Origin of the sequence: Paraburkholderia solisilvae (assembly GCF_902859875.1) — a bacterium.
GTDB lineage: Bacteria > Pseudomonadota > Gammaproteobacteria > Burkholderiales > Burkholderiaceae > Paraburkholderia > Paraburkholderia solisilvae.
This window is the reverse complement of record NZ_CADIKF010000003.1, coordinates 1-57,043: the sequence shown is the minus strand read 5'-3', so window position 1 is coordinate 57,043 and position 57,043 is coordinate 1. Positions and strand designations below refer to the sequence as shown.

The window sequence follows — 57,043 nt, the reverse complement described above, 5'->3', positions numbered from 1 at the left end:
GTGCAAACTTCGCTCACACGGCGGGCGGTCCGGCCTTAACGCGCATCCTGCCGCACGCTGCTCGCGTGCGGCGTGCGCTGCCGATCGGGCAGCCAGCACACCGCGAACGCGATGATCGTCGCGCCGCCACCGAGCGCGCACACGCCCAGCCACGCCCAATGTGCCCATACGACAGTGGATAGCGGCGAGAACACCGCTGCGCCGGCGAACGCGCCGAGCATGTAGAGCGTCGTCACGCGGCTGCCGATTTCTCTGCCGAGCCGATAGATGCGCGCCTGGTTCGACACGTGCGACGCGGTGCCGCCGAGGTCGAGCAGGATCACGCCGATCACGAGACCCCACAGCGCGTGACTGAGCAGCACGAACACCAGCCACGCGGCGAGCATGATGCCGGTGCCCAGACGCACCGCGAAGATCGGTCCGCGCCGGTCGGCGAGCTTGCCGACGAGCGGCGCGGCGAGTGTGCCGCCCAGGCCGATCACGCCGAACAGTCCCGCGACGTAGCTCGGCAGCCGGAACAGCGGCGACTCCAGATAGAACGCGAGCGTCACCCACAGCACGTTGAACGCGCCGAACAGGAGCCCTTGCGACAGCATCGCGCGGCGCACATCGCGCTGCTGCATGAACACGGGCCACAGCGAGCCGAGCAGGCCGCGATACGTGAGCTGGGTATTGGGCCGCGTACCGCGCGTCATCCGGTAGAACAGCACGCTCATCCCGAGCATGCCGAGCGCCGCGAACCAGTAGATCGCATTCCACGAAACGTAGTAGCCGACATAGCCGCTCGCGGTGCGCGCGAGCAGTACGCCGCCGAACAGGCCGCGCGCGATGATGCCGGTCACGTGGCCGCGCTGGTCGGCCGGCGTCAGCTTCGCGGCGAACGGCGGCAGCAGGTACGGCGTGACCGTCGTGAGGCCTAGCAGCGCGCTCGATCCGCGCAACATGCCGACCGACTGCGACGCGCCGATCAGCACGAGCGCCAGCACTTGCGCGAGCGCCAGCGCGACGATCAGCTTGCGTTCATCGACGATATCGCCGAGCGGCACGAACAGCACAATGCCGAATGCGATGCCGATCTGCGTGAGCATCGGCAGAATGCCGATCGACGCGTCGGAAATATGGAACGCGCGGCCGATGGTCGGTAGCAGCGGTTGCACGTAGTACGCGCTTGCGACGGAAAGCCCGCACATCACGGCGAGCATCATCAGTGTCACGCGCGGCAGTGCCGCTTCGCTGTTCGAGACTGCGGAGTTCATCTAACCGTGTTCCGTAAAGAAGCCAATCGGCGTTTGCGCGTCCTGCAATCGAATCGCACGCCGATACATCGGCAAGTCGCGTTGCATATGACGCCGATTGTCCCACCCGTCTATTTTTCGCGCGGCGGGCACGGCACGCGCGCGACCGATGCCGACGATTCGATGACACGTTGTGCGTATGGTCGAGCTGGGGCTGGGTCGCGAGTTGCCCGGTGTGGTGGTGCACAGCGGCGTTGAGGAGGCCTATCGTCGGCGCGAGGGTCAGTGCGGATGGCTTCAATCCGGCTTACATCGAGTCGACGTTCGCCTGCGGGACATCTCGTGCGGCGTCAGGGTGCTTCGCTCCGCGATGTGGTACTTCGCATCGCATCGCGTCGTGCGAGCCGCCGTCTTGTGCGTCGTGCCGGATGCGCAAGCGTGGCCGGCGCGCTTCGCTTAGGATGGAAGCCAGTCAGCCGGCGCGCTTGCGCGATCTCACCTGTGCACCGGCTGTTTCATCGAAACCATTGCGGCGCGCGTGAGACGTCGAGGCGCCGCCTGAACGGAGCGGATCATGGCAGGAAACAGCAACGCAGGCGACGCGAAGCTCGCGTGGGTCGTGGGCGTCGGCGCATTGCAAGGCACCGGCGCGGCGGTCGCGCGGCGCTTTGCGAAGGAGGGCATGGTCGCAGTGGTCACCGGCCGCTCGCCCGAGCAGCTCGCGCATGTCGTGCGCGCGATCGAAGCGGATGGCGGCGCTGCGCTCGCGGCGCCGGGCGACGTGACGAAGGAGCGCGACATCATCGATATTCTGTCGCGCATCGAAACGCTCGGCACGCTCGAAGTCGGCGTGTACAACGCCGGCAATGCGCGCTGGGCGCCGGCGCTCGAACTCGACAGCGCGAGCTTCGAAGACACGTGGCGCGTCGGCTGCCTCGGCGGCTTCATGTTCGGCAGGGAAGTGGTGCGCGCGATGCTGCCGCGCGGCCGCGGCACCATTCTGTTTACCGGCGCGACCGCATCGTTGCGCGGGCGGCCGAGCTTTGCGGCGTTTTCGGCCGCGAAGGCGGGGCTGCGTATGGTCAGCCAGTCGCTTGCGCGCGAGTTTCAGCCGGCCGGCATTCATGTCGCGCATGTGGTGATCGACGGCTCGATTCGCGGCGAAAAGATTCTGACGAGACTGCCGGAACTCGCGGAGAAGAAAGGCCCGGACGGCTTGCTGGATATCGACGCGATTGCCGATGCGTACTGGTATCTGCATCAGCAGCATCGCTCCGCGTGGACGCACGAGCTCGACGTCCGGCCGTTTGCGGAGAGTTTTTGACGGGTGGATTGAATCGCGAGCTGCGGCGCATGCGCGGGCTCGCGCAAGTGCGGATGGCGGTCGTCACCGTGCCGCTTGTCGTTGCGGCATGGGCCTCGCGATGACGTCAGGCGGCGGTGTTCGCTTGTGCCGGGCGTTTTTGGTGCGCTGACAGTGCTTGCCGTCTTTGTCGGTCGTGTCGCCGGGCGATCACCCGACGTCGCGAGGCGTCACCGCACGTGCAATGCGTCGATGCGCTGCGCCCACGCCGTCGTGGCCGCCGCATGGAACGCGTCGAGCGAGGTCGGTGCGCCGTCGCGAGGCATCGCGAGTCCCAGATGGCGTGCCGCCGCATACAGCGCATCGAGCGGCCGGCTCGCATCGAGCGCCTGCGCGCCGGTCTGCTTGCTGAGCTTTTCGCCGGCCTGGTTGACGACGACCGGCACATGCAGATACGACGGCGTCGGCACACCGAGGCAGCGCTGCAGATAGATTTGCCGCGCGGTCGAATCGAGCAGGTCCGCGCCGCGCACGATATGCGTGATGTCCGCATCGGCATCGTCGACTACCGCCGCAAGTTGATACGCCCATTGGCCGTCCGCGCGATACAGCACGAAGTCGCCGACTTCGGTCGCGAGGTTCTGGCTTTGCGGGCCTTGCCAGCGGTCGTCGAAACGGATGATCGAGGCGTCGTCGGTCGCGACCGGGTCAGCCGTGGCAGCGGTCGCGGCGGCAACAGCGGCCGCGCTGCCGGCCGCCGCGTGGTTCGCCGTACCGCGTGCTGGCTGGATCGCGGCGCCGTTCGCCGCCGGCGTCGCGCTTTCTGCCGCGCTGTCCGGAACACGCAAGCGCCACGCGCGCGGCGTCTTGCCATGCAGACCGTTGCGGCAGGTGCCCGGATACGCGAGTGTCGTGTGCCGCACATGCGCGTGCACCAGCGAATCGGCGATTTCCTTGCGCGTGCAGCCGCATGGATAGACGAGACCCGTCGCCTGCAATTGCGCAAACGCCTGCTCGTAGCGCGCGGTGCGGCGGCTTTGCCAGACCGGCGGTTCGTCCGCGCGCATGCCGAAACGTTCGAGCGTCGCGAGGATATCGTCCGCCGCGCCCGGCACGGTGCGAGGCCCGTCGATGTCGTCGATGCGCACGAGCCAGCGGCCGTGATGCGCGCGCGCATCGAGCCAGCTCGCGAGCGCGCTGACAAGCGAGCCGATATGCAGCGGCCCGGTGGGCGATGGCGCGAAGCGTCCGCGGTAGGTCATGGCTGCCGGCGCCTCCTTAGTGACGCCTTCGCGACGTCCGGGTAACGGCTGAGTAACGACGTGTCAAGCGTGTCAAGCGTGGCGAGCGCATCAAGCGCATCAAGCGCCTCAAGCGGCGCGGGCGCGATCGCGCTGCGGATGGCACGCGGCGCAGGTCTTGCCCGGCACGTAAAACGGCGATTGCTGCCCTTGCGGCGTGACCACCGCGCGGCAGCCGAAGCATTGCACGGTGGCGGTGGGCGCGAGCGCCGGATCGAGCGCGGTGCGGTAGTCGAACACGAAGCATTCGCCGTGATAGTGCGCGCCGCCGACTTCCTCGAAGTACTTCAGAATGCCGCCTTCGAGCTGGTAGACGCTCTCGATGCCGACCTCCTTCATATGGATCGCGGCTTTCTCGCAGCGAATGCCGCCGGTGCAGAACGACACGACGGTCTTGCCTTCGAGGTCGGCGCGATGCTGTTCGATCACTTCCGGAAACTCGCTGAACTTGCTGATGCGGTAGTCGAGCGCATGGTCGAAGGTGCCGACATCCACTTCGAACGCGTTGCGCGTATCGAGCATCACGACGGGCCGTCCCGCATCGTCGTGACCGCGATCGAGCCAGCCCTTCAGCGTGCGCGCGTCGACCGACGGCGCGCGGCCGGTCTCCGGACGGATCGCCGGTTTCTTCATCGTGATGATTTCGCGCTTGAGCTTCACGAGCATGCGGCGAAACGGCTGCGCGGCCGACACGCTTTCCTTGAACTGCAGGCTCGCGAACTTGCCTTCGAAAAGCGCGTCGTGGCGGATGTAATCGATGAACGTGCGCACCTCGTCGTGCGCACCGGCGATAAACAGATTGATGCCTTCCGGCGCGAGCAGGATGGTGCCGCGCAGGCCGAGCGCGAGGCAGCGTTCCTTGACGACGGGGCGCCATTGTTCGATCGCATCGAGCGTCACGAACTGGTAAGCGGAAAGGTTGAGGATGCTCATGGTGAATCGGATCAAACGGTGGTGCGGCAGGCCGCAATACGGCAAACCCGTATTATCCCTCATCCCGCGCGCAAACCGGCAGCGGCGCCTCGCGCGCAGCACGTCGCCGCGTCGCCGCCCGGCTGACGACGGTGTGCCGGGCGGTCCGTTTGGCCTATAACTTACGGCCTATTGCGCAAGGTCGCGAGTTACAATACCGGCCATGTCAGATCCCCGCTTCGTCCATCTTCGCGTCCACTCGGAGTTCTCGATTGCCGACGGCATCGTGCGCCTCGACGACGTCGTCGCCGCCGCGGCCAAAGACGGCCAGGGCGCGCTCGCGCTTACCGACCTCGGCAACGCTTTCGGTCTCGTCCGGTTCTACCAGGAAGCACGCGGCAAAGGGGTCAAACCAATCGCCGGCTGCGATGTCTGGATCACGAATCCGGCGGACCGCGACAAGCCTGCGCGGCTCCTGCTGCTCGTCAAGGACCGGCGCGGCTATCTGAACCTGTGCGAACTGCTGACGAAGGCATGGCTCACGAACCAGTATCGCGGCCGCGCGGAAGTCGAAGCCGAGTGGCTCGAAGGCGGCCTCGCCGAGGGGCTGCTTGCGCTGTCCGGCGCGCAGCAGGGAGACATCGGCATGGCGTTCGCGGCCGGCAACGACGAAGCGGCGAAACGGCATGCCGAGCGTTGGGCGCGCATTTTCCCGCACGGCTTCTATATCGAACTGCAGCGCTGCGGGCAGCCGGGCGGCGAAGCGTACGTGCAGCAGGCGGTCGCGCTGGCGGCCGCGCTGCGGCTGCCGGTGGTCGCGACGCATCCGCTGCAGTACATGACGCCGGACGATTTCACCGCGCACGAAGCGCGCGTGTGCATCTCGGAAGGCGACATGCTCGCGAATCCGCGGCGCCAGAAGCGCTTCACGACCGACCAGTTCTTTCGCACGCAGGACGACATGGCCGCGCTGTTCGCGGACCTGCCGTCCGCGCTCGCGAACACCGTCGAAATCGCGAAGCGCTGCAATCTGACGCTCGAGCTCGGCAAGCCGAAGCTGCCGCTGTTTCCGACGCCGCACGGCCTGTCGCTCGACGACTACCTCGTGCAGTTGTCGAAGGAAGGACTGGAAAAGCGGCTCGAACAGCTGTATCCGGACGAGGCCGCACGCGCCGCGCAGCGCGACACGTATTACCAGCGGCTCGATTTCGAATGCGGCACGATCATCAAGATGGGCTTTCCGGGCTACTTCCTGATCGTCGCGGACTTCATCAACTGGGCCAAGAACAACGGCGTGCCGGTGGGCCCGGGCCGCGGCTCCGGCGCGGGCTCGCTCGTCGCGTACGCGCTCGGCATTACCGATCTCGATCCGCTGCGTTACAACCTGCTGTTCGAACGCTTCCTGAATCCGGAACGCGTGTCGATGCCCGACTTCGATATCGACTTCTGCCAGGAAGGACGCGACCGCGTCATTCAGTACGTGAAGGGCAAGTACGGCGCCGATGCGGTGTCGCAGATCGCCACCTTCGGCACGATGGCCGCGAAGGCCGCGGTGCGCGATATCGGCCGTGTGCTCGATCTCGGCTACACGTTCACCGACGGCGTCGCGAAGCTGATTCCATTCAAGCCCGGCAAGCACGTGACGATTGCCGACGCGATGAAGGAAGAGCCGCTGTTGCAGGAGCGCTTCGACAACGAAGACGAAGTGCATCAGCTGCTCGAGCTCGCACAGCGCGTCGAGGGCTTGACGCGTAACGTCGGCATGCACGCGGGCGGCGTGCTGATCGCGCCCGGCAAGCTCACCGACTTCTGCCCGCTGTACACGCAAGGCGACGAAAGCGGCGTGGTCAGCCAGTACGACAAGGACGACGTCGAAGCAGTCGGCCTCGTGAAGTTCGACTTTCTCGGGCTGACCACGCTGACCATTCTCGACTGGGCGGAGCGCTATATCCGCCGGCTCGATCCGTCGAAGGAAAACTGGTCGTTGGCTCAAGTGCCGCTCGACGACCCGGCGTCGTTCACCATCCTGAAGAAGGCGAACACCGTCGCCGTGTTCCAGCTGGAAAGCCGCGGCATGCAAGGCATGCTGAAGGACGCGCAGCCGGACCGCTTCGAGGACATCATCGCGCTCGTCGCGCTGTACCGCCCGGGTCCGATGGACCTGATTCCGAGCTTCTGCGCACGCAAGCACGGCCGCGAGATAGTGGAGTATCCGGACCCGCGCGTCGAACCTGTTCTGAAAGAGACCTACGGCATCATGGTCTACCAGGAGCAGGTGATGCAGATGGCGCAGATTATCGGCGGCTATTCGCTGGGCGGCGCCGACCTGCTGCGCCGCGCGATGGGCAAGAAAAAGCCCGAGGAAATGGCGAAGCATCGCGAGATCTTCGCCGAGGGCGCCGCGAAGAACGGTCTGACGCGCGAGAAGTCCGACGAAATTTTCGACTTGATGGAGAAGTTCGCGGGCTACGGCTTCAACAAGTCGCACGCGGCCGCGTATGCGCTGCTCGCGTACTTCACCGCGTGGCTGAAGGCGCACCATCCGGCCGAATTCATGGCGGCCAACATGTCGCTCGCGATGGACGACACGGACAAGGTGAAAATCCTGTTCGAAGACTGCGTGAACGCGACGAACAAAATGACGGTGCTGCCCCCGGATATCAATCTGTCCGCGTATCGCTTCGAGCCGGTCGCCGAGGCGGACGGCAAGCGCTCGCGCACGATCCGTTACGGTCTTGGCGCGATCAAGGGCAGCGGCCAGAACGCAATCGAAGAAATCCTGCGTGCGCGCGCAGAGGGGCCGTTTACCGATCTGTTCGATTTCTGCCAGCGTATCGATCGCCGCGTCGTGAATCGCCGCACGGTCGAAGCACTGATTCGCGCGGGCGCGTTCGACACGCTGCACGCGAATCGCGCGCAACTGCTCGCGTCGGTATCGCTCGCGATGGAAGCGGCTGACCAGGCGAGCGCGAACGCGATGCAGGCGGGTCTCTTCGATATGGGCGACGGCTCGCCGTCGCAAGGCCACGAACTGGTCGACGAACCCGCATGGTCCGACAAGCGGCGGCTGCAGGAAGAGAAGAGCGCGCTCGGCTTCTATCTGTCCGGACACCTGTTCGACGCATACAAGGACGAGGTGCGCCGCTTCGTGCGGCAGAAGATCGGCGAGCTGAAGGAAGGGCGCGACAAGGTGATCGCCGGCGTGATCTCGTCGCTGCGCACGCAGATGACCCAGCGCGGCAAGATGCTGATCGCGCTGCTCGACGACGGCACCGGTCAGTGCGAAGTGACGATCTTCAACGAGCAGTTCGAAGCGAACAAGACCTTCTTCAAGGAAGACGAACTGCTGGTCGTGCAGGGGCAGGCGCGCAACGATGCATTTACCGGCGGCATCCGCTTCACGGTCGATACGCCGATGGATCTCGGCCGCGCGCGCAGCCGCTATGCGCAGGCGGTGAAGGTGCAGGTGAACGGCAACGCGGATGCGCAGGCCTTGCGGCGCGTGCTCGAAGCGCACACCGCGGCGGCCGATGCGGCGTCAGGCGCGCCGGCGCAAGCGCCGGCTGCCGGCGGGTATGGGCGCGGCGGCAACGGCAGCAACGGCGGTGGCCGCGGTTTTGAAGGCAAGGGCGGCGGCAGGGGCGGCGGCGGTTTCGACGGCGGCCGCGGGCAGCGCGCGTCGGCGCCGGTGCCGAACGGGCTCGCCGTGCAGGTCGTTTATCGCAGTGAGCATGCGGAAGGCGAGGTGCGCCTCGGCGACGCATGGCGCGTGAAGCCGACCGATGAACTGCTTGCCGCGCTGCGCGGCGAATTCGCCGGCAGTTCGATCGAAATCGTGTATTGATGCGCGCGTCGCGCGCGACGGACGAGCGCGGCGAATGCGACTGCCGATGCGCTGGCGTGCGTCGCCGTCGGAACGCGCGCGAATCCGATGATCTGCAGTTGGCTGCGGCTACCTTTGCCAGCTACCCGGCGAGTCGCCGAGGGCTACCTGCGCGGCTTGCGCGCGTCCAGATGCGCGAGCTTCAGAAACCGGTAGTACACCGTGCCGGCATTGAACACCGCGATCATGAAGCCGGCACGGCCGTCGAGAAAACCGCGGCGCAGCACGTAGGTCCGCACGAACGCCCATGCGCCGCGCGCAAGCGCCTTGCCGAAGCTGCCGCGTTGTCCGGCCGCATGCCGCTGCCGCGCGCCGGCGGTCGAATACGCGTCGAGCTTGCGCAGCACCGTTTCGAAGTCTTCGTACGAGTGGTGCAGCAGCTTGCCGGCGAGGCGCTCGACCGGCGTGCTGAACACCAGCCGCTCATGCACGAGATCGTCGGAAAAGCGCGCGGCGCCGCGCCGGAACAGGCGGGGAATCCAGTCCGGATACCAGCCGCTGTGACGGACCCAGTGACCGCAGAATGCCGATAGCCGGTCGAGCGCGTACACCTGCGCGCGCGGCTCGGCCAGCGCGGCTGCAATCGATACCGCGAGCTCCGGCGTGACGATTTCATCCGCGTCGATCGACAGGATCCAGGTGGTGGCGAGCGCATCGAGCGCGCGGTTTTTTTGCGGCCCGAAACCCGGCCAGTCGGTCTCGGTCAGGACCCGCGCGCCGTACGTGCGCGCGATGTCGACGGTCGCATCGGTGCTGCCGCCGTCGATGACGACGATCTCGTCGGCGAACGCGACCGACTGCAGGCACTCGGCGAGGCGCGCGGCGGCGTTTTTCGTGATGATCGCGACACCGAGAGTGGGTTCGTTCATGCGTGGTCGTGTAGGGGGCGCAGTGGGCTCGGCGGCGCGGCGCGTTCGGACGGGTGCTGCGCATGCGGATGCCTCGGCGGCGCAGACAGCCGCCTGCGAAGCCCGGGCCCGCGCAGCGTCGCGCAAGTATACACAGCGCGGCGGCCAGCAGCCGGTCGATCGCGCCATACCATTCGGGCAACACGCCCGGCCGCGTCGAATTCCATCGGCCCGGCGTGAACCGGAACGGAGTCGCCGACGCCGGCCGGTTTACAATGTCACTTTTCTTTGCTGGCCGGCGTATTCGCCCGTCGTGCATCGGATGCACGTCGCGACGCGTGCGGTGAATCACCGATGCGCCGGTCCGCCCATTCTGAGGAAGTCTTGAGCGCAAAGCCTACGTTAAGCAAACCCATCGGCTCCGGTCAGGCGTCGTCCGCAGTGATCGTGTGGCGCAGGCTTTGGCCGTACCTGAAGCCGCTGTTCTGGGTGCTGGTCGGGGCGATCCTCGCGATGGCCGCGAGCGCGGCCACCGATGCGGCGATCCCCGCACTGCTCAAGCCGCTGCTCGATCACGGTTTCGGCGCGCACGGCAGCGAGCGCGCAAAGTGGTTCGTGCCGATCGCGATAATCGGCCTTGCGCTCGTGCGCAGCACGTCGCAATACGCGTCCGGCTATCTGCTCGCTTACGTGTCGAACCGCGTGCTGCTCGAGCTGCGCCTGAAGATGTTCAACCGCATGATCCACACGAGTGTCGCGTTCTTCCAGCGCGAGACGGCGAGCACGGTGATCAACGCGATCGTGTTCGAGGTGAACCAGATCCTGAACGTGCTGCTCGGCGTGCTCGTCACGCTCGTGCGCGATTCGTTGACGGTGCTGTTCCTGCTCGGCTATCTGTTCTACCTGAACTGGCGGTTGACGCTGATCGTCGCGGTGCTGCTGCCGACCATCGGCGTGCTGGTCGGCAAGATCAACCGGCGCTTGCGGCGCCTGAACCGCGAGCATCAACTGCTCACCAACGAGCTGTCGTACATCGTCGAGGAGACGGTCGGCGGCTACAAGGTCGTCAAGGTGCACAACGGCGAGCAGTACGAAATCGACCGCTTCACCGAGATGAGCAAGCGCCTGCGCGGCTATTCGATGCGCATGCAGGTGTCCGGCGGCCTTGCGCAGCCGCTCACGCAGTTTCTCGCGTCGATCGCGCTCGCGGTGGTCGTGACGATCGCGGTCATGCAGTCGAGCTCCGATCAGACGACGGTCGGCGGCTTCGTCGCGTTCGTCACGTCGATGCTGCTCGTCATCTCGCCGTTGAAGCACCTGATGGATGTGAACCAGCCGTTGCAGCGCGGCATGACCGCGGCCGAGCTGATCTTCGGGCTGATCGACGAGCCGCCCGAGGCCGCCGGCGGCGGCCGGCCGCTGGCGCGCGCGAGCGGCGAGGTCGAATTCCGCGATGTGTCGTTCGCGTACGGCGCGAGCGGGCCGATGCAGCGCCAGACGCTCGATCGCGTGTCGTTCAAGATCGCACCCGGCGAGATGATCGCGCTCGCGGGCCCGTCGGGCAGCGGCAAGACCACGCTCGTGAATCTGCTGCCGCGCTTTTTCGACCCGTCTGGCGGCGAGATTCTGGTGGACGGCGTCGCGCTGCCCGAATACGGCATTCATGCGCTGCGCAGCCAGATCGCGATGGTGAGCCAGGACGTCGTGCTGTTCAATGACTCGATCGCGAGCAACGTCGCCTACGGACAGACGCCCGATCGCGACAAGGTCATCGCGGCGCTGCGCGCGGCGAACCTGTGGGACACGGTGGCGGCGATGCCGGAGGGCATCGACACGCTGACCGGCGACAACGGCATGATGCTCTCCGGCGGCCAGCGCCAGCGTCTTGCGATCGCGCGCGCGATCTACAAGGACGCGCCGATCCTGATTCTCGACGAAGCGACTTCCGCGCTCGACTCGGAATCCGAGCGCCATGTGCAGTCTGCGCTCGAAACGCTGATGAAGGGCCGCACGACGCTCGTGATCGCGCACCGGCTGTCGACGATCGAGCGCGCGGACCGCATTCTGGTGATGGAAGCGGGGCGCATCGTCGAACGCGGCACGCATCGCGAGCTGCTCGCGCACGACGGACTGTATGCGCATCTGCATCGCATCCAGTTCCAGCAGAACGCGGCATGAAGCCTGTGACGCGGATGAAAATCGGCATCTCCAGCAATGCGTTGAAACATAGCGGCGGGCTTGAACGCTATGCGATGGATCTCGTGCGCGGCTTCGTCGCGGCGGGCGTCAAGCCGGCTTTTTTCGCGCGGCGATTCGACAGGTCGTTGCCGGAAACGTCGATGGTCGACGCGTACCGGATCAACGTATCGTTTCTGCCCGGCAAGCTGCGCGACGGCTGGTTCTCGCGCCGGCTGCGCGCGGCGCGGCGGGCCGCCGGCGTCGACGTGCTGATCGGCTGCAATCGCGTCGATTCGTCGGACATCGCGATTTGCGGCGGCACGCATCTGGGTTTTCTGCGTGCAACCGGCAAGCGCCGCACACGCTCGGACGAGCGGCAAATCGCGCTCGAGCGGCGTCAGTATGAGCACGCGAAGCTGATCGTCGCGCACTCGCAGTTGATGCGCGACGAGCTGCTCGAGTTGTACGGCATCGCCGATTCGAAGATCGAGGTGTTGTATCCGCCGGTCGACGACGCGCGTTTCGCGCCGGTGAGTCTTGCCGAGCGCGCAGCGTTGCGGCGCAAGTTCGGCTTTGCCGACCATGAGGTCGTGCTGCTCTTTCCGTCGAGCAGCCACGAGCGCAAGGGCCTGCCGCTGATCGAGGCGGCACTGCGCGAGCTCGATGCGTCGATCGTGCTCGCGGTCGCCGGCCGGCCGCCCGAACGCACGGACGCGCGGGTACGCTACATCGGCTACGCAAAAAATATCGAGGACTGCTACCGCGCTGCGGACTTCACGATTCTCGCGTCGACCTACGAGCCGTTCGGCCTCGTCGGCATCGAATCGGTGATGTGCGGCACGCCGGTGATCTTCCCCACGACGCTCGGCTGCTGTGCCGCGATTGCGCCGCATGCGAAGCACGAGTTCGCGCCCGGCGACGTGGCCGACCTGCGCGCGACGATCGGGCGCGCGGCGACGCGCGGCGATCGAGCGGTTGAGCCGGTTGAGCCGGTTGAGCCGGTTGAGCCGGTTGAGCCGGGTGAGCCGGTTGAGCCGGTTGAGCCGGGCGAGTCCGCTGCCGCGGCTGCTTTTGCCGCATCCTCCATGTCCACGCCAGCCGAGCTCGCGCGCGGCGCGGTGCGATACGACGCGCGCGTGGCCAGCCACGTCGACGCGCTGCTGCGTGCGGCGCAGCGCATCGTCGAAAGCCGCTGAGCGTTTCGCCGGTGCGCGTTGCCGCAGCCGCGGCGACGACCTGACAATGGCGTCCCGTTACGCTGAGTGCGCAGGCTGCGTCGTCCGGTCCGCGGGGCGAACGTTCTTGATAAACGCATGCGTTTGTCGCGAACCGCACGCCTCGTGCGAGACCTTGCTGAACACGCGCGACGCGCGGCCGGGAAGTCGTTGGCCGCATAGGGCGCATGTTATGATCGCTCGTTCATGTTTCGTGCCTGCAATCCTGCAATGCCGGTCCGTCGGCCCGACAGTTCGACGTGGGCAACGCTGGAATTTCACTTCGCTTTCGAGGCTGCTTTCAAACCAGCTGACAGACCCGGCGTCGAAGCCCGTTGCATGTGCATCGATTTTTTTGTGCCGACTTTTTGGGATATGCCCGGTCGCCTGAGGCGTAGCGACTGTTCAGAACGAAACCGCTGGAACGGTTGAAGGGGAATGCGGCTTCTTGCCGTTATTCAACGGCGCACAGCAAGATGACAGGCGGGATAAACCCGCCGATGACCCGATGAGTCGACTAGCTGGACGTATCCGAATTTTTGCACGCGCGCTGCCGCGGCTTCTTATGAAGCCGCTGCGTCGCAAGCCGTTGCATCCGCAACGGATTCTGATTGCCCACCACCTGCTGCTTGGCGATACGCTGCTGCTCACGCCGCTGCTCGCGAAACTGCGCACGCAATATCCTCGCGCGGACATCATGCTCGCGTGTCCGAAGGCGATCGTGCCGCTGTACGCGGGGCAACCGTTCGGCGTGATCGCGTTGCCGTTCGACCCGCGCGATCTCGCGACCGTGCGCAGCGTGCTGCGCTCGGGTCCTTACGATCTCGGCATCGTCGCCGGCGACAACCGGCATAGCTGGCTCGCGCTTGCCTCTGGTTGCCGCTGGATCATCGCGCATGCGAACGATGCGCCCGCGTGGAAGAACTGGCCGGTCGACGAAGGCGTGCCGTATCCGTCCGTGCCGGCCGCATGGGCGGATCTGACCACGGAACTGGTGCCGGGCGCTGAACCCCGTGCGTATCATCCTGACGATTGGCCTGCGCCGCCGCACACCGGCTTGCCGCATGCGGATCTGCTCGCGCAACCTTACGTCGTGCTGCATCCGGGCGCGAGCACCGCGGTCAAGCGCTGGCCCGATGCGCGCTGGCTCGAGCTTGCGCAGTTCGTCGTGTCGCTCGGCTATACGCCGGTGTGGAGCGGCGGCCCCGGTGAAGTCGACCTGATTCGCAATATCGACCCGGATCCGGCTCATCCGAACCTGGCCGGGCAGCTTGGGCTAGGCGAACTGTGGCATCTGTTCGCCGGCGCGAAAGCCGTCGTGTGTCCCGATACTGGCGTCGCGCATCTTGGCCGGCTGATCGGCGTGCCTACGGTTGCGTTGTTCGGTCCGGGCAACGCGTCCATTCATGGCGCCGGCCGGTACTGGCGCACCATGCCGTTCGTCGCGGTGACGATTGCCGATATGCCGTGCCGCGATCAGCCTGAGATTTTCCGGCGCAGGGTAGAGTGGGTGCGCCGCTGCGATCGCGACTCGACCACCTGTGTCGCATGGCGCGGCGACCACGCGGACTGCATGGGGCGGCTGTCGGTCGCGATGGTCTGCGATGCGCTACAAAACGTTCTGGTGAAGGTGCAATGAGCTTTGCTGCGGCGCGTGTCGAGCGCGCACTCTGGGTCGCATGCCCGGTACTGCTGTTTGTCGTGATGTTCGCGCATACGACGGCGATCGTGTATATCGCGCTGGCGCTGCTCGCGCTCGGCACGCTCGCCGCGGCAGCGTCCGCGTTGCGCGCGCGCGGCGCGGGGCGCGGTGATGGGTCGCTCGGTGGGTCGCTCGATAGGTCGCCCAGCAGGTCTCTCAGCGGGTCGCCCGGTTGGCTGCCCAACTGGCCGCTCGCGCTGCCGATCGCCGCATGGGCCGCGTGGACGCTCGCGTCCACCGCGTGGTCGTTCGCACCGGCGGTCAGCTTGCATGCGTGGCTCGACGAAGTGCTGTATCCGTTCGTCGCGTTCTGGGCGTTCTGGGTGCTCGGTACGAAGAGTGCGCGGCCCGAACGCTTCGTGCTCGTCACCTGGTTGGCCTGCGCGGTGCTCGTGGCGACGAGCGTCATCTACTGGGGGCGTCTGCAGCCGCCGACCGCCGACACGTTCCTGCTGCACTACTACGCGCGCGTCGGCCATACGAGCACGCTCGCGATCTTCGCGCTGACGCTGTTCGCCGGCCTGCTGCTCACGCGGCCGCGCTGGCGCGCGGTGGGCGCGCTCGGCGTCGCGATGTGTCTGTTCATCGGCCTCGCGACACTCAACCGCTTCTTCTGGCCCGCGGTCGCGCTCACGCTGCTGATCGCGCTCTATCCGCTGTACCGCCGGCATCTGGTGCTTGCCGCCGTGTCGATCGTGATCGTCGCGGTTGCGGGCCTCGGCACGCTCGAGCTGAGCTCGCGGTTAAGGATCGGCAATGTGGTCGCGCAGGAACCGCGCGCCGCGTTGCATCTCGGTGGTCACGTCATTTATCTGCCGCGCGGGTTCTCGGGCATCGACGATACGATGGCCGGCGACACGCGCCCGCGTCTGTGGGCATTCTATGCGTCGGCGTCGAAGCCGCATGAATGGCTCGGTATCGGTTTCGGCAAGCCGCTGCCGGGTCTCGCGTATCACGGCGTGATGCCGGATGCGCTGCTGAAGTTCGAACCGGTTGCGCTGACGCACGCGCACAACCTGTTCCTCAACACGTATCTGCAAACGGGCGTGATCGGCCTCGTGCTGCAGATCGTGCTGCTGCTGTCGATGATCGGGCGCTTCTGGCAACTGCGGCATGTGCATCTGGGGATATGCACGGCCGGGATCGCGCTCGTCATTGGTATGATTACGAAGAATATTACGGACGATTTCATGTGGCAGACGACCATGCTGGCATTCTGGTCGTTCGCAGGCCTGATGCTCGGCTGTGGTGAACGGCAGCGCGACGCTGGGGTAAAGTCGCCGCATGCATGGCGCGATACCGGTTGACCGGTGCGCAGCAGGGCCGCGCGTTGCAGGGCGCGGCATATACGGGGATAAGTGGTTAACAAGATGATCGACGAAAATCAATACGGCGCGCCGCAGGGTGTGCCCGACGGCACAGCGACCGGCCCGCAGGACTACGGCCTGGTCGACGCCACGGCCGACGCGCCTGCGCGGCCCCTGCGAATCCTGTTCCATATCAACGATTTCGGCAAAGGCGGCACCGAGACATCGCTGCTGTCATGGCTCAATGTGCTCGACCGGCGGCTCTTCACGCCCAGCGTATCGGTCGGCTACCCGACCGATGAGCTCGCGTTCTGGCGCGCGAAGTCGATTCCCGATGATGTCCCCGTACACGTGCTGGCGCCGTCGAAGTGGATGCACGTGCTGCATAACACCGCGCGGCGCCGCAAGATGGGCACGGCCGAGAAGCTCGTGCACAAGGCGCTCAAGTACGGCGCGGTGAGGCCGCTTGCCGCGCGGCGCTTGCGTGAACTGGTGCGCGAGCACGACGTGATCTGCGACTTCGATTTCTCGCTGCGGCACCTCGCGGGTCACGGCGGCGTGCCGTGGTTCGGCGTCAGCCATTTCAGTCTCGCGACGCGTTTGGGCAACAAGAGCGCGCGTTATGTCGAGCGGCGCGTCAGGCAGTATCGCCGCTATGCGGCAATCGCCGTGCTCACGCCCGATATGGAACGCGAAGCGCAGCAGCTGTTCAAGGCGCATCCGTTGCGCATCACCGAGTTGCCGAACGTGATCGACGTCGACGCGATTCGCCGCGACGCGCGCGCGCCGATCGACGACCGGCCAGCCGCGCCGTATATCGTCTCGGTCGCACGCCTCGACGAAGGGCAGAAGGATCACGCGACCCTGCTGCGTGCGTATGCGCTGCTGCGCGAGCGCGGCCATCTCGCAGCGGAGCTCGTATTGATCGGCGAGGGCCCCGCTCGCGGCGCACTCGAGCAGCTCGCGCGAGAACTCGGTGTCGTTGCGCATGTGCACTTCATGGGGTTTCGCTCGAACCCGTTCCCGTATATCCGTCAGGCGGAAATGCTGGTGCTGAGCAGCCGCTACGAGGGACTGCCGATGGTGTTGCGCGAGGCGATGGCGATCGGCACGCCAGTGCTGTCGAGCGATTGCCCGACCGGCCCGCGCGATCTGCTCGACGGCGGCCGCGCCGGCCTGCTCGCGCCGCCCGGCGACGCGCAGGCGCTCGCGTACGAGATGGCGCGCCTGTTGACCGACCGCGCGTTGCGCAAGACGCTGATCCGCAATGGGCTCGCGAAAGCGGACACGTTTGCGCCGAAGCATGCGAACAGCCGCATGCTGACGCTGGCGCGGATGCTGTCCACGAAGACGGAACCGGTCATCGGGCTCTGATGGGGCGTGCGGTGTACGGCGTGCGATGTGCGAATGCGGTCGAATGAGGTCGACTGAAGTCGACGGAGGTGCCGCTGCGGTGCGGCGTCGTTGTCGTCACGTATGCGTGACAGCCGGCCGTGCGCCGCGATTCGCTTTTCGCACGCGCTTCTTACACACCGCTCGTCACGAGCGATAACACGGACAGGTCCGGATGCGTGCCGTCGACGACGCTGCGCCCGACCTGCACCGCTTCGTTTTGCGCGTCTTGCGTGCTCGCGAACGAATCTTCGCCGTCCGCGTGAAACGCCACCGTGTGGCCGGGCAGCGCCGGATTGGCGCCCGGATGGCAGACGTAACCGATATACGTATAACGAACGGGCTTCGTGTCGCCCGGCCGCACCGGTTCTTTGGGCCGCGTCGACACGTGAATCTCGAACCCTTCGTAGTCGACCGATTGCCAGCAGACGTTGTCGTCGGACATGGTGGCCTCGTTTTCGTGACCGCATGGATGCGCGCGCATGCGTACGCGGGCCTATTGCCCGCATCGCGGACGGCGGCATCGGCTTGACGGATTGACGCCGCTGCGGCGTCTCGATGCGCGTGACGACGTCCGCGGCGCCTGCGCCGTGCGCGCGGCTAATGCCGATGCCGCAAGCGCTCCCAGAGAGGGCGGCGCTCGAGGCGGCCGTCCGTATGACCGGCCGTCCTGCCGCGATGCAATTCGCGCTTGAACTGATGGGTGAGAAGAATGGCCGCGAAAGCGATCAGCGCTACTGCTATCACGACGCTTACCATTGATTCAGCCATGGCAGCCTCCGTTTCGTTTCCAACCTCGTAACGAAAAGTCTAGGTGATTCGCACGTCACGCGTGCGGGTGCCGCTGTCGCCGTCGGCGCTCATCAAATGTAACGTCTTGTAACGTCTACAAAAGCGCGTAACAAAATTTCGCGGTTTTGCGCGTTCAGCGACGGCGCTCGTCGGCGAGCAACGCCTCGAGTCCGAACAGCCATGCAATGCCGAGCGTGAAGAAGCCGATGGGGGTCGCTTCCCGCGCGGCGTCGCCGGCCTCGCTGGCGGGCGGCGCAAATGGACCGAATGCAGGGCCGCCGTAGGCCGGAGCCTGAGTGGGGGAATCGTCGGTGATTTCGATACGGTCGGCAGGCATGGCGGTTATCCGGCGGGGTGTGTGGTAAGCCGATACAGCAAACCCCGTGCCATTGCGTCAAACCCTTGCCCGGCCTGGTTATGCGGTAATCGAGACCGATTTCCCTATGCCATCTGGACGAGGCGGAAATCGCATTTGTCGCAGCTACAATTAGTGCTTGCAATACGCCACTTCTTGTAGCTACAATTTATGCACATGCACGTTACCTGCGACCCATTGAAGAACGAGAGCAATCTCGCCAAACACGGTGTCGATTTATCGTCAGCCGCGTATCTCGACTGGTCGGAGGTCATGGCTCATGTCGACACGCGTCGCGATTACCGCGAGGTCCGGGAAATCGGCTTTGGGGTAATCGACGAGCGTCTTTTCTGTGTCGTGTTCACGCAGCGTGGCGACACGATGCATATCATCAGCCTGCGTAAGGCGAACCACCGGGAGGTGAGGGACTATGTCGAGCAAACCCAGAATCGTCATGCCGACTCCGGATGAGGACGAGGCGATCAACCGCGGCATCGCGGCGGACCCGGATACCTTCGAGGTTCCGACCGAGGCGTTCAAGCGCATGAAGCCGGTGGGAGCCCGTGGCCGGCCGCGTCTCGAGTCGCCGAAAATCCTCGTGTCCATCCGCTATGACGCGGATGTGATCGAACGCTTTCGCGCGACCGGGGAAGGCTGGCAAACGCGGATGAATGACGCGTTGCGTGAATGGTTGAACGAGCATCAGCGGACGTAGCGGTTGGCCACGCATGCGCTCGTTGTTACGCCCGTTGTTGTGCCCGTTGTTGTGCCCGTTGTTGTGCCCATTGTTGCGCCCGTTAGTTCGGCGCTGCCGCGCCGGCTAGCGATGAGCGATGCGCAGTGCCATTCAGCAGACGCGATTTGAACGCGCTCACCGCGAGCGTCGAGCCAAATTTCGACAGATGATAGCCATCCGAATAAAGGACGCGCCCGTCGCGGAATGCATAGCACCGTCTGCCATCGCACAATGCGTCGAACGGGTTCAGGAAAATCACGTTCGGGCGGCTTTCAGCGTACTTATTCAGAAACGCGTTCACTTCGTTGCTGGGATTGTCGACCTTGTTTGTCGACAGGATGTTTTCGCAATCGATCTTGATGTACTTCGGCCGCATAAAGCATCCGGCGGCATCCGCCGCGCCGGCGCCGGGCACGTCGCCTACGATGACCAGCCGTCTGTTGCCGATTGCCGCGCGTAGCGCATCGAGATGCGGTGCAAGCCGCCGCAGCGCCGCCTGCATGCCGTCACCCTGAGCCAGAGGCTTTCCGCTATCTGCAAGCGCGGCCCGATCGATCTGAAATATCCACGACTCGCCAAGCACGACGAGTGCGTTCGGGTTTCGACCGATCTCGGCGAGACCTGCGTCGAGGGTGGCTTTGCAACTGGTGTTCCAGTCGTGCCCCGCGGTCAGCCGGGTCATCCCAGGCAGGATCAGGCAGCTGTCCGTGCTGAAGAAGATCGACTTCCTGAGCGGATCGGCGATCTGCTCCTTCAGGCCGGTCTTGTAGTGGCTTGCATGACTGTCGCCAAGCACGACGATGTCTGCTGGCGAGCCGGGGCTTGCGTCAATCCACGCGGTCGGCTCGGTGAAGCCGGCGCCGCCCCACTGGTCGGCATGGAACTGCTTCGAGTTGCCGAACTGGGCCGCGAGTTCGGGCGGCATGGGCGCGATGCGCCACGGCAAGCCGTCGTTGGCCCAGACGGTCGAAGCGAGCAGCGATATGCCAAGCAGCAGAGATGAGCAGGTGAAGCCGACGCCCGCTCGCGATAGCCGGACAGGCCTTCCCGATCGGCCGCGAAAGGGCGTTTCGACGAACCTGTACAGCAGATAACCGATTGCGATTGATGCGACGACTAGCGCGGCGCGCTCGGCCGGCGAAATGGGCGTCACGTGCCAGTATTTGTAGAAAACGAGCATTGGCCAATGCACGAGGTACACCGAGTAGCTGATCTTGCCGATGAACACGGCGAGCGTGTTGCGTACGGCAAGCCCGGCTACCGGCGCATCGACGGCAAGGATGATCAGTGCCGCGCCGATGCAGGGTATCAGCGCGTGGTAGGACGGAAACACGGTCGTCTCGTTGAATCGATAAACCGCATAGGCAATCAACGCCAGGCCGGCAAGCATGGTCAGTTCGAGCGCCGCGCGCGGCAGTTTCAGCGATGGCCGGATCCAGACCATCGCGGCACCGATCGCAAATTCGAAGAGCCGGAACGGCGTGAGGAAGAAGAGGGTCGATGCGCCGTCGCCGAAACGCGCTTTGAGCCATGAGTGCCCGTCGAGCAGACGGGTGTCGAACCCGTTTTGCATGCGTATGTTCAGCCACAGGCTGCCCGCTGCGATCAGCAGCATGAAGAGCCATAGGCCCCGTTTGCCCGTCTTGCGGAATATCAGATAAATGGCGGCCGGCCAGATCAGATAAAACTGTTCTTCCACGCTGAGCGACCAGGTATGCAGCAGCGGCTTGAAGTCCGCGACGGTGTTGAAGTAGCCGCTTTCGCTCCAGAAGAACACATTCGAAAGCGATACGAGCGCGTACATCAGTTCACCGCCAAACCGCTGGAAATGTTGCGCGGTAAATAGCAGGAATGCGAGAACGAAGCACGCAACGAAGGTGACGAAGAGGGCTGGGAAAAGCCGCCGGGCGCGCCGCACGTAAAAGTCGGCGAAGTCGAAGCGCCCGGTCGATTCGACTTCGCGCACGATAAGCCCGGTAATCAGGAAGCCGCTGATCACGAAGAACACGTCGACGCCGACAAAGCCGCCGGCAAAAGCGGCGAACCCCGAGTGGAACAGCACCACCGTCATGACGGCGATTGCGCGCAAGCCATCAACGCCCGGAATGTATGGCGTGGGGAGCATTCGTCGAACCTATGCCGCAGTCAGTCGATTCTGACGAGCATACGATGGTCCGACCGTGAATGCGTAGGAGAGATGTAAGAAAAAGAAACACACCTTGTAGGACAAGGCGCGGGGTACGCATTCGATCTGAATCGCTGCGGACAGGTCGCTACATCAAAACAATGTCGTACTGCTCCTGACTCAGATTCGATTCCACCTGCAACGACACCGGCTTGCCGATAAAGTCCATCAGCATCGCCAGGTGCTGTGACTCTTCCTCGAGGAACAGGTCGATCACCTGCTGCGATGCGACCACGCGAAACTCGCGCGGGTTGAACTGGCGCGACTCGCGCAGAATTTCGCGCAGCACGTCGTAGCACACGGTGCGCGCGGTCTTCACCTGGCCTTTGCCCTGGCAGACCGGGCACGGCTCGCACAGCACATGCGCAAGCGATTCGCGCGTGCGCTTGCGGGTCATTTCAACCAGACCCAACTGCGAAAAGCCGTTCACGGTGACACGCGTGCGGTCGCGCGCCAGCGCCTTTTTCAGTTCGGACAGCACCTGGTCGCGATGCTCGACGTTTTCCATATCGATGAAGTCGATAATGATCACGCCGCCCAGGTTGCGCAGCCGCAATTGCCGCGCGATCGTATGCGCGGCTTCGAGGTTGGTCTTGAAGATCGTATCGTCGAAATTGCGCGCGCCGACATAGCCGCCGGTATTCACGTCGATGGTCGTCATCGCCTCGGTCTGGTCGATCACCAGATACCCGCCTGACTTCAGATCGACCCGTCTCGACAGCGCGCGCTGAATTTCAGTCTCGATGTTGTACAGATCGAAAAGCGGACGCTCGCCGGCGTAGTGGTGCAGTTTCGCAAGCACCGCCGGCGTGAACTCGGTCGCGAAATCCGACAGCATCTGGAATGTCTCGCGCGAGTCGACCTGAATGCGCGTCGTGTCGTCGTTGACGAAATCGCGCAGCACGCGTTGCGCGAGGTTCAGGTCCTGATACAGCAGGCTGGTCGGCGGCAGCCGCTGCGATTGCGACTGGATGGTCGTCCACGTCTTGCGCAGATACGTGACATCCGCCGCGAGTTCGTCGCTGGTCGCATCTTCGGCAATGGTGCGCACAATGTAGCCGCCTTTCTCGTCGACCGGCAGCACCGACGTGAGCCGCGCGCGGATCGCCTCGCGATCGGCTTCGCTCTCGATTTTCTGCGAGATGCCGATATGCGGTTCCTGCGGCAGATAGACGAGCGTGCGCCCGGCAATGCTGACTTGCGTGGAGAGGCGCGCGCCCTTCGTGCCGATCGGATCCTTCACGACCTGCACCATCAGCGTCTGGCCTTCGAATACGATTTTTTCGATCGGCTGATGCGGCGTATTTTGCTGCGGTTCACCGGCGATGCGCGGATGCCAGATATCTGCCACGTGCAGGAACGCGGCGCGCTCGAGGCCGATATCGATAAACGCCGACTGCATGCCCGGCAGCACACGCACGACCTTGCCGAGATACACATTGCCGACCCGCCCGCGCGACAGCGTGCGTTCGACGTGAAGCTCCTGTACGGCGCCTTGCTGGACCAACGCGACACGCGTCTCCTGCGGCGTGACGTTGATCAGGATTTCTTCGTTCATGGTGTTGTTCTAGAAGTCGATGCGCGCCGCGCGCAGCAACGCGGCGGTCTCAAAGAGCGGCAAACCCATGATACCCGAATAGGACCCGTCGATACGTTCGATGAATTCGGCGGCGCGCCCCTGCACGCCGTACGCGCCGGCCTTGCCGAGCGGCTCGCCGCTCGCCGCGTAGCGCACGAGCGCATCGCGCGCGAGCGCCGCGAAGCGCACCCGCGACGTGGACAGGACCGCGGGCAACGGCGCGCCCGTCGCGTCGACCACCGCGACCGCGGTCAGCACTTCGTGGTCGCGGCCGGCAAGGCGCGTCAGCATCTCGACCGCGTCGTCGGTATCGCGCGGCTTGCCGAGAATCGCGTCGTCGATCGTGACGGTTGTATCGGCAACCAGAATCGGTGCGGCGGCGCGGCCGCTTGTGTCGAGCCGTGCACGTGCCGCTTGCGCTTTCAGCACGCACACGCGCATCACGTAGTCGTGTGCGCGTTCGCCGGGCAACTCGGCTTCGAGCGCTTCGGCGTCTTCGTCGGGGCGCGGCAGCAGCAGTTCGAAACGCACGCCGAGCTGTTGCAGCAACGCCTGCCGGCGCGGGCTTTGCGAAGCGAGATAAACGAACGGATATGAAACGTTAGACGACGTCGGCATGAACGGATCCTGGCAAGCGGGTTGAAACGGTCGACTGCGGTGCGCGCGTCGTGGCCTCGCGACGCGACGGGCCGACGGCAGGATGGCTCGCCGGCGGCCCGTCGCGCCGTGCCGTGTCGCGCGGGTCGGGCGCCACGCCGGCGGGTCGCGGCGGTAACGCATTAGAGCAGATGCGGCGCCGATCCGTTGCGGCCGGCGGCTCGCCCCGGAGAGGGCAGCGCGAGCCGCGCGTGATGAGGGTGCCGGAAGTGCCGGAAGTGCCGGAACGCCGACAATCTGCGCGCGGCCCGATTCCCCGAACGGCGCATGCCGCGCCGCGGCGGCGGCCGGCGAGCCGCATCGCGCCCCCGTCTGAAGGCCGCCGTTGTTTACGCCCGGTGGTACGGATGATTCTGCGTAATGGTCCACGCGCGATACAACTGTTCGGCGAGCAGCACGCGCACCATCGCGTGCGGCAAGGTCAGGCTCGACAACCGCAACAGCAGATCGGCCCGTGCCTTCAGCGCGGGGTCGAGACCGTCTGCGCCGCCGATCAGGAATGCGACGTCGCGGCCGTCCTGTTGCCAGTCCGGCAGTGCGGCGGCGAGCTGCATCGTGGTCCAGTCCTTGCCGCGCTCGTCGAGCGCGACGATGCGCGCGTGCTTCGGCAGCGCCGCTTCGATGCGCTGTCGCTCAGCGGCCATTACGCTGTCGGCCGGGCGGCCCGACGAGCGTTGCTCCGGTTTGATTTCGCGCAGCTCGATGCGCAGTTCGGGCGGCATCCGCTTCGCGTACTCGTCGAAGCCGGCGGCGATCCAGTCGGGCATCTTGTGGCCGACGGCGAGGATGTGCAGTTTCATCGGCAGGGGGAAGGGCGACGCGTGGCGCGCGTGTGCGTTAACCGCGCGATCCGCGTGATCGGTGCAATGATCGGTGCAATGATCGGTGCAATGAGCGGTGCAATGAGCGGCGCAATGAGCAGCACCCTCAGCGGCGACGCGCCGGCGCCCGGCGTGCGGGCCGCGCGACCCCCTCGTCGGGCGCGTCTTCGTCCTCGTCGAGCGGCTCGCTGGCGCGCGCGCCGCTGAACGGACCAAACGCGCCCGACTTGGCCAGTTTGATGCGCACCGGCTTGTCGCCCCAGATTTCTTCGAGGTTGTAGTACTGACGCAGCGCCGGCTGCAGGATATGCACGACCGCGTCGCCGCAGTCGACCAGCACCCATTCGCCGATGTCCTCGCCTTCGGTGCTGATGATATCGCCGCCTGCTTCCTTCACCTTCTCGCGCACGCTGGACGCGAGCGCCTTCGTCTGCCGGTTCGACGTGCCGCTCGCGATGATCACGCGGTCGAACAGCTCGGTCAGGTGGCTGGTGTTGAAGACCTTGATGTCTTGTGCCTTGATGTCCTCGAGCGCGTCGACGATCGTGCGTTGCAGCTTGCGTATATCCATTTTTACGATTGGTAGAGGTGATGTTGAACAATATAGTCCCACACCGCGGCGGGAACCTGATTTTCCGGTCCGGCGCCGTGCGCGGCGTTGGGGGTTGTGTCGTCGCGCGGGCCGTCGGTGGTGTCGTTCGTTGCGCCGCCGGTTGCGGGACGCTTGCGCGTGTAGTTTGCCGATGTGTGCGCAGGTGCCGGGACGCCCGGCACTTTGCGGCGCGCATCGAGCCGCTCGCGCAACTGCGCGCGGATGTCGGTTGCCGACACGTCGAACGCGAGCGTCGTATCGATCAGCAAGCGGCCTGCCGGCGTCGCGCGCAGCACGTCGGCGTCGGCGGCGCGTGCGGCGATCGCCGCGGCGACCGCGCGCGGCGCGGACGCTGGATCGAAACCCGGCCGCGTCGCCGCGCAGATATGCGCATAGTCGAACAGGTGCTCCCAGTCGTGCCACGTATCGAGGCGCACCAGCTGGTCCGCGCCGATCAGCAGCGACAACGACGTCTGCGGGCCTGCGCGTTCGCGCCAGCGGCGCAGTGTATCGACCGTATAGGTCGGGCCGTCGTGTTCGATTTCGTCGGTGGCGACGGAGATCGCGACCCCCGGCAAATGCAGCGCGCCGGCGGCGGCGCGCGTCATTGCGAGGCGATGCGGCGCCGCCGAGACGCCGGCCTTCTGCCACGGCTGGCCGGCCGGCAGCAGCACGAGTTCGGTGAGCTGCAGTACGTCCGCGAAGCGTCGCGCCAGCGCGAGGTGACCGTTGTGGATCGGGTCGAACGTGCCGCCGAGCAGCCCGATGCGGCGCGGCAACGGCGTTGCCGGCGGCGTCGACACGGCCGGCGCAACGCAAGCGTCCGGTGCGTCCGGCGCGGATACAGACAGGGCGGGATGAGCGAGCGGATTCAGCGCGGATTCCTCCGTGATCGGGTGGCGGACCGGCTGGCCGGCACGCTGCGCGCGGCGTCGCCCGTTGCGTTCAGACCCATTCGCGCGGTACGAGGAAGTCGGTCGCGAGGCGCGCCTCGGGCGTGCCCGGTTCCGGCTGCCAGTCGTAGCGCCAGTTCGCGACCGGCGGCATCGACATCAGGATCGACTCGGTGCGCCCGCCGCTTTGCAGCCCGAACAGTGTGCCACGGTCGAACACCAGATTGAACTCGACATAGCGGCCGCGCCGGTATGCCTGGAACGCGCGCTCCGCGTCGCCATACGGATGCGCGCGGCGTTTCTCGACGATCGGCAGATACGCGCCCAGAAATGCGTCGCCGACGCTTTTCATCATCGCGAACGACTGCTCGAAGCCCGGCTCCGCATAATCGTCGAAGAAGATGCCGCCGATGCCGCGCGCTTCGTTGCGGTGTTTCAGGAAGAAGTAGTCGTCGCACCAGCGCTTGAAGCGCGGATACAGATCCGCGCCGAACGGCTGCAGCGCATCGCGGCACACGCGGTGAAAATGCTGCGCGTCTTCTTCAAAACCATAGTACGGCGTGAGGTCCATGCCGCCGCCGAACCAGAATACCGGCGCTTCGCCTTCCTTCGTCGCGACCAGCATGCGCACATTCATATGCACGGTCGGGCAGTACGGGTTGTGCGGATGCAGCACCAGCGACACGCCGGCTGCCTCGAAGCCGCGTCCGGCCAGTTGCGGTCGCAGCGCACTCGCGGAAGCGGGCAGCGCGTCACCGGCGACGTCCGAAAAGCCGATGCCCGCGCGCTCGAAAAAACGGCCGCCCTCGAGGATGCGCGTGCAACCGCCGCCGCGCAGCTTGCCGCCCGCCGCGCGCTGCCAGTTGTCGGCGGCGAACGGCGTGCCGTCGAATTGGCCGAGCGTATCGGCGATGCGGGTTTGCAGGTCTTGCAGCCAGGCGCGCACGGCCACTGCGTCGAAAGTCGTATCTGTCATCGGTTTGTGGGGCACCGCGCGTGATCCGGGCCGCGGCGGAAGGGTTCGTCAAAAGGAAAAACGTGAGGCAACGCAGGGAAACCCCGGCAGCACCGTGGATGCACCCATCGTGCATCAGCCACCAGCGGACAGACGGGGTACAGATCGCGGCCCCGTTCGCCGTCGGACTGAGCGCAGTTTAGCGCCCCAGCGGCGCCGGAGATGCGCAAAGCGGTCAAGAGCGTGACCAGAACGCATCCGGATGTAGCAGCGGGCCGCGTACGGGAGGCCGCGGGGGCATGGGCGCAGTCGTGCTCCGCTGGTCGATCCGTTCGCTGCCCGGTGCCGCCGGCGGGGTGAGGGTTGCCTGCTGGGTTGCCTACCGGGTTGCCGGAGCGCGCCCGTTCTGCGTGGTCATTGCCCGGTTCCGGCTGCTACAACTGCTATTGCTGCTACCGCTGCTTTTGCCGGTTACGGCCTCGCTGCATCGCCATCAATCAGTGCTTGCGATTCACCGCGCGATAGCCGATATCGCGCCGGTATTGCATGCCGTCGAACGAAATCTGGTTGATCGCTTCATACGCGACCGACTGCGCGCTGCGCACCGAATCGGCCAGTCCGACCACGCACAGCACGCGACCGCCGGAGGTGGTCAGCTTGCCGTTCGCGAGCGTCGTGCCGGCGTGGAACGTCACCGCATCGGCGGTTTCGGCCGGAATGCCGTTGATCCGGTCGCCCTTGCGCGGCGTGTCCGGATACTGGTGCGCGGCGAGCACCACGCCGAGCGCGGTGCGGCGGTCCCATTCCAGTTCGACGGTGTCGAGCGTGCCGGCGATGGCCTGCTCGACGACCTTCGAAAAGTCGCCTTTCAGGCGCGCCATGATCGGCTGCGTTTCCGGGTCGCCCATCCGGCAGTTGAATTCGAGCGTCTTCGGGTTGCCCTGCGTGTCGATCATCAGGCCCGCGTACAGGAAGCCGGTGAAGCGGATGCCTTCCTTTTCCATGCCGCGCACGGTCGGCAGGATGATTTCGCGCATCACGCGCGCGTGCAGTTGCGGCGTGACGATCGGTGCGGGCGAGTACGCGCCCATGCCGCCGGTGTTCGGGCCCGCGTCGCCGTCGCACAGGCGCTTGTGATCCTGGCTCGACGCGAGCGGCAGCACATGCTTGCCGTCGACCATCACGATAAAACTCGCTTCCTCGCCGGCCAGAAACTCTTCGATCACGACGCGCGCGCCGGCGTCGCCGAGCTTGTTGCCGGACAGCATCATATCGACGGCCGCGTGCGCTTCTTCGAGCGTTTGCGCGACAACCACGCCTTTGCCGGCCGCGAGACCGTCGGCCTTGATCACGATCGGCGCGCCTTGCGCGTCGATATACGCGTGCGCGGCGGCGGTGTCGGAGAAGGTTTCGTAGTTGGCGGTCGGGATGGCGTGGCGCTTCATGAACGCCTTGGCGAAATCTTTCGAGCTTTCGAGCTGCGCGGCCTCGCGCGACGGTCCGAAGATTTTCAGGCCGCGCGAGCGGAACAGATTGACGATGCCGGCCGCGAGCGGCTGTTCAGGCCCGACCAGCGTGAAGGCGACCTGTTCCTGCTCCGCGAAGTCCGCGAGCGCGTTCAGATCGACGATATCGATATTGCGCAGACGCTCGTCCTGCGCGGTGCCGCCATTGCCCGGCGCGACATAGACCAGCTGGACCCGCGGCGACTGCGCGAGCTTCCACGCCAGCGCATGTTCGCGACCGCCGGAACCGACGACGAGTAACTTCATGAGATTCCCCGAATGCCAAAAACCGTAAATAGGTGCAAGGTTCGCACAACTCGCCGCGAACGCCTGTGACGCAGGCAACACATATTGCGTACCTGAAAGATGGCGTGCGCGACGCGCAACGTGCCACGCCAGCCCGCGCGGGGCGGCCCCGCGCGGCGCCCGGCGGCCGTCACTCGTCGACGATCGCCGCGTTGGTGTACACCTCTTGCACGTCGTCCAGATTCTCCAGCGCGTCGAGGAGTTTCTGCATTTTTGCCGCGTCGTCGCCGGTGAACTCGACTTCCGTTTGCGGCTTCATCGTGACTTCGGCCAGTTCGGCCTTGAAGCCCGCGGCTTCGAGCGCGGCTTTCACCTTCGGGAAATCGTTCGGCGGGCACAGCACTTCGATGCTGCCGTCGTCGTGAGTCACCACGTCGTCGGCGCCCGCTTCGAGCGCCGCTTCCATCAGCTTGTCTTCCGGCGTGCCCGGTGCGAACAGGAACTGGCCGACGTGATCGAACATGAACGACACCGAGCCGTCGGTGCCCATGTTGCCGCCGAACTTCGAGAACGCGTGCCGTACTTCGGCGACCGTGCGCGTGCGGTTGTCGGTCATCGTATCCACGATGATTGCCGCGCCGCCGATGCCGTAGCCCTCGTAGCGGATTTCCTCGTAGTTCGCACCGTCGACGCCGCCGACGCCGCGCTGGATCGCGCGGTTGATGTTGTCCTTCGGCATGTTGGCGTCGTACGCCTTGTCGACGGCGAGCCGCAGACGCGGGTTCGAGTCGATATCTCCGCCGCCCATGCGCGCGGCAACCTGAATTTCCTTGATGAGCCGCGTCCAGACCTTGCCTCTTTTGGCATCGGCTGCTGCTTTCTTATGCTTGATGTTGGCCCATTTCGAATGACCCGCCATACTTTTCTCCAGCGCGCGCGCCAGCGGGGCGCACGCATGTGCAATTGTCGTCGCGTGATTGTTGTGCAATGTGGGGCGCGTTTCGCGAGGGCGCGCCTGAATATCCGAGTGTCCGATTCCGATTGTCCGATGCGTCGCACCTTGCATGCGCCGTGCAGGCGACCGGACGCCGCTCGCGGCGGCAGAAGCGCACCGCCGGTGAGCGCGGGATGCGCGAGGTGATTCAGGCAAGGTGAACCGCTCGATGAGCGGGGTGTGATTTTAACATGCCGCCGATGCGCGGCCGATGCGTGTTGCAGGCCGCACGGCGGCAAAGCGCCGTGCGGCGGACGATTCCGGCAGGGTTGACGTAGGTTGGCAGGACGGCAAGACGGCAAGCGACGCGGCAAGGCAGCAGGCAGCAGGCAGCAGGCAGCAGGCAGCAGGCAGCAGGCAGCAGGCAGCAGGCAGCAGGCAGCAGGCAGCAGGCAGCAGGCAGCAGGCAGCAGGCAGCAGGCAGACTCGCGGACGCCCCGTTAGTTCTTTGTGCCGAACAGACGGTCGCCGGCGTCGCCGAGGCCCGGAATGATGTAGGCGTGCTCGTCCAGATGCGAATCGAGCGACGCGACATAGAGCTTCACGTCCGGATGCGCATCGTGAAACACCTTGACCCCTTCCGGCGCGGCGACGAGCGCGAGAAAGGAAATGTTTGCGCCGGCCACGCCGCGGCGCTTGAGCACGTCGACTGCGTGGACCGCCGAGTAGCCGGTCGCGACCATCGGGTCGCACAGAATGAAGTTGCGGTCTTCGAGGTCGGGCAGCCGCACCAGATATTCGACCGGACGATGATCCACATCGCGGTACACGCCGATATGGCCGACGCGCGCCGACGGAATCAGCTCCATCAGCCCGTCTGACATGCCGACGCCCGCGCGCAGCACAGGCACGATCGCAAGCTTCTTGCCGGCGATCACCGGCGCGTCGATCTCGACGAGCGGCGTCGTGACGCGGCGCGTGGTCATCGGCAGATTGCGGGTGATCTCGTAGCCCATCAGCAGCGTGATCTCGCGCAGCAGCTCGCGGAATGTGCGTGTCGACGTCTCGCGGTCGCGCATATGCGTGAGCTTGTGCTGGATCAGCGGGTGATCGAGGATGAAGAGATTCGGAAAACGGCTGTCCTGGGTCATGGCGTGGCGCGAAGCGAAGGATTGGAACGGCGGACCGGACCGCCGGCGCGCCACACAGCCGCAAGTTTACCGAAAGTATCGCCCGATGAAACACACGATTTTTGGCGAATCAGGCCAATGTGCGCAACGCCGTGTCGATTCTTCTAGAATCGGGGGCAGTTGCCGAAGGCGACGATCGACGCCGGCCGTGGGGCACGCCTTGTCAGGCTAACCCGATCGGGCAAACCCACCGGGCGCATTCATCGGGCGAAGCCGTCGAGGCAAACCCGTCGAGGCGAAGAACCCTGTCGGGCTAACTCATCGGGCAAACCCCATCGGCGCAAACCCCATCATGCAAACCGGGTCGGGGTCACTAAAAACACACCAATCAGGAGACACTCACATGGATCTGGGAATCGCAGGGCGTACCGCGCTCGTCTGCGCGGCGAGCAAGGGCTTGGGCCGCGGCTGCGCCGAGGCGCTCGCGGCCGCAGGCGTGCATGTCGTGATCCTCGCGCGCACCGCGGCCACGCTGGAGGCGACGGCCGCCGGAATGCGCACGCAAATCATCGCCGCGCAGAGCGAGGCGACCGTGAAAACCGTCGCCTGCGACATCACGACGCCCGAAGGCCGCGCGGCCGCGCTCGCCGTGTGTGCGCAGCCGGATATCCTCGTCACCAATGCGGGCGGCCCGCCGCCGGGCGACTTTCGCAGCTTCACGCACGACGACTGGATCCGCGCGCTCGAAGGGAACATGCTGACGCCGATCGAACTGATGCGTGCAACCATCGACGGGATGATCTCGCGCGGCTTCGGACGCGTGGTGAATATTACGAGTTCGTCGGTCAAGGCGCCGATCGACGCACTCGGCCTTTCGAACGGCGCACGCTCGGGCCTGACCGGCTTTGTCGCGGGCGTTGCGCGCAAGGTCGCGCCGCATGGCGTGACGATCAACAATCTGCTGCCCGGCGCCTTCGATACGGAACGCATCGCCGCAACGCTGGCCGGCACCGCGCAGGCGCAGAACATCTCGTTCGAAGAAGCGCGCAAGCGGCGCGAAGCGGGCATTCCCGCGCGCCGCTTCGGCACGCCGGAAGAATTCGGCCAGGCCTGCGCGTTCCTGTGCAGCGTGCATGCGGGGTATATCACCGGGCAGAATCTGCTGATCGACGGCGGCGCCTATCCGGGTACGTATTGATAATGAACGGTCACAAGCATTCACAAGCGCAGTCACCAGCGCAGTCACGAGCGCAGACCCAAGCAGCCAGCAACAAACACGGGGATTCGACACAATGGCAACACGCATCGCGCTGATCGCGCATGATCACAAGAAAGACGACATCGTCAAACTGGCCGGCGAATACGCCGGCACGTTGAAGCGATGTGAACTGATCGCGACCGGCACGACCGGTGCGCGTCTGACGGCGGCGCACGGACTGCCGGTCGAACGGATGCTGTCCGGTCCGAACGGCGGCGATTTGCAGATCGGTGCGCAGCTGGCTGAAGGCCGGGTCGATATGGTGATCTTTCTGCGCGACCCGATGACGCCGCAGCCGCACGAACCGGACATCAACGCGCTGGTGCGCGCGTGCGATGTCCACAATGTACCGTGCGCGACGAACATTTCGACGGCGCGCATGATTCTCGATGGTCTGACGCTGCGCATCGCGCAGCGCGTCTGAACGAACTGGAGAACCGCAACGATGGTCAAGGCAATACGATTCGACAAGACAGGCGGCCCCGACGTCATGAAGTGGGTCGATGTCGAGGTGGGCGAGCCCGGCGCGGGCGAGATCCGCATCAGGCAGCACGCGGTCGGCCTCAACTATATCGACGTGTATTTCCGCAACGGCCTGTATCCGCTGCCGCTGCCGGGCGGCCTCGGCATGGAGGCGGCCGGCGAAGTGGTCGCGGTCGGCGCCGGCGTGACGGCGCTCAAGGCGGGCGATCGCGTCGCGTATGCGGCGCGTCCGCCGGGCGCGTATGCGCAGGAGCGCGTGATGCCCGCCGCGCAGGTCGTGAAGCTGCCCGATGCGATCGGCTACGAGGAAGCCGCGTCGGTGATGCTGCAGGGCCTGACCGCGCAGTATCTGTTGCGCCGCACGTATCGCGTGAAGCCGGGCGATACGATCCTGATCCAGGCGGCCGCGGGCGGCGTCGGCCTCCTTGTGTGCCAGTGGGCGAAGGCGCTCGGCGCGACGGTGATCGGCACGGTCGGCTCGGATGAAAAAGCGGAAATCGCGCGGGCGCACGGCTGCGATCATCCGATCGTCTATACGCGCGAGAACTTTACGAAACGCGTGCGCGAGATTACCAACGGCGCGGGCGTGCCGGTGGTCTACGACTCGATCGGCAAGGACACGTTTACCGGCTCGCTCGATTGCCTGGCGCCGCTCGGCCTGTTCGTCACGTTCGGCAGTTCGTCGGGGCCGCTGCCGCTGATCGATTCGTCCGAGCTGGCCGCGCGCGGCTCGCTGTTCTTCACGCGGCCGACGGTGTTCAGCTATATCGGCAAGCGCGCCGACCTCGAAGCGATGTCGGCGGAACTGTTCGACGTGCTGGTGTCGGGCAAGGTGAAAACCAGCGTCAACCAGCGCTATGCGCTTGCCGATGTCGCGCGGGCGCATGAAGCGCTCGAAGCGCGGCGCACGACCGGCTCGACGATTCTTCTGCCTTAAGAGAACGACCCAAGAGAACGACCCAAGAGAACGACTCGGGCATCACCCGGAGCACAACCCGCACACGACCTTAACCCGAACCTTTTTACCTCGTCCCATGCGGCGCGGCCTGGCATCCCCGCCAGGCCGCGCCGCTGCGCTTCCGGAGCCGTTTCGCCTGCGTGTGGAACGGCTTTTTGTTTACGCCTTTTTTATACGGCTCGAACAATCTTTGACCAGGCCTTTATCTGAATCGGCATAACGTTCCGCATCCATAGCCAACAATGGGGAACATGAAATGGATGTGCTGTATGTCGGGGGCCTCGTGGTCATCACGGTGCTCACCTTCGGGCTCGTCGCCGGCTGCTCGAAGCTGATGCAATTCCGGCGGGGACAGGGAGCGCGCTCATGAACTGGATCCTCTGGCTATCCGGCGCCGTGACGGCGCTGCTCTTCGTTTATCTGGTCTATGCGCTGCTGCGCGCGGAGGACATTGAATGAACGCCAACAATGTCTTGCAGGTGACGCTTTTCATCGTCGTCCTGCTTGTGCTTTCCGTGCCGCTCGCGCGTTATCTCACCAACGTGATGGACGGCAGTTCGCGCGTCGTGCGCTGGTTCGGCCCGCTCGAAAAGCTGTTGTACCGCATCGCGGGTGTCGACCCGTCGGCCGAAATGGGCTGGAAGCAATACACGATCGTCACGCTCGCGTTCAATGTGATCGGGCTCGCGTTCCTGTATCTGATCCTGCGCATCCAGGGCGTGCTGCCGGGCAATCCGCAGCAACTGGGCGCGATGACGCCGGATGGCGCGTTCGACACCGCGATCAGCTTTGTCAGCAATACGAACTGGCAAGACTATTCGGGTGAGCAGACGGTCAGCTATCTGACGCAGATGCTCGGCTTCACCGTGCAGAACTTTCTGTCGGCAGCCACCGGCATCGTCGTCGTGATCGCGCTGATTCGCGGCTTCGCACGGCACTCCGCGAAGACGATCGGCAACTTCTGGGTCGACATCACGCGCGTGACGCTGTACGTGCTGCTGCCGCTGTCTGTCGTGGTGGCCGCGATCTTCATGAGCCAGGGCGTGATCCAGAACTTCAAGGCCTATGAAGACGTGCCGACCTTGCAAACCACCACCTATGCGGCGCCGAAGCTCGATGCGCAAGGCAATCCGGTGAAGGATGCAAAGGGCAACCCGGTGACGGTCGACACGCCGGTCGCGAAGCAGACGCTCGCGATGGGCCCGGTCGCTTCGCAGGAATCGATCAAGATGCTCGGCACCAACGGCGGCGGCTTCTTCAATGCGAACTCCGCGCATCCGTTCGAAAACCCGACGCCTTTCGCGAACTTCGTGCAGCTGATTTCGATGCTGATCATTCCGGCCGCACTGTGTCTCGTGTTCGGCAGGATGATCGCGGACCGCCGCCAGGGCATCGCGCTGCTCGCCTTCATGACGATCTGCTTTGCCGCGTGCGTGGCTTTCGAAATCGGCTCGGAACAGGCCGGCAACCCGGCGTTCACCGCGCTGCATGTCGACCAGCAAGCGAGCGCGCTGCAGCCGGGCGGCAATATGGAAGGCAAGGAAACGCGCTTCGGCATCGCACAGTCCGGCATCTTCACGGTATCGACCACCGCGGCGTCGTGCGGCGCGGTCGACAACGCGCATGACTCGCTGACGCCGATCGGCGGTCTCGTGCCGATGCTGTTGATGCAACTCGGCGAAGTGATTTTCGGCGGCGTCGGCTCGGGTCTTTATGGCGCGCTCGCGTTTGCCTTGCTCGCGGTGTTCGTCGCCGGCCTGATGATCGGCCGCACGCCCGAATACGTCGGCAAGAAAATCGAAGCGTACGAGATGAAGATGGTGTCGATCGTGATCCTGCTGACGCCGCTGCTGGTGCTGCTCGGCACCTCGGTCGGCGTGCTCACGGATGCGGGCAAGGCCGGCATCATGAACCCCGGTCCGCATGGCTTCTCGGAAATCCTCTACGCGTTCAGCTCGGCCGCGAACAACAACGGCAGCGCGTTCGGCGGCCTGACGGTGAGCACGCCGTTCTACAACGTGATGCTTGGCATCGCGATGTGGTTCGGCCGCTTCGGCTCGCTGATCGCGGTGCTCGCGATCGCCGGCTCGCTTGCGGAGAAGAAGCGTCTCGCCGTGACGGGCGGCACGCTGCCGACGCATGGGTCGCTGTTCGTGGTGCTGCTGATCGGCACCGTGCTGCTGGTCGGCGCACTGACTTACGTGCCGGCACTCGCGCTCGGTCCCGGCGTCGAGCAGCTGATGATGGTCATTGGCCATTGATGACAGCGCTCACGCCACAGAATATTCGAGGAACACATGACTGACCATTCTGCATCCCGGTCCATGTTCGATCCGGCGCTGATTCGCCCGGCGATCGTGGACTCCTTCAAGAAACTGACGCCGCGCACGCAGTTCCGCAACCCGGTGATGTTCTGCGTGTACGTCGGCAGCATCCTGACCACCGTTCTTTGGGTGGCCGCGCTCGCCGGGCAGGCCGAGGCGCCGGCGGGCTTCATTCTCGCGGTGTCGCTGTGGTTGTGGTTCACGGTGCTCTTCGCGAACTTCGCGGAGGCGCTCGCCGAAGGCCGTTCGAAGGCCCAGGCCGCGTCGCTGCGCAGCGCGAAGAAAGACGTGATGGCCAAGAAGCTGAACGAGCCGCATCCGAAGTCGCCGATCCGCATCATGACCGCGTCCGACCTGCGCCGCGGCGACGTGGTGCTGGTCGAAACCGGCGACACGATTCCGGCCGACGGCGAAGTGATCGAGGGCGTCGCATCGGTCGACGAGTCGGCGATTACCGGCGAATCGGCGCCGGTGATCCGCGAGTCGGGCGGCGATTTTTCGTCGGTGACCGGCGGCACGCGCGTACTGTCGGACTGGATCGTCGTGCGCGTCACGGCGAACCCGGGCGAAGCGTTCCTCGACCGGATGATCGCGATGGTCGAAGGCGCGAAGCGTCAGAAGACGCCGAACGAAATCGCGCTGACCATTCTGCTCGTCGCACTGTCGATCGTGCTGCTGCTCGCCACTGCCACGCTGCTGCCGTTCTCGATATTCGCCGTCGACGCGGTGAAGGCGGGCCACGTGGTGACGATTACCGCACTCGTCGCGCTGCTCGTCTGCCTGATTCCGACCACGATCGGCGGTTTGCTGTCCGCGATCGGCGTGGCCGGCATGAGCCGCATGATGCAGGCGAACGTGATCGCCACGTCCGGCCGCGCGGTCGAAGCGGCCGGCGACGTCGACGTGCTGCTGCTCGACAAGACCGGCACGATCACGCTCGGCAACCGCCAGGCGTCGGCCTTCGTGCCGGCGCCGGGCGTGGCCGAAGAAGCGCTCGCGGATGCGGCGCAACTCGCGTCGCTGTCCGACGAAACGCCGGAAGGCCGCAGCATCGTCGTGCTCGCGAAGCAGCGCTTCAATATTCGCCAGCGCGATATGGCGGTGCTGCATCCGACCTTCCTCGCGTTCAGCGCGCAGACGCGCATGAGTGGCGTCGACCTCACGGAGCGTGAGATCCGCAAGGGCGCGGCCGATGCGGTGAAGGCCTATGTCGAAGCGCGCGGCGGCCGTTTCCCGGCGGAAGTGCAGAACGTCGTGAACGAAGTCGCGCGGCGCGGCAGCACGCCGCTCGTGGTCGCCGAAAAGGGCGAGCAGGGCGCGCGCGTGCTCGGCGTGATCGAGCTGAAGGACGTCGTGAAGGGCGGCATCAAGGAGCGCTTCGCCGAACTGCGCAAGATGGGTATCAAGACCGTGATGGTGACCGGCGACAACCGGCTCACCGCCGCGGCGATCGCAGCCGAAGCGGGCGTCGACGACTTCCTCGCGGAAGCGACGCCGGAAGCGAAGCTTGCGACCATCCGCGCGCACCAGGCCGAAGGGCGGCTCGTCGCGATGACCGGCGACGGCACCAACGACGCACCGGCGCTTGCGCAGGCCGACGTTGCCGTCGCGATGAACACCGGTACGCAAGCGGCGAAGGAAGCGGGCAACATGGTCGACCTCGACTCGAACCCGACCAAGCTCATTGAGATTGTCGAGATCGGCAAGCAGATGCTGATGACGCGCGGCTCGCTCACCACGTTCTCGATTGCGAACGATGTTGCGAAGTACTTCGCAATTATCCCGGCGGCGTTCGCATCGACGTACCCGCAACTGCGCGTGCTCGATGTGATGCATCTGACGACACCGGCGTCGGCGATTCTGTCGGCGGTGATTTTCAACGCAATCATCATCGTGATGCTGATTCCGCTCGCGTTGAAGGGCGTCAAGTACCGGCCGATCGGCGCCGCATCGCTGCTGCGTCGCAACCTGCTGATCTACGGGCTCGGCGGCATCATCCTGCCGTTCCCGTGCATCAAGCTGATCGACATGGTGATCGCCGCGTTTGGCTGGGCCTGATGCGCGTTGCGTGTTGAATTGAGGAAACCATCATGAAATCCATGTTTCGTCCGCTGATCGTGCTGTTCGCGGTGCTCACCGCGATCACCGGCATTGCATATCCGGCGGTGATGACCGCCTTCGGGCAAGCGGTATTCAACCGTCAGGCGAACGGCAGCCTGATGGAGCAGAACGGCAAGGTGGTCGGCTCCGCGCTGATCGGCCAGCAGTTCGATGCGCCGAAGTACTTCTGGGGCCGCCTGTCGGCGACCAGCCCGAACCCGTACAACGCGAGCGGGTCGAGCGCGTCGAACATCGGTCCGTTAAACTCGGCGCTGACCGATAACGTGAAGGGCCGGCTCGACGCGTTGAAGGCCGCCGGCACCGATATGTCGCAGCCGGTGCCGGTGGATCTCGTCACCGCGTCGGGCAGCGGTCTCGACCCGGAGATCACGCCGGCTGCCGCGGCCTACCAGGTGGCGCGCGTCGCGAAGGTGCGCAATCTGCCGGCGGCTGATGTGCAGGCACTGGTCGACCGCTATACGACCGGCCGCCAGTTCGGCATTCTCGGCGAACCGCGCGTCAACGTGCTGAAGCTGAACCTTGCACTGGACGGGATGCAGCCGAGCTGAACGGCGCCGTTGCATAGGACCCGGGGCGGTGCTCACGAGGCGCCGCCCCGATGCCTATTTGCATGGCGCCGTCCGATGTCGCTTTTATCTCGCTTTTAACCTGTTTTTGGCATGCTTGCGTGTCCGGTCCGACGCGGATGGCGCGCGATTTGCCAGGCCTGTTCGGGACGTGTCACCATGAGCGCATTGTCATTTTGCAGCGTGGCGCGCAGCATGGCCTGCAACGTGGCGACAACCCGGCGCGTCGGCGTGCGGGCGAGCGCTACCGATCGAAGCCACTCCTAGCATGAATCGACCTGATCCCGACGAGTTACTCGGCAAACTGCAGCGCGAAGAAGAACGACGCCAGCGCGGCAGGCTGAAGGTGTTCTTCGGCGCATCCGCCGGCGTCGGCAAAACCTATGCAATGCTGCAGGCCGCGCGCCGGCGCAAGGAGGAAGGCGTCGACGTGGTGGTCGGCATCGCGGAAACGCACGGCCGCAGCGAAACCGCCGCGCTGCTCGACGGCCTCGATGTGCTGCCGCTTGCGCGCATCACGTATCGCGGCCGCCTGCTCGGCGAGTTCGATCTCGACGCGGCGCTCGAACGCAAGCCGCAACTGATTCTCGTCGACGAGCTCGCACATTCGAATGTGTCGGGCGCGCGTCACGCGAAGCGCTGGCAGGACGTGTACGAACTGCTCGACGCGGGCATCGACGTGTACACGACCGTCAACGTGCAGCATCTCGAGAGCCTCAACGACATCGTCGGACAGATTACCGGCATCCGCGTCTGGGAGACCGTGCCCGACCGCGTATTCGACCGCGCCGACGAAGTGACGCTCGTCGATCTGCCCGCCGAGGAACTGCTCGACCGGATGCGCGACGGCAAGGTCTATCTCGCGCAGCAAGCCGAGCGCGCGGTGCGCAACTTCTTCCGCAAAGGAAACCTGATCGCGCTGCGCGAACTCGCGCTGCGGCGCACCGCCGACCGCGTCGATGCGCAGATGCGCGAGTATCGCGCGGACCGTTCGATCCAGCATATCTGGCAGGCGCGCGAGCGTCTGCTGGTGTGTGTCGGCCCCGGGCCGGAAGCGCCGATGCTGGTGCGCGCGGCGGCGCGGCTCGCAGCCGCGTTGAAGGCGGACTGGATCGCGGTCTACGTCGAAACGCCGAAGCTGCAGCGGCTGCCGGATGCGCAGCGCGAACGCACGTTGAATGCGCTGCGCCTGGCCGCCGAACTCGGTGCGGAGACCGCGACGCTCGCGGGCGCCGATGCGATTGCGACGCTGGCCGGCTATGCGCGCGTGCGCAACGTGTCGAAGCTCGTGGCCGGCGGGTCGTCGCGCACCGGCGCGTCGCGCTGGCTGTGGCGGCCGTTCGGCGAGCGCCTCGCGGAGCGCGCGGACGACCTCGACCTCACGCTGATCCGCTCGATGACCGAGCGCGGCAGCGCCCGCGAACTGCTGCAGAACGACGACGCGAGCGCATGGCGCGACGCGCTGCGCACCGCGCGCGCGCGGCGCTCGCCGCCGGGCGCGTACGGCTGGGCAGTCGCGATCTGCGCGGCGGTCACGTTCGTCGCGAGTCTGCTGATCGGCCATATCGATCTCGCGAATCTCGTGATGCTGTATCTGCTCGGCGTGATTTTCGCCGCAGTGCGGCTTGGGCGCGGGCCGGGCGTGGTGCTGTCGTTTCTGAGCGTCGCCGCATTCGATTTCTTCTTCGTGCCGCCGCGCATGTCGCTGTCGGTGACCGACACGCAGTATCTGCTGACCTTCCTCGGCATGCTGCTCACTTCGCTCGTGATCAGCCATCTGACCTCGAGCCTGCGCCGCGAAGCGAGCGTCGCGCAGCGTCGCGAGCAGCGCACCGGCGCGATGTACGCGATGGCGCGCGAACTCGCGGCCGCGTTGAGCACCGAGCAGATCATCGGCATCGGCAGCCGTCACGTGAGCGAAGTGTTTCGCGCCCGCGTTGCGATCCTGCTGCCCGATAGCGCGGATCAGGTGAAGCAGAAAGTCGACGACCCGGACGCGCAGATCATGCTCGACGGCGCGGCGCTCGATATCGACGTCGGCCAGTGGGTGTACGACCAGCAGAAGCCCGCGGGGCACGGCACCGATACCCTACCGGCCGCGCTCGCGTTGTACTTGCCGCTGAAGGCGCCGATGCGCACGCGCGGCGTGCTCGCGGTAAAGATGCAGGACGAGCACGAGCTCGACGTGCCCGAGCAGCAGCGCATGCTCGATGCGTTCGCCGCCCAGATCGCGCTCGCGCTCGAGCGCGTGCACTACGTCGAGATCGCGCGCGATGCGCTCGTCAATATGGAATCGGAGCGGCTGCGCAACTCGCTGCTGTCCGCGATTTCGCACGATCTGCGCACGCCGCTCACCACCATCGTCGGCTTTTCGTCGATGCTCGCGCAGGCGCGCGCCGCGCAGAATGCAGCGGAAGGCGCGGCCGCGCACGCCACGTCCGAAGAGGCGCTGGACGAAGCGACGCACGAGCAGGCGCGAGCAATCGACGACCTCGTCGACGCGATCCACGAGGAATCGATGCGCATGGCCGGCATCGTCACGAATCTGCTCGATATGGCGCGGCTGCAGGCGGGCGGCCTGCAGCTGAACCGGCAATGGTCGCTGCTCGAGGAAACCGTCGGCGCCGCGTTGCGTGCCTGCCGGCGCGTGCTCGAACGGCATCCGGTGCAGGTGCAGCTGCCTGCGGATCTGCCGCTGCTGCAGCTCGACGCGGTGCTGATGGAGCGGCTCTTTTCGAACCTGTTCGAAAACGCGGCGAAGTACACGCCGCCGGACGCGCCGCTCGTGATCGGCGCGCAACGCATCGATGAGGACGGCAAGCCGTTTGTGCGCGTGAGCGTCGACGATGCCGGGCCGGGTCTGCCGGCCGGCATGGAAGCGCGTATCTTCGAGAAGTTCACGCGCGGCGAGAAGGAGTCGGCGAAGCCCGGCATCGGTCTGGGCCTCGCGATCTGCCGCGCGATCGTCGATGCGCACGGCGGCACGATCGGCGCGGCGAATCGCCTTGCCGCCGACGGCCGCATCGAAGGCGCGCGCTTCTGGTTCACGCTGCCGGTCGAGACGCCGCCGCCGGTGCCCGAAGCGCTCGAAGACGAAGACGACGCCGAGGCCGATGAGGTCAACGACGCCGCGGCCGACGCCGACGAGGCCGCGCGCGGCGCAGCGTCCGATGGCGGTGCGCCTCGCGCCGATGCGTCGGGCGCCGGCGGCGAACCGGCGGACGCTGCGCCACACGATGAAAGCGGCGCGCGCCCGCTGGCCCCGACAACTCTTGCGAAACCTACTCATGAGTGATCCGAGCATCACGGTCGTACTGATCGAAGACGAAAAACAGATACGCCGCTTCGTGCGCGCATCACTGGAAGGCGAGGGCATCGTCGTGCATGACGCACAGACCGGCAAGCAGGGGCTGGTCGAGGCGGCGACGCGCAAGCCCGACCTCGTGATCGTCGACCTCGGCCTGCCCGATACGGACGGACTCGACGTGATCCGCGAGCTGCGCGGCTGGAGTGATTTGCCGGTGATCGTGCTGTCCGCGCGCACCCAGGAGAGCGAGAAGGTCGCCGCGCTGGACGCGGGCGCCGACGACTATCTGACCAAGCCGTTCGGCGTATCGGAATTGCTCGCGCGGATTCGCGCGCACCTGCGGCGGCGCAATCAGGCGGCCGCGAGCGATTCGCCGCAGGCGCATTTCGGCGCGGTCACGGTCGATCTCGCGCTGCGCCAGGTGTGGCGCGACGGCGAACTCGTGCATCTGACGCCGATCGAGTACCGGCTGCTCGCAACGCTCGTGCGGCACGCGGGCCGCGTGCTGACGCACCGGCAACTGCTGCGCGACGTGTGGGGGCCGTCGCACGTCGAGAGCCATCACTATCTGCGCATCTATATGGCGCATCTGCGGCAGAAGCTCGAGCGCGATCCGGCGCAGCCCGAGCATATCGTCACCGAGACCGGCGTCGGGTATCGGCTGGTTGGGGTGGCCTGAGCCCTGAGATCCGCCCGCGCGCTGCGCGTCACGTCGCCCCACTATATCGATTCGCGGATACGCGCCCGCTTCGCCCAGTTGCCGTTTGATATAATTACGAAATCGTAAGGACGGCCTTGCGCGTTCGATTTCAACGGGGACGACCCCATTCATTTTGTGGGAGCGTCCCCATGTCCTGGGTTCTTCTGTTTATTGCCGGCCTGCTTGAAGTCGCGTGGGCCGCGGGTCTTAAATCCTCCGAAGGTTTTACGCGGCTGTGGCCGTCGGTATTCACCGTGGTTACCGCGCTCGGCAGCTTCGTGCTGCTTGCGCTCGCGATGCGCCAGTTGCCGCTCGGCACCGCGTATGCGGTGTGGACTGGCATCGGCGCGGTCGGCGCGTTCATGTTCGGCATCGTGATGATGGGCGAAGCGGTCACTTTGCCGCGCATCGCGAGCGCGGTGTTGATCGTCATCGGGCTGATCGGGCTGAAGCTGTCGTCCGGGCATTGACGATTGACCACCGGCCCGGGGCCGGGACCGCCGGTGCGCGGTTGGCGGCGTTTAACCGAAGTGCGGGTTCCCAGGTATATTGCCCGGCCGGGCCGCGGCCGGATGACCCGCCGCCGTCGCCAATGCGGCGTGCGCGCTGCCCGCACGCCCCGCCAGACGCACTTCCGGCCGGATTTCACGCGCCGGTCGCTTTAAGCGACCGGCTTAAATACGCTCTACTTACCCCTGAAAGTCCGCTTTTCGCCACGGTTCTTCCGTCCTTCATTCGGCGGATTCTGAAATGACGTGGCTATAATGAACCCCATTCGAACCTGAACTCGACCCGCGCGGCCTGCCGCCGTGCGGACTCGGCGGCTTCGGCGGGGTGGCGCGCACCGGCGTGCGTCGCGTTGCGGGCCGTGTGGAGCATGAGGCGCGTGGACCGCGCGTCTCAGGAGGCGGCCATGCTTGAACCCCTTTCGCTTGCAGCCGGCCTGTCGTGGGGCAGCGGGCTGCGCCTCTATCTGACCGTCCTGATCGCCGGGCTGCTGGCCCGCTTCGGCTTTATTCATCTTCCGGACACCCTGTCCGCGCTCAGTTCGTCGTGGGTGATCGGTGTCGCGGCCACGCTGACGGTCGCGGAATTCCTCGCCGACAAGATTCCCGCATTCGATTCGCTGTGGGACGCGCTGCACACGTTTATCCGCATTCCGGCCGGCGCGGTGCTCGCAGCCGGCGCGCTCGGCCATGCCGATCCGGCACTGCTGACCGTCGCCGCGCTCGCGGGCGGCACGCTCGCCGGCACGGCCCATCTGACGAAGGCCGGTACGCGTGCGCTGATCAACCTGTCGCCGGAACCGGTGTCGAACGTCGTCACGTCGACGGCCGAAGAGGGCATGGTGTTCGGCGGGCTGCTGCTTGCGCTGTTTGCGCCGGTCGCGTTTCTCGTGCTGCTGGTCGGCTTTCTGGTGGTCGTGAGCTGGGTGCTGCCGCGGCTGTGGCGCGGTGTGCAAGGCGGCTTTCGCGGCATGGCGACCCATATGGTGTCGCGTTTCGCGCGGAGCCGCCACGATTGAGCGCGCCGGTCAGTGACATCGGAAACGGCGCGGCGGCGCGCGAGCGTTCGCTGCCCGTGCCGGCTCGCCGGCTCGGCCTGGGTGACCTGCTGCGACAGGCGGTGTTGATGACGTCGCGCGACTGGCGCGCCGGCGAGCTGACGATGCTGCTGCTGGCGCTCGTGCTGGCGGTGGCGGCGCTCACCAGCGTCGGTTTTCTGGCCGACCGGCTGCATCAGGGGCTCGAACGCAATGCGCGTCAGATGATTGCCGCCGACTTTATCGTGCGCGCCGATCATCCGGTCGCTCCGCCATTCGTCGAACAGGCGAAGTCGCTCGGTCTGGAGACCGCGAGCACCGCAATTTTCCCGAGCATGATCAATTCGACGGCCACGCCGCCGCTGTCGCGGCTCGCGGCCGTGAAGGCGGTGTCGGCCGGTTACCCGTTGCGCGGCGCGCTGCGCATTGCGCCCACGCCCGATGCACCCGACCATCCGGCGCAGTCGATTCCGCCGCCCGGCACCGTCTGGGTCGACGCGCAACTGCTCGATACGCTGAAAGTGCGTGTCGGCGACACGGTGAAGGTCGGCGGCCGCGACTTCAGGATCGGCGCGGTGATCACCAAGGAGCTCGATCGCGGCTTCGCGTTCGTCAATTTCTCGCCGCGGCTGATGCTCAACGATGCCGACCTGCCGTCGACCGGTCTGGTCACGTACGGCAGCCGTGTCACGTACCGGCTGCTCGTCGCGGGCAGCGATGCGGCGGTCGAGTCGTATGCGCAATGGGCGCACGCGCGCGTCGACGGCGGCAAGATGCGCGGCGTCGCGCTCGAATCGTTGCAGGACGGCCAGCCGCAGGTGCGCCAGACGCTCGATCGCGCGCGCCATTTCCTCACGCTGGTGTCGCTGCTGACCGCGCTGCTCGCGGCGGTGGCGATCGCGATGGCCGCGCATCGTTATATGCGCCGGCATCTCGACAGCTGCGCGGCGATGCGTTGCCTCGGCGTCAGCCAGCGCACGCTGCGCGCGCTCTTCGTGCTCGAGTTCGTCGGGCTCGGCGTGAGCGGCGCGCTGGTGGGCATCGCGCTCGGCCTGGTCGGGCATTTTGTGCTGCTGCGCTGGCTCGGCAGCCTGATCGGTGTCGTGCTGCCGTATCCGAGCGCGTGGCCGGCGCTCGAAGGGATCGCCGCGGGGCTCGTGCTGCTGCTCGGTTTCGCGCTGCCGCCGCTATTGCCGTTGACGCGCGTGCCGCCGGTGCGCGTGCTGCGCCGCGAGTGGGGCGAAGCGGGGCGCACCGCATGGGCCGCGTACGCGTTCGGCGTCGTGCTGTTCGCGGGCCTGCTGGTGCTCGCGGCCGGCGAACTGAAGCTCGGCGGCATCGTCGCGGGCGGCTTCGCGGGCGGGCTGCTCGTGTTCACGTGCCTCGCGCGCGCCGCGCTATGGGCCGCCGCGCGCGCTGTGCGCAGCGAACGTTTTTCCGCCGGTATCGGCTGGCGCTATGCGCTCGCATCGCTCGAACGGCGCGCGAACGCGAGCGCGCTGCAGATCACCGCGCTGGCGATCGGCCTGATGTGCCTGCTGCTGATCGCGATGACGCGCAACGACCTGGTCGCGGGCTGGCGCAAATCGACGCCGGCTGACGCGCCGAACGAATTCATCATCGATATCCAGCCCGAACAGCGCGACGCGGTCACGCGGTATCTCGCGCAGCACGGCTTTCCCGATCTCCAGACGTCGCCGATGGTGCGCGGCCGGCTGACCGCGATCAATGGCAAGCCGGTCAATCCGGATTCGTACAGGAGCGAGGACGCGCGCCGTCTGGTGGACCGCGAGTTCAATCTGTCGTACACGACGCACCTGCCCGACGACAACCGGATCGAAACCGGTCACTGGTATGGCGAGACCGACAAGCCGCAGATCTCGATCGAGCAGGGCCTCGCGAAGCTGATCGGCGTGAAGCCCGGCGATACGTTGCGTTTCGACGTGACGGGCCTGTCGATCGACGCGCCGGTGACGAGCACGCGCAAGCTCGACTGGGGCTCGTTCAAGGTGAACTTCTTCGTGCTGATGCCGCCGGCCGCGCTCAAGGATTTTCCGGCAACGTTCATCACCAGCTTTCATGTGCCGCCCGAACGGCGCGCGGCGATCGACAGTCTGATCGGCGTTTATCCGAATCTGACCGCGATCGATACCGGACCGATTCTCGCGCAGGTGCAGGCGGTGATGGAGCAGGTGATCGACGCGGTGCAGTTCCTGTTTTTGTTCACGCTGGTCGCGGGCGTGCTGGTGCTCTACGCGGCGCTCGCGGGCACGCGCGATGAGCGCATGCGAGAATCCGCGCTGTTGCGCGCGCTCGGCGCGTCGCACCGGCAGGTGCGCGCGGTGCAGATCGCGGAATTCACTGTGGTCGGCGCGCTGTCCGGTTTGATGGCCGCATTCGGTGCGCAACTGATCGGCGCGGTGCTCGCGACGCGCGTCTTCGAGTTCTATCTCGAGTTCAACCCGTGGCTGCTGCCAGCCGGTATGGCGGCCGGCATTGCGTGCGCGGGCCTCGGCGGCTGGCTGAGCTTGCGGCAGGTGCTGATGCGTCCCGCACTGCAATCGCTGCGCGACGCGTGACGCACGAGGCACAACGATCCGACGCGCCGGGATGGATGCCCGCATGCGGCGTCGCTCACCTTCTTTTTGTAAATGAACCTGTCTTTCCCGTATGACCGACTCTAACGACGCAACGCTGGCGCAACCGACCGCGTTCGAGCTGGTAGGCGGCGAAGCGCGTGTGCGCGAACTCGTCGACCGCTTTTACGACCTGATGGACCTCGAGCCCGATTTTGCGGGTATCCGCGCGCTGCATCCGCCGACGCTCGACGGCTCGCGCGACAAGTTTTTCTGGTTCCTGTGCGGCTGGCTTGGCGGCCCGAGCCACTACGAAGACCGCTTCGGCCATCCGCGGCTGCGCGCGCGGCATCTGCCGTTCGCGATCGCATCGAGCGAGCGCGACCAGTGGCTGCGCTGCATGGCGTGGGCGATGGAAGATGCCGGTTTGTCCGAAACGCTGCGCGAGCGTTTGCTGCGTTCGTTCTTCGATACGGCGGACTGGATGCGTAACCGTCCGGGTTGATGGCGGGCAGCGACATCGACGCGCGGACCGATACTTCGTCTACCGAAATTTCGACGAACAGACTCGAAACGATACAAGGAGATCCCCCATGCCAACGCGCGCACTCTTTCGCGAAGACGCGTACCTGAGCGCTTGCGACGCGGCGGTCACCGCCGTCGACGAGCAGGGCATCCATCTGGATCAGACCGTGTTCTATCCGCTTGGCGGCGGCCAGGCCGGCGATGCCGGCGCGCTGCTGCTCGCGGATGGCACGCGCATCGAGATTGCCGACACGCGCAAGGCGAAGTTCGACGGCGCGACGCCGGACGATGCGGTCCATGTGCCCGCGCCGGGCCAGCAGGCGTTGCTCGCGCGTCTCGCGGCCGGCGTGCACGTGCGCGCGGAAATCGACTGGGCGCGCCGCTACCGGCATATGCGGCTGCATACCGCGAGCCATCTGGTGTGCGCGGTGCTGCCGTATCCGGTCGACGGCTGCAGCATCACCACCGACTACGCGCGTCTGGACCTGGCGACGGTCGAGCCGATCGAGCGCGAGCAGGTCGAGGCGCGGCTTGCGGCGCTGGTCGGCGGCGCGCATGACGTCGCGACCGAATGGATCACCGACGACGAAATGGCCGCGCGGCCCGAACTGGTGCGCACGATGAGCGTGAAGCCGCCGATGGGGCTTGGCCGCGTGCGTCTGCTGCGTATCGAAGGGGTCGATCTGCAGCCGTGCGGCGGCACGCATGTGCGTAACACCGAGGAGATCGGCGCGCTGCGCGTCGCGAAGCTCGAGAAGAAAAGTGCACGCACGCGGCGGCTCGTGCTGGAGCTGGTGTGAGCCGGGAGGCGAGCTGCCCGGTGAGTGTGTTGGTAAGGTCGTCGCTGCGTGGCGACGCAACGGGGCCGTCGCATGATTGCGCGTGACCCATATGCCGCGCTCGACCCGCGCGCGCGTGACGTGCTCGACTGCTGGTTCGGCGCGCCAGGTTCACCCGAATTCGGCGTGAACCGCAAGCAATGGTTCAAGCGCAATGCCGCGTTCGACGCGATGCTGCGTACGCGTTTTGGCGGGTTGATCGATGCGGGGCTGGCGGGCGAACTCGATGACTGGGAGGCGACACCGCTCGGTGCGCTCGCACTGGTGATCGTGTTCGATCAGTTCTCGCGCAACTGCTACCGCCATACCGCGCGCGCGTTCGCCGCGGATCCGGCCGCGTTGCCGATCGCGCGGCGGATGGTCGCGAAGGGTGCGGATCGGCTACTGCCGGGTCCGTATCATCGGGCGTTCGCGTATCTGCCGTTTTCGCACAGTGAGACCATGGAGAGCCAGCGGGAGTCGCTGCGACTTTTCAGCGAGCTCGATAACGAGGCGATCGACCCGTCGTATTACCGGTTCGCGGTCCGGCGCGCGGAAGTGATCGAGCGCTTCGGACGCTATCCGCATCGCAATGCCGCGCTCGGTCGCGAGTCGACCGATGAAGAGCGCGCGTTTTTGAGTCGACCGCGGTCGTCGTTCTGAAGCGCTGCGTGGCGTGCCGCGCGGAGCGACAACTGCTGAAGGGAACGTCCGCCATCAATGCGGACCGTCAGCACAAGCCATCAACGCCCGCCAGCCACATCAATCAACGCGCCAGTCACATACGACGACGCATCGCTCAACAACCACACGATCGTTTCCGCCACCTCATCGGCGGTGCCCGCGCGACCGAGCGGCGTTTGCGCGCCGAGCACCGCGGCGCGGTCCGGGCGGCCGCCGCTCGCGTGAATCTCGGTATCGATAAGGCCAGGGCGCACCGCGTTCACGCGCACGCCCTGCGCGCCGACTTCCTTCGATAGACCGATCGTCAGCGTATCGATCGCGGCCTTCGAGCCCGCGTAGTCGACGTACTCGTTCGGCGAACCGAGCCGCGCCGCCGCCGACGACACATTGACGATCGCCCCGCCCGCGCCGCCGTGCTGCGTCGACATGCGCCGCACCGCTTCGCGCGCGCACAGGTAGGCGCCGAACACATTGATATCGAAGATCCGCTTCAGGCGCGCGGCGTCCATCGCGGCGAGCGGCATGCCGGGCGCGACGATGCCCGCGTTGTTCACGAAGCCGTCGAGGCGGCCGAACGCGTGCATGAAACCGTCGAACATGGCGATCACCGACGCCTCGTCGGCCACGTCGCCGGGCAGCAGTTGCGCGCGTCCGCCGGCGCGTTCGACGAGCGCCGCAGTCTCGCGCGCGGCCGCTTCGTTGTTCGCGTAGTTGATACCGACCGACCAGCCGCGCGCAGCGGCCAGACGCGCGGTCGCACGGCCGATGCCGCGGCTCGCGCCGGTGATCAATACGGCTTGAGTCATGAGTGCCTCATCGAATCAGGAAAGGGCACGGGCGCCCGAATGGCGGCCGCGTTACACCTTGTCGCGGTGCAGCGCCCACTTGTCGACCAGCAGCGGCTGATAGCGTTGCAGCTTGCCGATCAGTGCAACCGGGTCGCTCTCGACCTGCAGCGTGTCGAAGTAGGCGCGCCGCATGAAGCCTTCGCGCACGGTGTGCTCGAGCATTGCGATCAGCGGATCGTAGAAGCCCGCGATATTGAACACGCCGACCGGCTTGCGGTGATAGCCGAGCTGCGCCCACGTGTACATCTCGAACAGCTCTTCGAGCGTGCCCGCGCCGCCGGGCAGCGCGACGAACGCATCGGACAGGTCCGCCATCATCTTTTTGCGGTGGTGCATATCGGGCACGACGTGCAGTTCGGTCAACCCGTGATGGCCGATTTCCTTATCGACCAGCAACTCCGGAATCACGCCGATTGCGCGGCCGCCGGCAGCCATCACCGTATCGGCGATGATGCCCATCAGCCCGACCTTGCCGCCGCCGTAGACGAGCGCGAGTTTCGCGTCGACCAGCGCGCGGCCGAACGCGCGCGCGGTCTCCGCATAAATGGGATTGGCTCCGTTCGAGGAGCCGCAATACACACAGACTGCTTTCATTACCTGGAATCCTTGCTGCTTGATAAAGTGTTTGCGGGTGTTCGGAGTGTGTGCGCGATCGCGCGGCGCGATCGCAGGTCGCTTCGACGAGCGACATGCACAGCGCGAACGTGACGGCGCGCCGCGCTCAGGGTTTGACCGCGCTGCGTTGCTGCGGCGCGGTGCTGCCCGCCACCACGGCGCCTTCGCGCGGCGGCAGATAGTCGTAGAACTCGCGCTGCGGCAGCTTACCGGATACGAGATCGTCGAACAGCTGCCGTGAGCGGCCGCGCAGATACGGCGCCATCAGCGACACGATCTGCACGCTCACCTGATGCAGGTCCGCGCGTATCGATTCAGGCTCGTTGTATTTGCGCGGGTTCATCACGAACTGATACGACAGCCAGTAAGTGCCGATCACGCCGATGTTCGTCGCGATCACGCGCAGCTCGTCCGGCGTCGCGATCATCTCGCCGTCCTCGACGAGCTGCTCGCAGAACAGTCCGGCAAAGCGCACCTTGTGGCTGATGATCTGCTTGAAGTGCGTCTCGAGCATCCGGTTGCGCGCGAGCAGATCATTCAGATCGCGATAGAGGAAGCGGTAGCGCCATGTGAATTCCACCATGTACTGCAGATACGACCACATCTCGTCGATCGTTACGCGATGGTCGTCCGGCAGGCGCAGCCGTTTTTCGATCTCCTGCTCGAACTGGCTGAAGATGCTGTTGATGATGTCGTCTTTATTGCGGAAGTGGTAGTACAGGTTGCCGGGGCTGATCTCCATCTCTTCGGCGATCGTCGTGGTGGTGACGTTCGGTTCGCCGATCTCGTTGAAGAGCTTCAACGACAACTCGAGTATCCGTTCTCTCGTACGGCGGGGAGCTTTGGCTTCCATGTCGTCCTGCCCTCAGATAATGACCGGGCCGACACGAAAACCGCATGACGCTGCGGCGGGTCCGCCCGGTGCAATAAATATTGTTGAGAATATTTGAGGATTATAAACCGGTCGTTCGAATTCACGACCGTCTGTTCAGGGTTTTACCGGAGGGGATGAGATGGATTCAGGCGCACGATGCATTGCGCGTTTATGGCGTAGGTAAGCATCAGCGTGTGATGTCGCGCGCATACGGGCGCATACGGGCGCGTGCGAGTGTGCGCGATGGCGCACGCGGGCCAACGCAAGGTGTGCGCGGCGCACGCGGGGCACGCGGGGGGTGTGCATCGGGGAAAACGGCTGACGCGCCGTCAATGCATCAGCATGCCGATCCAGCGCACGACGAGCGGCCCGACAATCAGCGCCCACGTCATCACGCACATGAAGAGCGCGACCATTACGGCTGCGCTGCCGAGGTCTTTCGCGCGGCGCGACAGTTCGTGACGTTCGAGCGAGATGCGATCGATCGCCGCCTCGACGCTCGAGTTCAGCAACTCGACGATCAGCACCAGCAGCACCGAGCCGAGCAGCAGCACGCGCGACACCGGATCCACCGGCACTGCGAGACCGCACGGCACGAGAATCGCCGCGAGCGTCAGCTCCTGGCGAAACGCGCTTTCTTCGCGGATCGCGACGCGAAAGCCGGCGAGCGAATTCTTCATCGCATGCCACGCGCGCGTGATGCCGCGATTGCCCTTGTACGGGTTGAAAGGCAGCGGCGCGAGCGGATCGTCCGGGCCGAGCGGCTCGTGAGCGTCGGCGGAATCAGCGCGCGTGGACGACGGGGAACGCATTGCGGGCTTCCTCTGCGTGATCGGTTGCCCAGCATAGCGCATGCTCGACGGATCGGCCGCGATGCCGGCGCTTTCGCCAGCCGTATGCGCGACGCTGCCGTTCAGCCGTGGTTCGCGTGGTGCGGCGCGTGCGGCTGCTTCGTCGCCATCGCGGTTCGCCGGTTGCGCACGATCCGCCGCATGCATCGCGCCGTTCGCCGCGGGCTCGACGTTGCGCAAGGGCGCAGCCGTGTCGTCGTGGATGTCGGCGAACGGATCGTCGTCCGCGCGGTTTACGTCGTCATCATGTTGCGCGCGTGGCGACGCGCGCAACATGTCCGATTGTCTGGCTCGCATAGGAATGGTGGGCCCGCGTGAGCCGCGCGTCACGCAGCCGCGCTTTCTTCGCGCCGGTATGCGTTGCGCTGCAGCGGTTTCAGATGCGCGGCGAATTGCTCGGACGCCGCTTTCCACGAGAAGCGCTCGGCCCACGCGCGCGCATGGTTGCGGTCAATCTTGAGCGCCTGCAGGCAGGCTTCGCGCAGGTCTTCGTCCATCGCGCCGGCGCCGCCGTCGGCGAGCACGTCGATCGGGCCGGTGACAGGGTACGCGGCGACCGGCGTGCCGCACGCGAGCGCTTCGAGCAGCACCAGACCGAACGTATCGGTGCGGCTCGGAAATACGAATACGTCGGCCGCCGCATAGACTTTCGCGAGTTCCGGCTGCGACAGCACGCCGAGATAGTTGACCTCCGGATAGCGCGACTTCAGTTCGGCGAGCGCCGGACCTTCACCGGCGACCCATTTCGAACCGGGCAAATCGAGCTTCAGGAAGGCCTCGACGTTCTTCTCCACCGCGACGCGCCCGACATACAGAAAGATCGGCCGCGCGGTATTGAGCACCTTCGAATCCATCTGGTGAAAGATGTCGAGATCGACGCCGCGCGTCCACAGCACGACGTTGGTGAAGCCGAATTTTTCGAGGTCCGTCTTCACGACCGGCGTCGGCGCCATTACCGCGAGCGATGCCTTGTGGAACCAGTGCAGGAAGCGGTACGTCCAGGCAAGCGGAATGCCGAAGCGCGCCTGCACATACTCCGGAAAACGCGTGTGATACGCGGTCGTGAACGGCAGCTTGTGTTTGATCGCATACTTGCGTGCGGCGAGCCCGAGCGGACCCTCGGTCGCGATATGCAGCGCATCGGGCGCGAACTCGTTGATGCGCCGGTGCAGATGGCCCTTCGGGAACAGCGACAGGCGAATCTCCGGATAGGTCGGGCACGGAATCGTCTTGAACTCGAGCGGCGTCAGCATGTCGATGCGATGGCCGAGCGCGGCGAGTTCGCGCGTCGTGTTCTTCAGCGTCCGGACGACGCCGTTGACCTGCGGCTCCCATGCATCGGTGACGATCATGATCTTCATCGTGTGGCCCTTGTCGAAAGAAGTGGGACAGACAGGTAAACGTGGGAGCACGGCTCTCGCGCTGCATGCGTCGCGCGAGCGGCGCGAGAGCTGTACTTCCGCGTGCTACGCGGGTGCGCGGGCCTTCTGCTCGCGCACCGGCGGCGCGCGCATCACGGTCCAGTAGATCACCTTCAGTTCGCCTTCGAACGTCTCGACGAGCGCGGACAGGCTCTCGACCCAGTCGCCGTCGTTGCAATACAGCACGCCGTCGATCTCGCGAATCTCCGCCTTGTGAATATGCCCGCAGACGACGCCGTCGCAGCCGCGGCGGCGCGCTTCGTCGGTCATCACGCGCTCGAACGACGAGATGAAGTTCACGGCGTTCTTCACCTGATGTTTCAGATACTGCGACAGCGACCAGTACTGGAAGCCAAGCTTGCTGCGAATCCGGTTGAACCAGCGGTTCAGCACGAGAATCAGCGTGTACAGCGTGTCGCCGAGATACGCGAGCCACTTCGCGTGCTGGATCACGCCGTCGAACAGATCGCCGTGCACGATCCACAGGCGCTGGCCGGCAAGCGTCGTGTGGAAGGCTTCGCCGCGCACATGGATGTCGCCGAACGCGAGATCGCAGAACTGGCGCGCGGCTTCATCGTGATTGCCCGGCACGTACACGACCTGGGTGCCTTTGCGCGCCTTGCGCAGGATTTTCTGCACGACGTCGTTGTGCGCCTGCGGCCAGTACCAGCCCTTGCGCAACTGCCAGCCGTCGATGATGTCGCCGACCAGATACAGATATTCCGACTCGTTGTGCCGCAGGAAATCCAGCAGATACGACGCCTGGCAGCCGCTCGACCCGAGGTGGATATCCGACAGCCAGATGGTCCGGTAGCGGTGTACTTCGTCGGGGTGGTCGTCGTGCGGCGCGTCGCTTGCGGCGGGAATATCCGGGATCGCTGGCAGAGGAATCGAAGCGGCGGAGGGGGCGTTGGGTCCGAAGCCGACGGGGTCGACGCTCGGGCCAGTCTGGCGGAACAGGGAAGTCGCGGACGTTTTGGAGTCCATGGCTCGCGCGTCGAGTTGCAGTACCCGCATTGCGCCATTGCGGCATGACGGAGCCGTGACATTCACGGGAATTTCTTATTACGCCACAGGAGGGTGTGGCGCGCACGATACAGCCGTGTCAGCGTGTGCCGCTCACGTGTGCCGGTCATACGCATGCAACGTCGGCTTGCGTCGGGAAAGCGAAATCGCGAAGGCGCTGCTCGCCGAGGCGCGCGTGCTGATCATGGACGAGCCGACTTCCGCGCTTTCGGATACCGAAACGCACGCGCTCGCCGCGCTGGTGCGTGCGCTGCGCGCGTGGCTCACGAATGCGAAGTACTACGTGGGATTGATCGTGCTGCTCGCGCTCGGCGCGCTGACATCGCCGCATGCGTCCGATGGCAGCAATTTTTTTCTGTCGGCCGCGAATTTCTCCGATGTGTTCCGGCAGGTCGCGAATGTCGGCGTGATGTCGGTCGGCATGACGCTCGTGATCATTACCGCGGGCATCGATCTGTCGATCGGTTCGGTGATGGGCTTCGGCAGCGTGCTGACTGCGATCCTGCCGACCACGCCCGGTGGCAATGCCGCGTCGTGGACCGCGCTGGCGCTCGACGCGGTGAGCATTTTCATGATCGTGTTCGCGCTCGGCGCAGTCGTGGCGCGGCGCATCGCGCATGCGGGCGAGCGGCGTGGCGGCATCGGCGGCATTGCCGGGATGGGCGGTGTTGCCGGTGCTGGCGTTGTCGATGGTGGGGCCGGCGATCGGCGCAGTGCGCTGGCCGGTAGCGATGTCGGCGATGCGCTCGCGCGTGGCGGTGTGGGCGGCAACGGCGGCGCCGGCGTTGGCGGCATGGGCGGCGGTATGAGCGGCATCAGGGACGACGCGCATGCGCGTGCTGGCGCAGCCGCTTTTCCGCGCGCCGGCGTCGGCGCCGGCCGTGAGCGTCAGCGCGCGACCGTGACGACGCGCGTGCCCGCGAGCCGGTCGTGCAGGAATTGACGGTCGGCAAACAGGCGCGCGCTGGCCGTCCACGCGACGAACCAGAGCGCGGCGGCCGCCAGCGTATGCGGCACCGACAGTCCGAGCAGCGGATGCAGCGCGAGCGGCGGCAGGAACCATAGCCACGCGAGCAGATAGCGCGCGATCGCGCGCGTCCACGACAGCGGCGCGCCGTCTTTCGCGCGCACGACGCGCAGCCGCCAGGTTTTCATCGGCAGCGTCTGGCCGCCGTGCGTCCAGCACCAGACGAAATACACGCCGACGACGATGCCGATCCACGCCGCGAGCCAGTCGCGATGCGTGAGCCCGTTGCGTTGCTGCGTCAGCGTGCTGAACAGGTAGCCGGCGAGGAACACCACGCCGAACAGGATCACGCCTTCATAGACGAGCGTCGCGAGGCGGCGGCGCACGCCCGGTGGTGGCAGTGACGTGGGCGTTGAGCCTGGCGGGGTAGCCGTCGGCCCCGGCGATGCGCCGGTGTCGGAAAGCATGGTGTTCGGAGCGGAGGCGGGCTGGTTCATCGAGTCGAGTCGTCGCACCCTGCAGGTGAAATGGGCGCCGGGAATGGGGAAGTCAGGGGCCGGCCGCGGCCGGCCTGAGTTCGGGACCGGCAGTCCGGGGCCGAGGTTTGTGTTCGAGGTTCGCGGCTTCGGCGCTACGAATCGTAACGCGCATTTTGATCTGCATGCTCGGCCGGGAACCTGGCCGGAAACCTCGCCAGCAAAGCCAGCCAGCAACCCGGAACCCGACATGCCGCGCAAGAATTCGGCAAAGACCCGGGAAGAAGAATCAGCGAAAACACCTGGAACGGGAATCAGGGAAAAGACCCAGAGACGCAGCCCCGGCGGCTTACACGCCGGTCGTCGCCCGGCGCTCAGGAGCCGTGGAAGGCCGCCGGCGCATCGGCCGGAGAGACCGGGGTCGGCGTGACCGGCACGTAGATGGGGGCGGACGGACCGCTGGACGGACCCGCGGGCACGCCCGGCTGCGACGCGGCGATGGCCGCCGACGCGAGCGCAGCCGTCGCTCCGCCGCTTAAGCCTGACGCGCCGCTGCCCGGCTTGCCGGCCGCGCCGCTTGCCGCGCGATCCTTGCCGTTGACCAGCCGGTTGAGGTCCTTGAGTTCGGTCTTGCCCGACGGCGGTGCGCTGACGACCGTCGGCCGCCGTTTATGCTCGCTCGCGGCGAGCCGCTGCTTCTGCTCTTCCGGCAACAGCTGATACGCCTTCCACGCGTTCTGGCGTGTCTCGCGCGACAGCCCCTTCGAGATCTGATAGTTCTCACGCGCGATGCGGCGCTGCTCGGGCGTCATTCTGACCCATTCGGCCATCTGCTCGTGCAGGCGTTTCTGCGCGTCCGGCGACATCTTCGGGTAACGCGACGCGATCTTCAGCCATTTGCGCTTGCGCTCTTCGCTGAACGTGTCCCACTGCGCGGCGAACGGCGCGAGCGCGACATGCTCGGCGCTGGAGAGCCGCGACCATGACAGCGGCCCATCCTTCTGCAAACCGGGAATGTCGACGGCTAGCGCCGGCGCCGCGGGCTTCGACGCCGCGGAGGGCGCATTGGCCGGCGCCGCGGCAGGAGCCGGCGCCGACGGATGAAAGCGCGGATACGTGGCGGCGAACGCGACCAGGGCCGCGATGACGCATCCGGATACAACGGCGAGGCCGCGCTTGTAACTCACCCGTGAACTCTCCCCGACCTAGCGCGAGCGCGACAGATACGCGTTGAAACCGTGATCGAGGTAGGCGGACAGCGGCAGGTCGTCGCTCAGCATCGCGGCATCGATATCGGCGAGTTCCGCGGTGCGTTGCTGGTCTTCCCAATAGGCGATCGCGACGAGGCTGACGACGAGCGCGGCGATCGGCCACGCAAGCGCGAGGCGGCGCAGCTTCGAGCCGCGGCGGGGCTGCTCGCCGCCCGGCGCGGTGGCCAGCAGCCCCG

At 65.9% G+C, this 57,043-nt stretch carries 52 protein-coding genes; 26 read left to right on the top strand and 26 right to left on the bottom strand.

Annotated features, from left to right (window positions below; translation table 11 throughout):
• Positions 1–35: 35 nt before the first annotated feature.
• Positions 36–1,256, bottom strand: coding sequence for an MFS transporter (locus tag HV675_RS02970; protein ID WP_175109272.1), 1,221 nt, complete (start codon positions 1,254–1,256; stop codon positions 36–38).
• A 553-nt stretch (positions 1,257–1,809) separates the two neighbouring features.
• Here HV675_RS02970 and HV675_RS02965 point away from each other — a divergent pair.
• Positions 1,810–2,559 carry an SDR family NAD(P)-dependent oxidoreductase gene (locus HV675_RS02965; RefSeq protein WP_175109271.1) on the top strand — a complete coding sequence of 250 codons (750 nt, stop codon included), beginning with the start codon at positions 1,810–1,812 and terminating at the stop codon, positions 2,557–2,559.
• A gap of 209 nt (positions 2,560–2,768) precedes the next feature.
• Here HV675_RS02965 and gluQRS read toward each other — a convergent pair whose 3' ends face one another.
• Complete coding sequence (gluQRS, locus tag HV675_RS02960; RefSeq protein ID WP_175109270.1) at positions 2,769–3,800, bottom strand: tRNA glutamyl-Q(34) synthetase GluQRS; 1,032 nt, start codon at positions 3,798–3,800, stop codon at positions 2,769–2,771.
• Between the two features lie 108 nt (positions 3,801–3,908).
• Complete coding sequence (locus HV675_RS02955; protein WP_175109269.1) at positions 3,909–4,772, bottom strand: sulfurtransferase; 864 nt, start codon at positions 4,770–4,772, stop codon at positions 3,909–3,911.
• A gap of 193 nt (positions 4,773–4,965) precedes the next feature.
• On the opposite strand from HV675_RS02955, the gene dnaE reads away from it, so the two are divergent.
• On the top strand, positions 4,966–8,595 hold the full coding sequence (gene dnaE, locus HV675_RS02950) for a DNA polymerase III subunit alpha (RefSeq protein ID WP_175109421.1): 3,630 nt from the start codon (positions 4,966–4,968) through the stop codon (positions 8,593–8,595).
• 143 nt (positions 8,596–8,738) lie between these two features.
• Here the strand turns inward: dnaE and HV675_RS02945 are convergent, their stop codons facing one another.
• Complete coding sequence (locus HV675_RS02945; RefSeq protein WP_175109268.1) at positions 8,739–9,503, bottom strand: glycosyltransferase family 2 protein; 765 nt, start codon at positions 9,501–9,503, stop codon at positions 8,739–8,741.
• Between the two features lie 363 nt (positions 9,504–9,866).
• Here HV675_RS02945 and msbA point away from each other — a divergent pair, with 363 nt between their 5' ends.
• The 5 genes from msbA (at position 9,867) to HV675_RS02920 (ending at position 17,257) form a co-directional block, all read left to right on the top strand.
• Positions 9,867–11,660: a lipid A export permease/ATP-binding protein MsbA gene (gene msbA / locus HV675_RS02940; RefSeq protein WP_175109267.1), complete on the top strand. Its 1,794-nt coding sequence runs from the start codon at positions 9,867–9,869 to the stop codon at positions 11,658–11,660.
• 14 nt (positions 11,661–11,674) lie between these two features.
• Positions 11,675–12,856 (top strand): glycosyltransferase family 4 protein, encoded by a 1,182-nt coding sequence (locus tag HV675_RS02935; protein ID WP_343056755.1) that lies wholly within the window; start codon positions 11,675–11,677, stop codon positions 12,854–12,856.
• Between the two features lie 526 nt (positions 12,857–13,382).
• On the top strand, positions 13,383–14,513 hold the full coding sequence (locus tag HV675_RS02930) for a glycosyltransferase family 9 protein (protein WP_175109266.1): 1,131 nt from the start codon (positions 13,383–13,385) through the stop codon (positions 14,511–14,513).
• Positions 14,510–15,883: an O-antigen ligase family protein gene (locus HV675_RS02925; protein ID WP_175109265.1), complete on the top strand. Its 1,374-nt coding sequence runs from the start codon at positions 14,510–14,512 to the stop codon at positions 15,881–15,883. Before HV675_RS02930 ends, HV675_RS02925 begins: the two co-directional genes overlap by 4 nt.
• A gap of 63 nt (positions 15,884–15,946) precedes the next feature.
• Entirely contained in the window at positions 15,947–17,257 is a 1,311-nt protein-coding gene (locus HV675_RS02920; protein WP_175109264.1) for a glycosyltransferase, read from the top strand.
• Between the two features lie 151 nt (positions 17,258–17,408).
• Here the strand turns inward: HV675_RS02920 and HV675_RS02915 are convergent, their stop codons facing one another.
• The 3 genes from HV675_RS02915 to HV675_RS02905 all read right to left on the bottom strand — a co-directional run bounded on the left by HV675_RS02915 (position 17,409) and on the right by HV675_RS02905 (position 18,404).
• Complete coding sequence (locus tag HV675_RS02915) at positions 17,409–17,720, bottom strand: hypothetical protein (RefSeq protein WP_175109263.1); 312 nt, start codon at positions 17,718–17,720, stop codon at positions 17,409–17,411.
• 155 nt (positions 17,721–17,875) lie between these two features.
• Positions 17,876–18,046: a hypothetical protein gene (locus HV675_RS02910; protein ID WP_175109262.1), complete on the bottom strand. Its 171-nt coding sequence runs from the start codon at positions 18,044–18,046 to the stop codon at positions 17,876–17,878.
• 154 nt (positions 18,047–18,200) lie between these two features.
• Positions 18,201–18,404, bottom strand: coding sequence for a hypothetical protein (locus HV675_RS02905; protein WP_175109261.1), 204 nt, complete (start codon positions 18,402–18,404; stop codon positions 18,201–18,203).
• A 216-nt stretch (positions 18,405–18,620) separates the two neighbouring features.
• On the opposite strand from HV675_RS02905, the gene HV675_RS02900 reads away from it, so the two are divergent.
• Positions 18,621–18,893, top strand: coding sequence for a BrnT family toxin (locus HV675_RS02900; RefSeq protein WP_377700515.1), 273 nt, complete (start codon positions 18,621–18,623; stop codon positions 18,891–18,893).
• The gene (locus tag HV675_RS02895; RefSeq protein ID WP_175109260.1) at positions 18,853–19,137 is read left to right on the top strand and encodes a BrnA antitoxin family protein; all 285 of its coding nucleotides are present in this window, start codon (positions 18,853–18,855) and stop codon (positions 19,135–19,137) included. The genes HV675_RS02900 and HV675_RS02895 overlap by 41 nt, the downstream gene beginning before the upstream one ends.
• 82 nt (positions 19,138–19,219) lie before the next feature.
• Here the strand turns inward: HV675_RS02895 and HV675_RS02890 are convergent, their stop codons facing one another.
• The 10 genes from HV675_RS02890 to upp form a co-directional block, all read right to left on the bottom strand.
• Positions 19,220–21,283 carry an acyltransferase family protein gene (locus HV675_RS02890; RefSeq protein ID WP_175109259.1) on the bottom strand — a complete coding sequence of 688 codons (2,064 nt, stop codon included), beginning with the start codon at positions 21,281–21,283 and terminating at the stop codon, positions 19,220–19,222.
• 148 nt (positions 21,284–21,431) lie between these two features.
• A complete protein-coding gene (rng, locus tag HV675_RS02885; protein WP_175109258.1) occupies positions 21,432–22,901 on the bottom strand; it encodes a ribonuclease G in 1,470 nt (489 codons plus the stop codon).
• 9 nt (positions 22,902–22,910) lie between these two features.
• The gene (locus HV675_RS02880; protein WP_175109257.1) at positions 22,911–23,540 is read right to left on the bottom strand and encodes a Maf family protein; all 630 of its coding nucleotides are present in this window, start codon (positions 23,538–23,540) and stop codon (positions 22,911–22,913) included.
• A gap of 368 nt (positions 23,541–23,908) precedes the next feature.
• Positions 23,909–24,379, bottom strand: a complete 471-nt coding sequence (gene rlmH / locus HV675_RS02875) for a 23S rRNA (pseudouridine(1915)-N(3))-methyltransferase RlmH (RefSeq protein WP_175109256.1) — start codon at positions 24,377–24,379, stop codon at positions 23,909–23,911.
• Between the two features lie 127 nt (positions 24,380–24,506).
• A complete protein-coding gene (gene rsfS, locus HV675_RS02870; protein WP_175109255.1) occupies positions 24,507–24,971 on the bottom strand; it encodes a ribosome silencing factor in 465 nt (154 codons plus the stop codon).
• Between the two features lie 2 nt (positions 24,972–24,973).
• Entirely contained in the window at positions 24,974–25,843 is an 870-nt protein-coding gene (locus tag HV675_RS02865) for a nicotinate-nucleotide adenylyltransferase (RefSeq protein ID WP_377700531.1), read from the bottom strand.
• Between the two features lie 94 nt (positions 25,844–25,937).
• Positions 25,938–26,861: an oxygen-dependent coproporphyrinogen oxidase gene (gene hemF, locus HV675_RS02860; RefSeq protein WP_175109254.1), complete on the bottom strand. Its 924-nt coding sequence runs from the start codon at positions 26,859–26,861 to the stop codon at positions 25,938–25,940.
• A gap of 476 nt (positions 26,862–27,337) precedes the next feature.
• Positions 27,338–28,612, bottom strand: coding sequence for a phosphoribosylamine--glycine ligase (gene purD / locus HV675_RS02855; protein WP_175109253.1), 1,275 nt, complete (start codon positions 28,610–28,612; stop codon positions 27,338–27,340).
• Positions 28,613–28,781: 169 nt separating this feature from the next.
• Positions 28,782–29,510 carry a YebC/PmpR family DNA-binding transcriptional regulator gene (locus HV675_RS02850; protein WP_175109252.1) on the bottom strand — a complete coding sequence of 243 codons (729 nt, stop codon included), beginning with the start codon at positions 29,508–29,510 and terminating at the stop codon, positions 28,782–28,784.
• A gap of 515 nt (positions 29,511–30,025) precedes the next feature.
• Positions 30,026–30,676: a uracil phosphoribosyltransferase gene (upp, locus tag HV675_RS02845; RefSeq protein ID WP_175109251.1), complete on the bottom strand. Its 651-nt coding sequence runs from the start codon at positions 30,674–30,676 to the stop codon at positions 30,026–30,028.
• Positions 30,677–31,058: 382 nt separating this feature from the next.
• On the opposite strand from upp, the gene HV675_RS02840 reads away from it, so the two are divergent.
• From HV675_RS02840 to HV675_RS02770, 16 genes are all read left to right on the top strand, one after another.
• Positions 31,059–31,853 carry an SDR family oxidoreductase gene (locus HV675_RS02840; protein ID WP_175109250.1) on the top strand — a complete coding sequence of 265 codons (795 nt, stop codon included), beginning with the start codon at positions 31,059–31,061 and terminating at the stop codon, positions 31,851–31,853.
• 94 nt (positions 31,854–31,947) lie between these two features.
• Positions 31,948–32,337, top strand: a complete 390-nt coding sequence (locus tag HV675_RS02835) for a methylglyoxal synthase (protein ID WP_175109249.1) — start codon at positions 31,948–31,950, stop codon at positions 32,335–32,337.
• Positions 32,338–32,358: 21 nt separating this feature from the next.
• On the top strand, positions 32,359–33,333 hold the full coding sequence (locus HV675_RS02830; protein WP_175109248.1) for a quinone oxidoreductase family protein: 975 nt from the start codon (positions 32,359–32,361) through the stop codon (positions 33,331–33,333).
• A 277-nt stretch (positions 33,334–33,610) separates the two neighbouring features.
• A complete protein-coding gene (locus tag HV675_RS32350) occupies positions 33,611–33,724 on the top strand; it encodes a potassium ABC transporter ATPase (protein WP_075157633.1) in 114 nt (37 codons plus the stop codon).
• On the top strand, positions 33,721–33,813 hold the full coding sequence (gene kdpF, locus HV675_RS02825; RefSeq protein ID WP_175109247.1) for a K(+)-transporting ATPase subunit F: 93 nt from the start codon (positions 33,721–33,723) through the stop codon (positions 33,811–33,813). The genes HV675_RS32350 and kdpF overlap by 4 nt, the downstream gene beginning before the upstream one ends.
• Positions 33,810–35,615: a potassium-transporting ATPase subunit KdpA gene (kdpA, locus tag HV675_RS02820; RefSeq protein WP_175109246.1), complete on the top strand. Its 1,806-nt coding sequence runs from the start codon at positions 33,810–33,812 to the stop codon at positions 35,613–35,615. The genes kdpF and kdpA overlap by 4 nt, the downstream gene beginning before the upstream one ends.
• A 36-nt stretch (positions 35,616–35,651) precedes the next feature.
• Positions 35,652–37,736: a potassium-transporting ATPase subunit KdpB gene (kdpB, locus tag HV675_RS02815; RefSeq protein WP_175109245.1), complete on the top strand. Its 2,085-nt coding sequence runs from the start codon at positions 35,652–35,654 to the stop codon at positions 37,734–37,736.
• Between the two features lie 32 nt (positions 37,737–37,768).
• A complete protein-coding gene (gene kdpC / locus HV675_RS02810; RefSeq protein WP_175109244.1) occupies positions 37,769–38,347 on the top strand; it encodes a potassium-transporting ATPase subunit KdpC in 579 nt (192 codons plus the stop codon).
• A gap of 286 nt (positions 38,348–38,633) precedes the next feature.
• Positions 38,634–41,660 (top strand): DUF4118 domain-containing protein, encoded by a 3,027-nt coding sequence (locus tag HV675_RS02805; RefSeq protein ID WP_175109243.1) that lies wholly within the window; start codon positions 38,634–38,636, stop codon positions 41,658–41,660.
• Entirely contained in the window at positions 41,653–42,351 is a 699-nt protein-coding gene (gene kdpE / locus HV675_RS02800) for a two-component system response regulator KdpE (protein ID WP_175109242.1), read from the top strand. The genes HV675_RS02805 and kdpE overlap by 8 nt, the downstream gene beginning before the upstream one ends.
• Before the next feature lie 170 nt (positions 42,352–42,521).
• On the top strand, positions 42,522–42,842 hold the full coding sequence (sugE, locus tag HV675_RS02795; RefSeq protein ID WP_175109241.1) for a quaternary ammonium compound efflux SMR transporter SugE: 321 nt from the start codon (positions 42,522–42,524) through the stop codon (positions 42,840–42,842).
• A gap of 443 nt (positions 42,843–43,285) precedes the next feature.
• Positions 43,286–43,897, top strand: a complete 612-nt coding sequence (locus HV675_RS02790; RefSeq protein ID WP_175109240.1) for a DUF4126 domain-containing protein — start codon at positions 43,286–43,288, stop codon at positions 43,895–43,897.
• Positions 43,898–44,004: 107 nt separating this feature from the next.
• Positions 44,005–46,494 carry an ABC transporter permease gene (locus HV675_RS02785; protein WP_246270082.1) on the top strand — a complete coding sequence of 830 codons (2,490 nt, stop codon included), beginning with the start codon at positions 44,005–44,007 and terminating at the stop codon, positions 46,492–46,494.
• A gap of 91 nt (positions 46,495–46,585) precedes the next feature.
• Positions 46,586–46,996: a group II truncated hemoglobin gene (locus tag HV675_RS02780; RefSeq protein WP_175109239.1), complete on the top strand. Its 411-nt coding sequence runs from the start codon at positions 46,586–46,588 to the stop codon at positions 46,994–46,996.
• An 88-nt stretch (positions 46,997–47,084) separates the two neighbouring features.
• Positions 47,085–47,816 (top strand): alanyl-tRNA editing protein, encoded by a 732-nt coding sequence (locus tag HV675_RS02775; RefSeq protein WP_175109238.1) that lies wholly within the window; start codon positions 47,085–47,087, stop codon positions 47,814–47,816.
• Positions 47,817–47,888: 72 nt separating this feature from the next.
• Positions 47,889–48,497 carry a DUF924 family protein gene (locus tag HV675_RS02770; RefSeq protein ID WP_175109237.1) on the top strand — a complete coding sequence of 203 codons (609 nt, stop codon included), beginning with the start codon at positions 47,889–47,891 and terminating at the stop codon, positions 48,495–48,497.
• A gap of 80 nt (positions 48,498–48,577) precedes the next feature.
• Here the strand turns inward: HV675_RS02770 and HV675_RS02765 are convergent, their stop codons facing one another.
• The 6 genes from HV675_RS02765 to HV675_RS02740 form a co-directional block, all read right to left on the bottom strand.
• Complete coding sequence (locus HV675_RS02765) at positions 48,578–49,324, bottom strand: SDR family oxidoreductase (protein ID WP_175109236.1); 747 nt, start codon at positions 49,322–49,324, stop codon at positions 48,578–48,580.
• Positions 49,325–49,375: 51 nt separating this feature from the next.
• On the bottom strand, positions 49,376–49,960 hold the full coding sequence (locus HV675_RS02760) for an LOG family protein (protein WP_175109235.1): 585 nt from the start codon (positions 49,958–49,960) through the stop codon (positions 49,376–49,378).
• Between the two features lie 127 nt (positions 49,961–50,087).
• Entirely contained in the window at positions 50,088–50,834 is a 747-nt protein-coding gene (locus HV675_RS02755; RefSeq protein ID WP_175109234.1) for a TetR/AcrR family transcriptional regulator, read from the bottom strand.
• 350 nt (positions 50,835–51,184) lie between these two features.
• Positions 51,185–52,003: a diacylglycerol kinase gene (locus HV675_RS02750; protein WP_377700514.1), complete on the bottom strand. Its 819-nt coding sequence runs from the start codon at positions 52,001–52,003 to the stop codon at positions 51,185–51,187.
• Positions 52,004–52,032: 29 nt separating this feature from the next.
• Complete coding sequence (locus HV675_RS02745) at positions 52,033–53,067, bottom strand: glycosyltransferase family 4 protein (RefSeq protein ID WP_175109233.1); 1,035 nt, start codon at positions 53,065–53,067, stop codon at positions 52,033–52,035.
• A 105-nt stretch (positions 53,068–53,172) separates the two neighbouring features.
• Positions 53,173–54,114 carry a UDP-2,3-diacylglucosamine diphosphatase gene (locus HV675_RS02740; protein ID WP_175109232.1) on the bottom strand — a complete coding sequence of 314 codons (942 nt, stop codon included), beginning with the start codon at positions 54,112–54,114 and terminating at the stop codon, positions 53,173–53,175.
• Between the two features lie 166 nt (positions 54,115–54,280).
• Between HV675_RS02740 and HV675_RS02735 the strand changes: the two genes are divergently transcribed.
• Positions 54,281–55,096, top strand: coding sequence for a hypothetical protein (locus tag HV675_RS02735; protein WP_175109231.1), 816 nt, complete (start codon positions 54,281–54,283; stop codon positions 55,094–55,096).
• On the opposite strand, the gene HV675_RS02730 is transcribed toward HV675_RS02735, so the two are convergent.
• From HV675_RS02730 to HV675_RS02720, 3 genes are all read right to left on the bottom strand, one after another.
• Positions 55,042–55,617: an RDD family protein gene (locus HV675_RS02730; RefSeq protein WP_175109230.1), complete on the bottom strand. Its 576-nt coding sequence runs from the start codon at positions 55,615–55,617 to the stop codon at positions 55,042–55,044. The two genes, HV675_RS02735 and HV675_RS02730, sit on opposite strands and share 55 nt — an antisense overlap.
• 353 nt (positions 55,618–55,970) lie before the next feature.
• A complete protein-coding gene (locus HV675_RS02725; RefSeq protein WP_175109229.1) occupies positions 55,971–56,783 on the bottom strand; it encodes a DUF3106 domain-containing protein in 813 nt (270 codons plus the stop codon).
• Between the two features lie 18 nt (positions 56,784–56,801).
• On the bottom strand, positions 56,802–57,043 hold a 242-nt coding region (locus HV675_RS02720), incomplete at its 5' end, for a DUF3619 family protein (RefSeq protein ID WP_175109228.1).

Bases quoted from the DNA above. Each gene is read 5' to 3' on its own strand.
- HV675_RS02750 (WP_377700514.1), bottom strand. From the start codon at position 52,003: ATGCGAGCCAGACAATCGGACATGTTGCGCGCGTCGCCACGCGCGCAA.
- HV675_RS02840 (WP_175109250.1), top strand. From the start codon at position 31,059: ATGGATCTGGGAATCGCAGGGCGTACCGCGCTCGTCTGCGCGGCGAGC.
- HV675_RS02850 (WP_175109252.1), bottom strand. From the start codon at position 29,510: ATGGCGGGTCATTCGAAATGGGCCAACATCAAGCATAAGAAAGCAGCA.
- HV675_RS02755 (WP_175109234.1), bottom strand. From the start codon at position 50,834: ATGGAAGCCAAAGCTCCCCGCCGTACGAGAGAACGGATACTCGAGTTG.
- kdpA (WP_175109246.1), top strand. From the start codon at position 33,810: ATGAACGCCAACAATGTCTTGCAGGTGACGCTTTTCATCGTCGTCCTG.
- HV675_RS02805 (WP_175109243.1), top strand. From the start codon at position 38,634: ATGAATCGACCTGATCCCGACGAGTTACTCGGCAAACTGCAGCGCGAA.
- purD (WP_175109253.1), bottom strand. From the start codon at position 28,612: ATGAAGTTACTCGTCGTCGGTTCCGGCGGTCGCGAACATGCGCTGGCG.
- HV675_RS02930 (WP_175109266.1), top strand. From the start codon at position 13,383: ATGAGTCGACTAGCTGGACGTATCCGAATTTTTGCACGCGCGCTGCCG.
- hemF (WP_175109254.1), bottom strand. From the start codon at position 26,861: ATGACAGATACGACTTTCGACGCAGTGGCCGTGCGCGCCTGGCTGCAA.
- gluQRS (WP_175109270.1), bottom strand. From the start codon at position 3,800: ATGACCTACCGCGGACGCTTCGCGCCATCGCCCACCGGGCCGCTGCAT.
- kdpB (WP_175109245.1), top strand. From the start codon at position 35,652: ATGACTGACCATTCTGCATCCCGGTCCATGTTCGATCCGGCGCTGATT.
- HV675_RS02740 (WP_175109232.1), bottom strand. From the start codon at position 54,114: ATGGACTCCAAAACGTCCGCGACTTCCCTGTTCCGCCAGACTGGCCCG.
- HV675_RS02760 (WP_175109235.1), bottom strand. From the start codon at position 49,960: ATGAAAGCAGTCTGTGTGTATTGCGGCTCCTCGAACGGAGCCAATCCC.
- HV675_RS02890 (WP_175109259.1), bottom strand. From the start codon at position 21,283: ATGCTCCCCACGCCATACATTCCGGGCGTTGATGGCTTGCGCGCAATC.
- rsfS (WP_175109255.1), bottom strand. From the start codon at position 24,971: ATGGATATACGCAAGCTGCAACGCACGATCGTCGACGCGCTCGAGGAC.
- upp (WP_175109251.1), bottom strand. From the start codon at position 30,676: ATGACCCAGGACAGCCGTTTTCCGAATCTCTTCATCCTCGATCACCCG.
- HV675_RS02925 (WP_175109265.1), top strand. From the start codon at position 14,510: ATGAGCTTTGCTGCGGCGCGTGTCGAGCGCGCACTCTGGGTCGCATGC.
- HV675_RS02835 (WP_175109249.1), top strand. From the start codon at position 31,948: ATGGCAACACGCATCGCGCTGATCGCGCATGATCACAAGAAAGACGAC.
- sugE (WP_175109241.1), top strand. From the start codon at position 42,522: ATGTCCTGGGTTCTTCTGTTTATTGCCGGCCTGCTTGAAGTCGCGTGG.
- HV675_RS02915 (WP_175109263.1), bottom strand. From the start codon at position 17,720: ATGTCCGACGACAACGTCTGCTGGCAATCGGTCGACTACGAAGGGTTC.
- HV675_RS02745 (WP_175109233.1), bottom strand. From the start codon at position 53,067: ATGAAGATCATGATCGTCACCGATGCATGGGAGCCGCAGGTCAACGGC.
- HV675_RS02775 (WP_175109238.1), top strand. From the start codon at position 47,085: ATGCCAACGCGCGCACTCTTTCGCGAAGACGCGTACCTGAGCGCTTGC.
- HV675_RS02730 (WP_175109230.1), bottom strand. From the start codon at position 55,617: ATGAACCAGCCCGCCTCCGCTCCGAACACCATGCTTTCCGACACCGGC.
- kdpF (WP_175109247.1), top strand. From the start codon at position 33,721: ATGAACTGGATCCTCTGGCTATCCGGCGCCGTGACGGCGCTGCTCTTC.
- HV675_RS02910 (WP_175109262.1), bottom strand. From the start codon at position 18,046: ATGGCTGAATCAATGGTAAGCGTCGTGATAGCAGTAGCGCTGATCGCT.
- HV675_RS02790 (WP_175109240.1), top strand. From the start codon at position 43,286: ATGCTTGAACCCCTTTCGCTTGCAGCCGGCCTGTCGTGGGGCAGCGGG.
- HV675_RS02780 (WP_175109239.1), top strand. From the start codon at position 46,586: ATGACCGACTCTAACGACGCAACGCTGGCGCAACCGACCGCGTTCGAG.
- HV675_RS02935 (WP_343056755.1), top strand. From the start codon at position 11,675: ATGAAAATCGGCATCTCCAGCAATGCGTTGAAACATAGCGGCGGGCTT.
- HV675_RS02945 (WP_175109268.1), bottom strand. From the start codon at position 9,503: ATGAACGAACCCACTCTCGGTGTCGCGATCATCACGAAAAACGCCGCC.
- kdpC (WP_175109244.1), top strand. From the start codon at position 37,769: ATGAAATCCATGTTTCGTCCGCTGATCGTGCTGTTCGCGGTGCTCACC.
- HV675_RS02785 (WP_246270082.1), top strand. From the start codon at position 44,005: ATGACGTCGCGCGACTGGCGCGCCGGCGAGCTGACGATGCTGCTGCTG.
- rng (WP_175109258.1), bottom strand. From the start codon at position 22,901: ATGAACGAAGAAATCCTGATCAACGTCACGCCGCAGGAGACGCGTGTC.
- HV675_RS02765 (WP_175109236.1), bottom strand. From the start codon at position 49,324: ATGACTCAAGCCGTATTGATCACCGGCGCGAGCCGCGGCATCGGCCGT.
- HV675_RS02830 (WP_175109248.1), top strand. From the start codon at position 32,359: ATGGTCAAGGCAATACGATTCGACAAGACAGGCGGCCCCGACGTCATG.
- HV675_RS02920 (WP_175109264.1), top strand. From the start codon at position 15,947: ATGATCGACGAAAATCAATACGGCGCGCCGCAGGGTGTGCCCGACGGC.
- kdpE (WP_175109242.1), top strand. From the start codon at position 41,653: ATGAGTGATCCGAGCATCACGGTCGTACTGATCGAAGACGAAAAACAG.
- HV675_RS32350 (WP_075157633.1), top strand. From the start codon at position 33,611: ATGGATGTGCTGTATGTCGGGGGCCTCGTGGTCATCACGGTGCTCACC.
- HV675_RS02970 (WP_175109272.1), bottom strand. From the start codon at position 1,256: ATGAACTCCGCAGTCTCGAACAGCGAAGCGGCACTGCCGCGCGTGACA.
- HV675_RS02905 (WP_175109261.1), bottom strand. From the start codon at position 18,404: ATGCCTGCCGACCGTATCGAAATCACCGACGATTCCCCCACTCAGGCT.
- HV675_RS02770 (WP_175109237.1), top strand. From the start codon at position 47,889: ATGATTGCGCGTGACCCATATGCCGCGCTCGACCCGCGCGCGCGTGAC.
- HV675_RS02880 (WP_175109257.1), bottom strand. From the start codon at position 23,540: ATGCCGACGTCGTCTAACGTTTCATATCCGTTCGTTTATCTCGCTTCG.
- HV675_RS02895 (WP_175109260.1), top strand. From the start codon at position 18,853: ATGTCGAGCAAACCCAGAATCGTCATGCCGACTCCGGATGAGGACGAG.
- HV675_RS02965 (WP_175109271.1), top strand. From the start codon at position 1,810: ATGGCAGGAAACAGCAACGCAGGCGACGCGAAGCTCGCGTGGGTCGTG.
- rlmH (WP_175109256.1), bottom strand. From the start codon at position 24,379: ATGAAACTGCACATCCTCGCCGTCGGCCACAAGATGCCCGACTGGATC.
- HV675_RS02955 (WP_175109269.1), bottom strand. From the start codon at position 4,772: ATGAGCATCCTCAACCTTTCCGCTTACCAGTTCGTGACGCTCGATGCG.